Source organism: Bradyrhizobium tropiciagri (assembly GCF_001189845.1).
GTDB classification, from domain to species: Bacteria; Pseudomonadota; Alphaproteobacteria; order Rhizobiales; family Xanthobacteraceae; genus Bradyrhizobium; species Bradyrhizobium tropiciagri.
Genome location: NZ_LFLZ01000010.1, coordinates 1 through 57,671, shown reverse-complemented (window position 1 = coordinate 57,671; position 57,671 = coordinate 1). Strand labels below are relative to the sequence as shown.

Annotated in this window: 51 protein-coding genes and 2 pseudogenes (1 of these 53 running past the window's edge); 16 read left to right on the top strand and 37 right to left on the bottom strand. The window is 58.5% G+C overall.

The window, feature by feature from the left end; genetic code table 11:
* On the top strand, positions 1-148 hold the end of the coding sequence (locus tag AKN84_RS10835; protein WP_050420698.1) for a hypothetical protein. Its footprint begins 572 nt before the window's first position; 148 of the gene's 720 nt are visible here — the last part of the coding sequence; the start codon falls outside the window, past its left edge; it ends in the stop codon at positions 146-148.
* Between the two features lie 223 nt (positions 149-371).
* Here AKN84_RS10835 and AKN84_RS10830 read toward each other — a convergent pair whose 3' ends face one another.
* From AKN84_RS10830 to AKN84_RS10820, 3 genes are all read right to left on the bottom strand, one after another.
* Entirely contained in the window at positions 372-2,192 is a 1,821-nt protein-coding gene (locus AKN84_RS10830; RefSeq protein WP_050420697.1) for an NEL-type E3 ubiquitin ligase domain-containing protein, read from the bottom strand.
* A 784-nt stretch (positions 2,193-2,976) separates the two neighbouring features.
* Positions 2,977-3,222 carry a hypothetical protein gene (locus AKN84_RS10825; protein ID WP_244485016.1) on the bottom strand — a complete coding sequence of 82 codons (246 nt, stop codon included), beginning with the start codon at positions 3,220-3,222 and terminating at the stop codon, positions 2,977-2,979.
* 186 nt (positions 3,223-3,408) lie between these two features.
* Entirely contained in the window at positions 3,409-5,004 is a 1,596-nt protein-coding gene (locus AKN84_RS10820) for a hypothetical protein (protein ID WP_050420696.1), read from the bottom strand.
* Between the two features lie 3,141 nt (positions 5,005-8,145).
* Here AKN84_RS10820 and AKN84_RS10810 point away from each other — a divergent pair.
* The 5 genes from AKN84_RS10810 (at position 8,146) to AKN84_RS50645 (ending at position 12,081) form a co-directional block, all read left to right on the top strand.
* Positions 8,146-9,216: a cytochrome-c peroxidase gene (locus AKN84_RS10810; RefSeq protein ID WP_128970656.1), complete on the top strand. Its 1,071-nt coding sequence runs from the start codon at positions 8,146-8,148 to the stop codon at positions 9,214-9,216.
* Between the two features lie 452 nt (positions 9,217-9,668).
* Entirely contained in the window at positions 9,669-10,190 is a 522-nt protein-coding gene (locus AKN84_RS48870; RefSeq protein WP_244485015.1) for a hypothetical protein, read from the top strand.
* A 25-nt stretch (positions 10,191-10,215) separates the two neighbouring features.
* Positions 10,216-11,382, top strand: coding sequence for a molybdenum ABC transporter ATP-binding protein (gene modC, locus AKN84_RS10800; RefSeq protein WP_128970655.1), 1,167 nt, complete (start codon positions 10,216-10,218; stop codon positions 11,380-11,382).
* The gene (locus AKN84_RS47255) at positions 11,366-11,512 is read left to right on the top strand and encodes a hypothetical protein (protein WP_157863274.1); all 147 of its coding nucleotides are present in this window, start codon (positions 11,366-11,368) and stop codon (positions 11,510-11,512) included. The genes modC and AKN84_RS47255 overlap by 17 nt, the downstream gene beginning before the upstream one ends.
* Positions 11,509-12,081, top strand: a complete 573-nt coding sequence (locus AKN84_RS50645) for a DUF2478 domain-containing protein (protein ID WP_128970654.1) — start codon at positions 11,509-11,511, stop codon at positions 12,079-12,081. Before AKN84_RS47255 ends, AKN84_RS50645 begins: the two co-directional genes overlap by 4 nt.
* Before the next feature lie 94 nt (positions 12,082-12,175).
* Here the strand turns inward: AKN84_RS50645 and AKN84_RS10795 are convergent, their stop codons facing one another.
* Positions 12,176-14,845 carry a Ulp1 family isopeptidase gene (locus tag AKN84_RS10795; protein WP_050420693.1) on the bottom strand — a complete coding sequence of 890 codons (2,670 nt, stop codon included), beginning with the start codon at positions 14,843-14,845 and terminating at the stop codon, positions 12,176-12,178.
* A 1,190-nt stretch (positions 14,846-16,035) separates the two neighbouring features.
* Here AKN84_RS10795 and AKN84_RS10785 point away from each other — a divergent pair.
* Positions 16,036-16,590: a peroxiredoxin gene (locus AKN84_RS10785; protein WP_050420691.1), complete on the top strand. Its 555-nt coding sequence runs from the start codon at positions 16,036-16,038 to the stop codon at positions 16,588-16,590.
* 6 nt (positions 16,591-16,596) lie between these two features.
* A complete protein-coding gene (ahpD, locus tag AKN84_RS10780; protein ID WP_050420690.1) occupies positions 16,597-17,145 on the top strand; it encodes an alkylhydroperoxidase, AhpD family in 549 nt (182 codons plus the stop codon).
* Positions 17,146-17,327: 182 nt separating this feature from the next.
* Here ahpD and AKN84_RS10775 read toward each other — a convergent pair whose 3' ends face one another.
* The 8 genes and pseudogenes from AKN84_RS10775 to nifH form a co-directional block, all read right to left on the bottom strand.
* The gene (locus tag AKN84_RS10775) at positions 17,328-17,624 is read right to left on the bottom strand and encodes a ferredoxin family protein (protein WP_050420801.1); all 297 of its coding nucleotides are present in this window, start codon (positions 17,622-17,624) and stop codon (positions 17,328-17,330) included.
* 39 nt (positions 17,625-17,663) lie between these two features.
* On the bottom strand, positions 17,664-18,971 hold the full coding sequence (locus AKN84_RS10770; protein WP_050420800.1) for an FAD-dependent oxidoreductase: 1,308 nt from the start codon (positions 18,969-18,971) through the stop codon (positions 17,664-17,666).
* An 11-nt stretch (positions 18,972-18,982) separates the two neighbouring features.
* Complete coding sequence (locus AKN84_RS10765) at positions 18,983-20,092, bottom strand: electron transfer flavoprotein subunit alpha/FixB family protein (RefSeq protein ID WP_050420689.1); 1,110 nt, start codon at positions 20,090-20,092, stop codon at positions 18,983-18,985.
* A gap of 529 nt (positions 20,093-20,621) precedes the next feature.
* A complete protein-coding gene (locus AKN84_RS49930; protein ID WP_283805501.1) occupies positions 20,622-20,753 on the bottom strand; it encodes a hypothetical protein in 132 nt (43 codons plus the stop codon).
* Positions 20,754-21,046: 293 nt separating this feature from the next.
* Positions 21,047-21,388 (bottom strand): nitrogenase stabilizing/protective protein NifW, encoded by a 342-nt coding sequence (gene nifW / locus AKN84_RS10760; protein ID WP_050420688.1) that lies wholly within the window; start codon positions 21,386-21,388, stop codon positions 21,047-21,049.
* 484 nt (positions 21,389-21,872) lie between these two features.
* Positions 21,873-23,104, bottom strand: a pseudogene (gene nifV, locus AKN84_RS10755) (homocitrate synthase).
* Between the two features lie 320 nt (positions 23,105-23,424).
* Positions 23,425-24,135 carry a nitrogen fixation protein NifQ gene (locus AKN84_RS10750; protein ID WP_128970653.1) on the bottom strand — a complete coding sequence of 237 codons (711 nt, stop codon included), beginning with the start codon at positions 24,133-24,135 and terminating at the stop codon, positions 23,425-23,427.
* A gap of 148 nt (positions 24,136-24,283) precedes the next feature.
* Positions 24,284-25,168, bottom strand: a complete 885-nt coding sequence (nifH, locus tag AKN84_RS10745) for a nitrogenase iron protein (protein WP_050403050.1) — start codon at positions 25,166-25,168, stop codon at positions 24,284-24,286.
* A gap of 561 nt (positions 25,169-25,729) precedes the next feature.
* Between nifH and AKN84_RS10740 the strand changes: the two genes are divergently transcribed.
* Together AKN84_RS10740 and AKN84_RS10735 are read left to right on the top strand one after the other, a co-directional pair.
* Positions 25,730-26,143: an ArsC/Spx/MgsR family protein gene (locus AKN84_RS10740; RefSeq protein ID WP_050420687.1), complete on the top strand. Its 414-nt coding sequence runs from the start codon at positions 25,730-25,732 to the stop codon at positions 26,141-26,143.
* 462 nt (positions 26,144-26,605) lie between these two features.
* Entirely contained in the window at positions 26,606-27,337 is a 732-nt protein-coding gene (locus AKN84_RS10735) for an OmpW/AlkL family protein (protein ID WP_050420798.1), read from the top strand.
* Between the two features lie 564 nt (positions 27,338-27,901).
* On the opposite strand, the gene AKN84_RS10730 is transcribed toward AKN84_RS10735, so the two are convergent.
* The 14 genes from AKN84_RS10730 to AKN84_RS10665 form a co-directional block, all read right to left on the bottom strand.
* Positions 27,902-28,249 carry a (2Fe-2S) ferredoxin domain-containing protein gene (locus tag AKN84_RS10730; RefSeq protein WP_050420686.1) on the bottom strand — a complete coding sequence of 116 codons (348 nt, stop codon included), beginning with the start codon at positions 28,247-28,249 and terminating at the stop codon, positions 27,902-27,904.
* A 1,201-nt stretch (positions 28,250-29,450) separates the two neighbouring features.
* Positions 29,451-29,924, bottom strand: a complete 474-nt coding sequence (locus tag AKN84_RS10725) for a Rieske (2Fe-2S) protein (RefSeq protein WP_244485014.1) — start codon at positions 29,922-29,924, stop codon at positions 29,451-29,453.
* 560 nt (positions 29,925-30,484) lie between these two features.
* Complete coding sequence (locus AKN84_RS10715) at positions 30,485-31,639, bottom strand: DegT/DnrJ/EryC1/StrS family aminotransferase (RefSeq protein WP_050420796.1); 1,155 nt, start codon at positions 31,637-31,639, stop codon at positions 30,485-30,487.
* 44 nt (positions 31,640-31,683) lie between these two features.
* On the bottom strand, positions 31,684-31,953 hold the full coding sequence (locus AKN84_RS10710; protein WP_050420684.1) for a DUF6129 family protein: 270 nt from the start codon (positions 31,951-31,953) through the stop codon (positions 31,684-31,686).
* A 34-nt stretch (positions 31,954-31,987) separates the two neighbouring features.
* The gene (locus AKN84_RS10705) at positions 31,988-32,347 is read right to left on the bottom strand and encodes a DUF3024 domain-containing protein (protein ID WP_050420683.1); all 360 of its coding nucleotides are present in this window, start codon (positions 32,345-32,347) and stop codon (positions 31,988-31,990) included.
* A 15-nt stretch (positions 32,348-32,362) separates the two neighbouring features.
* Positions 32,363-32,602, bottom strand: coding sequence for a nitrogen fixation protein NifZ (locus AKN84_RS10700; protein ID WP_050420682.1), 240 nt, complete (start codon positions 32,600-32,602; stop codon positions 32,363-32,365).
* The gene (locus tag AKN84_RS10695) at positions 32,599-32,919 is read right to left on the bottom strand and encodes a nitrogen fixation protein NifZ (protein ID WP_050420795.1); all 321 of its coding nucleotides are present in this window, start codon (positions 32,917-32,919) and stop codon (positions 32,599-32,601) included. Before AKN84_RS10695 ends, AKN84_RS10700 begins: the two co-directional genes overlap by 4 nt.
* A 1,347-nt stretch (positions 32,920-34,266) precedes the next feature.
* Positions 34,267-34,491, bottom strand: a complete 225-nt coding sequence (locus AKN84_RS44925; RefSeq protein ID WP_128970651.1) for a 4Fe-4S binding protein — start codon at positions 34,489-34,491, stop codon at positions 34,267-34,269.
* A gap of 9 nt (positions 34,492-34,500) precedes the next feature.
* Positions 34,501-36,060: a nitrogenase cofactor biosynthesis protein NifB gene (nifB, locus tag AKN84_RS10685; RefSeq protein WP_050420680.1), complete on the bottom strand. Its 1,560-nt coding sequence runs from the start codon at positions 36,058-36,060 to the stop codon at positions 34,501-34,503.
* 341 nt (positions 36,061-36,401) lie between these two features.
* On the bottom strand, positions 36,402-37,265 hold the full coding sequence (locus tag AKN84_RS10680; protein ID WP_050420679.1) for an SIR2 family NAD-dependent protein deacylase: 864 nt from the start codon (positions 37,263-37,265) through the stop codon (positions 36,402-36,404).
* The gene (nifT, locus tag AKN84_RS10675; RefSeq protein WP_050420678.1) at positions 37,262-37,486 is read right to left on the bottom strand and encodes a putative nitrogen fixation protein NifT; all 225 of its coding nucleotides are present in this window, start codon (positions 37,484-37,486) and stop codon (positions 37,262-37,264) included. Before nifT ends, AKN84_RS10680 begins: the two co-directional genes overlap by 4 nt.
* Complete coding sequence (gene nifS, locus AKN84_RS10670) at positions 37,483-38,733, bottom strand: cysteine desulfurase NifS (protein WP_050420677.1); 1,251 nt, start codon at positions 38,731-38,733, stop codon at positions 37,483-37,485. The genes nifT and nifS overlap by 4 nt, the downstream gene beginning before the upstream one ends.
* Positions 38,685-38,966 (bottom strand): hypothetical protein, encoded by a 282-nt coding sequence (locus AKN84_RS44920; RefSeq protein ID WP_128970649.1) that lies wholly within the window; start codon positions 38,964-38,966, stop codon positions 38,685-38,687. The genes nifS and AKN84_RS44920 overlap by 49 nt, the downstream gene beginning before the upstream one ends.
* A gap of 20 nt (positions 38,967-38,986) precedes the next feature.
* Positions 38,987-39,307, bottom strand: coding sequence for a HesB/IscA family protein (locus AKN84_RS10665; RefSeq protein ID WP_050420676.1), 321 nt, complete (start codon positions 39,305-39,307; stop codon positions 38,987-38,989).
* A gap of 278 nt (positions 39,308-39,585) precedes the next feature.
* Between AKN84_RS10665 and AKN84_RS10660 the strand changes: the two genes are divergently transcribed.
* Positions 39,586-40,176, top strand: a complete 591-nt coding sequence (locus AKN84_RS10660) for a hypothetical protein (RefSeq protein WP_050420675.1) — start codon at positions 39,586-39,588, stop codon at positions 40,174-40,176.
* A gap of 9 nt (positions 40,177-40,185) precedes the next feature.
* Here the strand turns inward: AKN84_RS10660 and AKN84_RS10655 are convergent, their stop codons facing one another.
* The 11 genes from AKN84_RS10655 to AKN84_RS10605 all read right to left on the bottom strand — a co-directional run bounded on the left by AKN84_RS10655 (position 40,186) and on the right by AKN84_RS10605 (position 51,518).
* On the bottom strand, positions 40,186-40,581 hold the full coding sequence (locus AKN84_RS10655; RefSeq protein ID WP_050420674.1) for a Rieske (2Fe-2S) protein: 396 nt from the start codon (positions 40,579-40,581) through the stop codon (positions 40,186-40,188).
* 718 nt (positions 40,582-41,299) lie between these two features.
* Positions 41,300-42,157, bottom strand: a complete 858-nt coding sequence (locus AKN84_RS10650; protein WP_244485013.1) for a host specificity protein — start codon at positions 42,155-42,157, stop codon at positions 41,300-41,302.
* 426 nt (positions 42,158-42,583) lie between these two features.
* Positions 42,584-42,883, bottom strand: coding sequence for a ferredoxin III, nif-specific (gene fdxB, locus AKN84_RS10645; protein ID WP_050420673.1), 300 nt, complete (start codon positions 42,881-42,883; stop codon positions 42,584-42,586).
* A gap of 3 nt (positions 42,884-42,886) precedes the next feature.
* Entirely contained in the window at positions 42,887-43,096 is a 210-nt protein-coding gene (locus AKN84_RS10640) for a CCE_0567 family metalloprotein (RefSeq protein WP_050420672.1), read from the bottom strand.
* Positions 43,097-43,104: 8 nt separating this feature from the next.
* On the bottom strand, positions 43,105-43,569 hold the full coding sequence (locus AKN84_RS10635; RefSeq protein ID WP_050420671.1) for a NifX-associated nitrogen fixation protein: 465 nt from the start codon (positions 43,567-43,569) through the stop codon (positions 43,105-43,107).
* 6 nt (positions 43,570-43,575) lie between these two features.
* Positions 43,576-43,971, bottom strand: coding sequence for a nitrogen fixation protein NifX (nifX, locus tag AKN84_RS10630; protein WP_050420670.1), 396 nt, complete (start codon positions 43,969-43,971; stop codon positions 43,576-43,578).
* Complete coding sequence (nifN, locus tag AKN84_RS10625) at positions 43,968-45,374, bottom strand: nitrogenase iron-molybdenum cofactor biosynthesis protein NifN (protein ID WP_050420669.1); 1,407 nt, start codon at positions 45,372-45,374, stop codon at positions 43,968-43,970. Before nifN ends, nifX begins: the two co-directional genes overlap by 4 nt.
* A 9-nt stretch (positions 45,375-45,383) precedes the next feature.
* On the bottom strand, positions 45,384-47,030 hold the full coding sequence (gene nifE, locus AKN84_RS10620; protein ID WP_050420668.1) for a nitrogenase iron-molybdenum cofactor biosynthesis protein NifE: 1,647 nt from the start codon (positions 47,028-47,030) through the stop codon (positions 45,384-45,386).
* A 91-nt stretch (positions 47,031-47,121) separates the two neighbouring features.
* Positions 47,122-48,678, bottom strand: coding sequence for a nitrogenase molybdenum-iron protein subunit beta (gene nifK / locus AKN84_RS10615; protein ID WP_050420667.1), 1,557 nt, complete (start codon positions 48,676-48,678; stop codon positions 47,122-47,124).
* Positions 48,679-48,743: 65 nt separating this feature from the next.
* Positions 48,744-50,246: a nitrogenase molybdenum-iron protein alpha chain gene (gene nifD, locus AKN84_RS10610; RefSeq protein ID WP_050420666.1), complete on the bottom strand. Its 1,503-nt coding sequence runs from the start codon at positions 50,244-50,246 to the stop codon at positions 48,744-48,746.
* A 390-nt stretch (positions 50,247-50,636) separates the two neighbouring features.
* Entirely contained in the window at positions 50,637-51,518 is an 882-nt protein-coding gene (locus AKN84_RS10605; RefSeq protein WP_050420793.1) for a LysR substrate-binding domain-containing protein, read from the bottom strand.
* A gap of 139 nt (positions 51,519-51,657) precedes the next feature.
* On the opposite strand from AKN84_RS10605, the gene AKN84_RS10600 reads away from it, so the two are divergent.
* The 5 genes and pseudogenes from AKN84_RS10600 to AKN84_RS10575 all read left to right on the top strand — a co-directional run bounded on the left by AKN84_RS10600 (position 51,658) and on the right by AKN84_RS10575 (position 57,357).
* Positions 51,658-52,407 carry an SDR family NAD(P)-dependent oxidoreductase gene (locus AKN84_RS10600; protein WP_050420665.1) on the top strand — a complete coding sequence of 250 codons (750 nt, stop codon included), beginning with the start codon at positions 51,658-51,660 and terminating at the stop codon, positions 52,405-52,407.
* Between the two features lie 20 nt (positions 52,408-52,427).
* Positions 52,428-53,272 (top strand): annotated as a pseudogene (locus tag AKN84_RS44915) (transketolase).
* Entirely contained in the window at positions 53,269-54,279 is a 1,011-nt protein-coding gene (locus AKN84_RS10585) for a transketolase family protein (protein ID WP_050420662.1), read from the top strand. The pseudogene AKN84_RS44915 and the gene AKN84_RS10585 overlap by 4 nt, the downstream one beginning before the upstream one ends.
* A 165-nt stretch (positions 54,280-54,444) precedes the next feature.
* A complete protein-coding gene (locus tag AKN84_RS10580; RefSeq protein ID WP_050420792.1) occupies positions 54,445-55,470 on the top strand; it encodes a TRAP transporter substrate-binding protein in 1,026 nt (341 codons plus the stop codon).
* A 3-nt stretch (positions 55,471-55,473) separates the two neighbouring features.
* Entirely contained in the window at positions 55,474-57,357 is a 1,884-nt protein-coding gene (locus AKN84_RS10575) for a TRAP transporter large permease (RefSeq protein ID WP_050420661.1), read from the top strand.
* Positions 57,358-57,671: the final 314 nt, after the last annotated feature.

Genomic DNA, 57,671 nt, shown 5'->3' with positions numbered 1-57,671 from the left:
CGAAAAGGACTGGTCCACCGAGCTGCATCAGTGGATACGACGGAACTACACAATGTTCCGCGATCTAGAATCGAGTTTGATGCTGCGAAGATCCTATCGATCGCGGGGGACGAACATCGAGAGCCTGCGTTGCACAAAGGCAACTTGAGGCTGAGACTACTCGCCATCCATTCGTTAAGCTTATGAGCAGTCGTTTGACCGGCCGCCAATGGCTTTGGCCATAATGAAATGCACTGTGCGAATCCCCGCCTGGATTGGGTGCAATCAAGCGTACTTTTTGTTGAGCTCACCCGCACCCAATCGCGCGACCGGCAACTGCCCTCTTGGGCTTTGCGGGCGACGAGACGCATCGATGATGCCAGCGGAGGAGCTCATAGCTCGAAGCCGAGCTCCCCGAGCACCCGGTCCATGACCGCGCCTTTGATCTCGCGGGCGATCTCGTTGCGTATCTGGGCGCCGAGCACCCGCTCGGCATCGGCGTCGCCTGTCAACCCATCCTCCGCCAGCCGCCGATCCAAGCGGGCTTGAAACGGCTCGCCCATCGCATCGACGAGCCGTTCCTGCATCTCAGCATAGTCTTCGGGCGCGATGCGTCTTAGCACACTTTCCCATGGCTGCCATCGGGTCGCCAGGAACTGCGCAAATTCGGTCGCTTCCTGGTTCCGCACTGCCGTCTCGGCCCTGGCGACATCGTCCCCGGTAACGTGAGAGACGCTCATGAAGCGCATATCGGGAGCGATGTGCCGCAGCTCCAGCGCATCACGCAGTTGGGTTTGGTAGGCAAGGTAGACCTCGATCTCATCGACGTCCGTGTCCGGATCGGTTCGACGAAGCGAGTTGACGGTCTCGCGCGCGATTCGGTCCAGGGCCTCCAAGCGAAACATGACGCGGCCGTGCTGGAGCAGTTCGCCAAGGCGTCCGTCATAGGCGCCGTCCTCGACATCCGCGTTCACGCGTGCGCTCTGCATGCCGTTCCAGGACAAAGTGATGCGATCTTCGCAGCTCGCGCTCGCTCCGGAGGCTAGTTCGAAATACTGCTCGCGTAAATTCGGCCTGATGACTGCCTGCCGCAGATCTTCGACGACCGCGTGCCGGAACGCGTCGTTACCATAGTTCACGGTGCCGCGGAGCCTATCGAGAAAGCGTGCATAATCTAAGGCACCCGGCTCTTCGGCGAAGGCCTGCCAAGCGGTTATTGCTGCGGGCTCGCCCTCGAGCCAGTGCGCGACAACCTCCTGCAGCGACCGCGGCTCAACTTGCACCGCGCCTGCGGTGTTCGAGAAGAAAACCTGCGGGCCAGCATAGTCTCCGGCATGCATGGCAGTCGCCAGGCCGGCCTGCACCGCGTCGGACAGAGGATTGTTCTCCAGGTCAACACTCGCGTCGCGGCTTAGCTGTGTCAGCATAGTCTCGGGCACGCTGGTTAGCTGGTTGTTGCTGGCGCCAAGCCATAGCAGCTCGGCCGGAAACGTCTCGGGCAGACTGGTTAGCCGATTATGGCTGGCACTAAGCCATTCAAGCCCGGCCGGAAGAGGCTCGGGCAGATCGGTCAGTTGGTTATAGTCGACATTCAGGTGCTCGAGCCCGGCTGGAAGCTCGGGCAGACGAGTCAGCTGATTACCCGAGACATCCAACTCCTGAAGCGTCGCTGGAAGGCGATCGGGGAGACTGGATAACTGATTGTTGTCGACATTCAGGCGCCGCAATCCAGGCGGCAGCTCTGCGGGCAGGCTGGACAGCCCGTTGCTAATGGCATAGAGCCGTCGCAGACTGGGCGGAAGCTCGGGCAGGCCGGTCAGCCGATTATTGTTCGCGTAGAGCCGCTGCAGACTGGCCGGAAGAGTTTCGGGAAGGCTGCTCAGTTGATTGTCGTCGACATTCAGGCGGCGCAAGCCGGCCGGGATCGGGGCCGCCAAGTTGGTCAGTGACAGGGACGACAGATCTATTGGTTCATTGAGATCGCCCGTGTCCCTCCAGGCCCTTATTCGACTTTCCACCAGCTGCCGATCCTCATGCTGCCCCTGCCAGTCTTCGGCAGACCAATCCGTCAAGACCTGATCCGGCAAGTCGGCAGACGCCTGCGCTTCCGTCGAGGCTTCGTCCCATTGCGATGAGGCCGGTGACCCTGGTTCAGAGCTTTCCCAATCGGAAGCTTCGGAAGAAGTCCCAGTGCCAAGCTGTTCTGCATTCACAGATGTCGTCTCTTCGGTAGCTAAAGGAAGCGAATGCACCGGGGCGGCGTATCATGAAGCTGGTAGAGCCCCGCTATGGGTGCGTTTCATCGGCTGACGAGAGCACATCACGAAGCGGTCGCCACGCAGGGCTTGGTGCGATTACTCTGCGCCCGATGGCGACCGAGGACCAATCTCAAAGGCCCTCGCTCGCGGATCGGGTTGATACTGGAATTCATCTCCCCTTTCCTGCCACGCCTGAGCACATCGAGCCGGCCTTGCCAGCAATTCGGGACATTCAGCCTACGAGATATAGCTGTCGGCAAGCTGACAGCCTCGAAGCGATGATCAATGCGTCGCCCAACATTCCTTCGATGTCTCTCGACGCTTAGGCGCAGCGCTCCGCAGAAAGTCCGACGGGAACGAAACAGTTTCCTGCTCGGTAAATTTGGTGTCCGAGCGGCGGCACGCCGGCAGCGTGATGCTGACAGGACGGCGACGTTGCCGCTCCTGTGCGGTCGAGGTCGGCTACCCCTTCCTGGGAGACGTTGTGTTGATCGACGAGCCGAACGCTAGTAGATTTTTGCGCGTAACGCGCTCGCTCCTCACCGAGGGCCAAGGCGCGTACCCAATCAGCAAAGCCGACCTGAATGATTAGCCTTCAGCTACTAACGACCGCGGACATGATCCTCAAGCTCGACTGGCGCTTTCGCGGCTTGCGGCAAGCAAGCGGCTCTCGCGGATCCCTCCCGAATCGAACAGACACTGCACATCGCTGTCGGCATCGAATTTCCTTACGTTGCGCTCAGTGTAGCCAACCCTCACCGCGACCAACGAACTCAAGCACCGACTGCGCTTGGTTGATCTCGCGCGACACGCGCTTCAATATCCGTATTGCGACCTCTTCCGTCGCGATCAACCCCGCTCTTTCGCAGGCCAGCCCGAAATGATACATCACCTGTTCGTCGGATGGCGCGATACGATTCTGAAACAAGCTGATCGTCAATGATGAGAGCATATGCTCGACGACGTCATTTTCAGCCTGACTCACGAATCTACGTCCTTCTGATTAGTCGCTCAATTCTGTACAATATGGGCATCGCCGATAGAGCTATGACACCTCTCATTGTTCCGGGTTGTCGTGTCATGACATCGCCCCATGAGTATCGAACATTGCTAGCTGGCGCTTTCTTGCTTCGATCGCCTCATCTGCTAACGTCGCTTCTCCTCTCAGGGCCTACGCAGTCTCAGACGCGAGTTGCAGCGGCCTGATGATCTCAGTCACCCTCCCTTGCCCGGCGGCGTGTTGCGGCCACCTGCTAAAGCCACTCAGCAAACTCTCCGCTTCCAGCTTGGTAAAATTAAAGAGCCTGATACCGCGCCCAAGGACCTCATTGACGATCGTGATCGTGGCCTGGCGGGCGGCACTTTCTTGTGGCAATTTGTTGAAGCCGATCAGCAGGCCCCTGAGATCCTGGGTAGTGAAATCCGAGAGCCCCGTCCTCCGATCCGCGCGGCGAAGGACCTCGCCTGCGAGCACGACGGTCGCTTGACCGCACGGCAGTTCGTCCGGCCAGTTACTGAAGCCGCTGACTAGGTTCGCAAGTCCCTGCTGTGAGAACTCGCAGAGCTGAGCGGCGCGGCGCAGGACCTCGCGAGCGAGTGCGACCGCGGCTCGGCGAGACGCGGCCTCTTCGGGCCACTTACTAAAACCGTTCACCAGGCTTGACAGCCCCTGCTGAGTCAGATCGGGGAGCTGGGCAGCACGGCAAAATACTTCACCGGCGATCGCGACCGCAGCCTTACGACAAGTCGCATCTTCAGGCCATTTGCAGAACCCGTTCACCAGGTTCGCCAATCCTTGCTGGGTATAATCCGGAAGCTGGACGGCACGGCGCAGGAGCTCACTTGCGATCGCAAATGTTGCCTGACGAGATGCATTCTCCTCTGGCCATTTGCTGAAGCCATTCACCAAATTCGCCAGATCCTGCTCGCTAAACTCGTGGAACCGCGTCGCACGTCCCAGCACTTCGGTTGCAACCGCGACGATGACTTGACCACAGGGCAACTCCTCAGGCCACTTGCTAAAACCGTTTACAAGGATGGCCAACCCCTGCTGAGCGAAATCGGCGACCCGGCGGGGGCGCCGCAAGATTTCCAGTGCAAGCGTGGCCGCGGCTTGGCGCGAGGCCGCCTCTTCTGGCCATTTGCTAAATCCGTTTACCAGGCTCACCAACCCTTGCTGTCTAAATTCAGAGAGCTGATGGTGGCTGCCCGCTCGGCGAATGACCTCGCCCGCGATTGCAACCGCGGCCTGTCGAAAGTCACTCCCGTCCGGCCACTTGCTGAAGCCGTTTATCAGCCCTGCCAGGCTGAGATTGTTCAATTCTTGAAGCGATCTGCTTTCCTCGCGACAAAATTTGGCTATTCGGACCGCCCCTTGGCGACATTCCGCTCTCCTGGCGTGCCTGCCGAATGATGCCGCAAATATGGAAAGCGCCCTGATACCGATCTTCTTCATCAGAGCATGGTCCAGCTGCGACACGCGAGAAGCTATTCTCTCGCAAGTATCCCGACCCGCCTGACCTCCAGCCCTTCGGCTCACCGCATTGCATGTCGTCGCATAGCCCCACGATTTCTCTGCACGGATGCTTTCCTCGAAACTCGGTAGAAATCTGGATTGAAACTCAACGGCTGCTTGTTGCAGAAACACCGGCAGGTCCGCCTTGCACAGTTGCTTGTCGCGCCTGACGACTGCAGTCGAGAATTCAACAATGCCGACAGCGCGATCGATTTCACTTAACGCCGTCGTGAGACTAGTTTGAACGGACATAAGACCTTCCGAGCTTTCATCGAAGCACCCTGCGGCTATATGCAAGCAGTCATCGCCTCTGGCTGGATATTAATCGTCCACGCTCTTTGCAGCATCTGCCTGCGAGCGCCGGGCTGTTCACTCTGCGCACTTGCCCTGCGCGACTAAAAACGTGATTGCAGTTGTGGCCAACCACATTTTGCTGCCCGTTTCATTTCATCGTTCCAGCCATATGGCGACACCATTTGCCAGCCCTTGACAACGGCTGGCCCAGCGTTCCCGTGGCGACGGTGCAACTGCCCTTCCTGGCCATCGCCTGAACAAGATTGGCAATCAGCAAGCCATTCCCCCTCATCTCGATTTGCCAATGAGCCGTCGACGCGCGCCCCATCCTGAGCTTTGTCTTGATGCATCGGCAAGTCTACAACCTGTCGCAGCGTGAGATTCAAGCTGTAAATCGACCTCCTGAGGCGCAGGCGGATTGTATAAGGCGGATATCGATTGCAACGATTTCCGGTGGAGTGGTTATTCAGTTCGACACCGCGTCCAGCTACATTTGCCGTCGATAGCTGAGATTCCACCCTTGGCTCATGCGCTTTGTTTGATCGGTTCGCGAGCGCCGTCGGTCGCGCTCAGGCCCGCCCCACCCTTCCCCATAGGGAGAACATCTCCGCCATGCCATTTCCCATGCTGTGGATGAGGGCCCTCAGGTCGCGCCCAGCCTGGACAATCAACAAAGCCACCGGACGCTTGTAGGTTTTGGTGCCATAAAGACCTTCGCGACATGCGCCATGCTTTACCAGCTCATGCTAAAGCCACCTAATGCCGGACGTGACTTAGCATCTCACCATCCTTGGTATCTGATACGCACAAATAAATTGTAGAGCGCAGGAATTGTGCAAGATACGCCATCACGGCGCAGTGAAAACCCGTGGAACTGCCACGATTTTTCGTCAGACGCGGGCCGCAAGGTGATATCGATTAACAGGAGCCTTGTACCAATCGAACTGCTCGCCACATCTGCGCAGAAACGGGTGGGAAGTCGCAAGTCCTCAGACGGAATTATTCGACATGAATGCGGCGGCACCGGTACTCATGACGATCCGCGTGCGTAATGCTCCGAATGGCAAAGTGAACTACATCTGCAATGACTTCGATCGACGATAGATTAAGTGAGATCAGGTGGCTGCGGAACGAGATCTGGCGCTGCCGTCGGTTACTTAAAACGGGCCTATCTGGCGCAGAGCGCAAGGGCATTGAGAAGCACCTGCTCGAACAGCTGTCTGCCTTTGAGCGGCTCTTGTCGACGACGTTTCCTTTGGCCTTGAACCCTAAAGTGAATTCGACCAAGAGCACCACGCCCCAGCCAAGCGGCTCCTCTGAAGCGCCCATCGAAAACGCCGCAATGGCATCAAGCAGTTCCTTCTCGAATTCGATTGGGAGCTAACCTCAGCAGTTTCTCGGCTCGATTTGCACTCTCCAGCCCAACCTAATCCAAAGGCGACAATATCTGGAAGGGCGCGATCGAATGTGCCCAACGCGAGCATTCCGGCGATCTTTTGCCAAGCATAGTCGATCTAGTCACCTGCTGGAAATGCTAGGCTGCCGACAACAACGCCATATTAATGGACAACACGGATTCCTGAACGATGTGCGGCCTAACGACTTCCGACGTTGAACCGGATTCGTTCGTCGGACCATTTCCAGCCAGACGACGGTAACTTCGCGGTTGCCTTGTCCGACGAACGGACTGCAGCGCCGGCAACCGCCATAGTAGCACATCGAACCTCAGAGCGCACCATGACCTCGTAACACGCGTGGTGGCCCAGTCGATCGCCGAACGAGGTCAATCGAAGTTCAGTGCCGCGGTTGGATGAGCTCCGACTCGGTAGCGTGACGTTCCAGCGCGATAGACTTTCGAACAGCAAGCTAGTCAACGTCCGGCGCCAATCAGCCTGGAACACGGCACCGTGCGTCAACCTCTGTAACCTCTGCTCGGACGGCTCACTCTCGATGAAGGACGATCGGAACCCTATTGAGGCGTCGTTTCGGTCCGCCGCTTCTGTCCGCCGCAGTTGGCATCGCGCGGCGACATTCGACGCCCAAGCTTTTGAAATTGTCCCTAAGACAAAACATGGCTGCGTCTACATCCCTCCGTCCTGTGAAGCGCTCACAGAAGCGCATTACGTCTGGTCTGCACGACGTGAGGACCTCTTCGGCCCGCCGATCTCGCGCGCAAGCGTATCCTGTGCACCACATGGCTGCGATCGCGATCGCAGCAAGGATAGTTGCGCGGCGGTGCGCATTGTAAGTCCACCCCATTCGTCGCTCTTGATTCACCAAACCCTTAGCTCGCCAGATAGCGCTCGTCTTAAGCCGCATATCCTTCACTATTGTTATTTTCCCAACGAGCATCATCTGTTTACCAGGAACCAGGCGGCAGCTCGGCAGCAGCCGTCGTGGCGCCGCCGCAATCATTACGGTCTCCCGAATCATCGTCTCACTACGCGCAACACGTTCACTGCGAAGACCGAGAGGTCGGTTGCGCTTTGCAGCGCGCGCAATGCGCTCCAGCCTTTGTGACATTCGCGAAGCTAGTTCCCAATGTGGCGTCCCCTGGTGCGAGAGTTCTACTTCGCAATGCCTACAACCTGACGCCACGATCGATTCAAGCATTTTGAGCGTCCAGCGAGCATAAATACGCCCTGAGACAGGCATATCCGCATTGTGGACGAACTCCCGCCAGCTGCACGCTTCACCGGTTCAGTGTACGATACGTCACCGGTGTTGGTCGATGATCGCTCGGCTTGGTGTTGAGATTGAAGGCGCAAAGGACACCCGCTGGGACGATCGGCGAGAAGTTGTCGCCGAGTCGGCTGGCTTGTTCGTCGTCCGAGCCAATGATCTTACCGTGGATTCCGCAGGCTTAGATTGCTTGCTGCTATTCCAGGTTTGCAACTGCTCGCCCCCAGCTCAGCGGCTTCGACCTTGAGCCCCGTTGGCACGGCAGTTGCTACTCGGCGCGTGAGCTGGGCGCAGCCTAGCCGCAACGCTGAAGATATCATTCGTCGTTGATTGCTGCGAGTCGTTCTTCGGACGGACTGACTCGCGCGCACCGCTCTATGTTCGCGATTGCATAATCTACGACGAACGAGGCTTAATATGAGGAAACCAGCGGCAGACGGGCTTTACATCGTTGGCAAGCTATTTGTCGTGGCTATTGCCATTCTGGTTTCGTCAGCGGCAGGTGCCAATGATGATCTAATGAGCGCCGCCAGGCGACTATTCAAGCCGATCCCCTCAATGGTTCCAGCGGTGAAGGACAACCCGATCACTCACGAAAAGGTCATCCTTGGCAAATCCTTGTTCTTCGATCCGAGGCTTTCGGCGAGCGAGGTCATTAGCTGCAACACGTGTCATAACGTTGGGATGGGCGGGGTAGATGCCGGTCCGACTTCGATCGGTCATCGCTGGCAACAGGGTACACGTCGCGCGCCAACCGTCTTCAACGCGGTCTTCAACGTGGCACAGTTCTGGGACGGGCGCGCGGCAGACCTCAAGGCGCAGGCCGCGGGACCTATCCAGGCCGGAGTCGAAATGAATGCGACGCCCGATCGCGTGCTCAGCACGTTGAACTCAATGACGGAATATGTCGTTATGTTCAGTAAGGCGTTCCCCAACGATGCGGCGCCCGTTACCTTTGCAAATTTTGCCAAGGCCATCGAGGCTTTCGAGGCGACCTTGATCACACCCGCCGCCCCCTTCGATCAGTACCTTGAGGGCGATGGATATGCTCTCAGTGACCACCAAAAAGCCGGGCTAAAGCTATTCATCGAAAAGGGATGCTCCTCTTGCCACAACGGAATTAATGTCGGTGGACAGGATTACTTCCCGTTCGGCGTGATTGAAAGGCCCGCCGCAAACTTGCTTCCGAGAGACGATAGGGGACGCTTTGCCGTCACTAAGAATCTTAGCGATGAGTATGTTTTCCGCTCCGCGCCATTGCGTAACGTCGCATTGCGGTCTCCATACTTCCATTCCGGTCAGGTCTGGAGCCTCAAACAAGCGGTTGGCGTGATGAGTGAGGTTCAACTCGGTATAAAACTGAGTGACAAAGAAACTGACGAAATTGTCGCCTTTCTAAACTCGCTTACCGGGCAGTTTCCGAAGATCGACTATCCGATACTGCCCACACGCACCAACGTCACCCCAAGGCCCTCTTTAGACAAATAGGCCGTCACGATCGCGACACTCCGTGTGATTAGCGAGAACGCAGGAGCTCGAGCACGAAAGCTTCTAGACAGCCAAGTCAAGCCCCCCCAGGTTGCGAATGAGCCGACCTTCTCCTCCGGGGGATCAGGTCTGACAAACTGGATCATATCGCTTTATGCGTTATTAGCGAGTTTGACGGTCGCCTGTTCGCCAACGCACCATCTCCAAAGCGCAAGTGACGATGGTACCCCGCCCAGCTTCCATCTCATCGCCCTGCATGTGCGGTTGATGACGCGAGCGTCCAAAACCCTACCATAAGGTACGACCATCTTTGACGTCGGGCGGAGACCGACGCGAAGCCCCTTTTGTCACGCCAGCAGCGCACCATATTCCCAGCAACGGCACGCGGATTGCTGGGCAAGGATTAACGTGCTGGCGCGAAGAAGGCGGCCGCAGCGGACGCGGAGTCAAAGATGAGGCTTATCCGGTTGATCTTGATCGATCTGACGTTGATGCTGCTTGCACCCGGGAGCGCAGAAGCCACGATTTGGGACGCCGGCGTAGCCTTCACATCTGCTACCAAAACTATGGCGTCATGGGAGGGGATTTCGGCCGCAGAGCCAATCTTGAGCTCTGGCGCGAGCCGACAGCCTTCCCGTCAAACATCACAAGCGGCGCCAATTCAGCTTGCAACGAACACCCTCGGCCACCCGGCGGCTGAGCATTCCACGATGCTGGAATTGGGCTCTCCCTGCGTGATCGGCAAGCGCGCAGGGCAGCGTCCGATTGCCTCGATCATCGACGGCTCGGAGATACTCAACAAGCCGCTTATCGTGACACCATCGATCTGTAATGCCGCAGCCACGCGTTATGGCCCCCTTGGGGAGGAGACACCGCGCTGGAACGCAACAGACTGGACTCTCGGAGGCATGGTGATCGCGGCGATTCTGCTCGTGATCTTTTTAGAAAGATGCATAACAGGCGCGGGCACGTGAGAGAAGCAAAACCTGGCTTTATCGAATTCGCCTTCAACGGCTCTATCGCAAACATCCCGTTAGTGCCCAATTTAGCGTACCCGCGAAAGGCGTCACGGCAATTTTCGGCCCGCCTGGCTGCGGCAAGACCGCGGTCGCACGCTGCATCGCCGGCGTGCAGCGTCTGCCGGGTGGATTTTGCGCAATCGATGGTGAGATTTGGCAAGATCAAACGACCTTTCGGCCGCCTCATCTGCGTCCGGTCGCTTATGTATTCCAGCGCCCAATTCTTTTTTCTCATTTGTCCGTCAAGCGCACCCTTCTGTTCAACGCGTCGAAATCGAAACCGACACTGATTGATTTTGATGGCGTGGTCGAATTGCTCGAACTAACCCCGCTGCTCGAGCGTTCGCCATCACATCTTTCTGACGCCGAGCGACAGCGTCTCGCCCTGGGCAGCGCGCTGCTAGCACAACCTCGGCTACTTTTGCTTGACGACCCGCTCATTTTGCTCGACCGCTCCGCTAAATGCGAGATCTTGTCGTATCTCGAGCGCATGCGGGAAGAGCTCCCATTACCCATGATCTATGTCAGCCATGACATGGCTGACATCGAGCGCTTTGCCGATCATCTCGTCATGATGAAAGATGGCGTTGTGACTGCGGCCGGGCCACTCAATGTCGTTCAGATCGCCCCGGCTCTTGCCGCGCGCGGCGATGCGGCAGTCTGCCTTGATACCGTGGTCGGCGGCTATGACGGGCGCTATGGGTTGATTATCCTCCGCCTCAAAGGTGCGCGCCTGTTGATCCCTGGAGCGCCGCTCAGGCCGGGCGCACAGCTGCGGCTGCGCGTCGCAGCCGGCGATGTCAGCATCGCGTGCGAGCCGCCGCGCGCCAGCTCTATCCTCAATGTCTTTCCGGCACGCATCAAAGCCTCTCTGCCGTTCGACGATGCTGAGGTCACCTTGGTCCTGGCTCTCGAAACTGGCCGTTCCGGCGTACCGCTTCTGGCCCGCATCCCGCGTCGCTCCTTTGATGCGCTACGGATCAGCAATGGCATTGACGTATTCGCCGAGGTCGCGCGCGTCGTGCCGGTCGCAGTCCCCGAGCGGTTGCTCGTAGGGCCTTCCACATCAGCAGGAGGTATTCGACGGATAAGTGCCGATACGAGAAACGAGCAGCAATCGCAGTACGACGATGAGCGACAATCTTGATGAGATAGATCGGAAGCATATTGCGGCCGTCTTCGACCGGCCAGACGATGTAGATGTGCTACAGGGCGATTTAGCCCAGGATCTCGCCCGACAAGCCGTACGCGTCGGCGGCATCATCCGCGACACTTGACGGGCGCACACGGTACCCGGCCTGGTCACAGGGGACATTACGTCAGGGCAAGAAATCTCGATTTCCGAGCAAGTCGGCCGCGCAGCTTTGTCTATAAGCTCGACACAAATGAAGTTGCGAAGACCGCAGCTATCGCTTTCCGGGCGCTTCGCGACCTGGTTGACCTCCTCGAGATGAGCACATTTTGCCGGCAGCAAGCAAGGGGCGGCCGCCCACGCGCCGAATTCGTCGACCCAGTCGCTCGTGACGTAGCACTTCTGACAGCCGTTCTAGTTAGATGTCTTGCCTCTTGGCGAACTCTCCCCGGTGATATTGGCACGTTGCTATTTTGCGATCACCAAATCGTTCAGCGATGGTGGCGCGATATCTCCACGCGCCTAGCGCGCAGCTGGGCTTTCATTCCCAGCTGCGACTATTTAGGCACTCTGTTACTGGAGCGCTTGATGACGACTGTACGACCGCCGGATACGTCGGCTCCGAAATCGCCAAGTCGGGCTCCTTCGCCGTCTCTGAAAAACAGCCCTAGCTCCAGGCTCCGCTCCTCGTTACGAGATACCATGATGCTTTGATGCTTTGATGCTTTGCGAAGGCTCCGATTGTGGACGTTCAACCGGCGAGAAGTCGCAGTTCAACCAACTTGGCGCTACTCAGTCGCGGCCGATATCAGCCCCTCAGCCGGTTTTGCAGTGCCTGCCGATCAATGACGAGATTGGTGAGACTGAGGTCTGACTGCCGTCTTGCCGCGAGCCGCCTGACCAGCGCCCGCGTACCGTCGACCACAAAGACACCGCAGTCATAGCCGTTCCTCTGCTGGCGTATGGAGGCACCTTGCAGATCTGCTCCCACCCGCGCTGCGAGCATTGCTGCAGGTCTGTCATTGTATCCCTGAGCTGAGTCGTAGTGGTAGGCAACCGGCCCGTCGCGATCGCGGCGGTCCACCAGCAGCAACGACCAATGGGAGCCGCGGCGATCGAGGTCCGTGGCGCTGGCATCATTGACCGGCAAGAACAGGAAGTCGGCTGTATCGTTGCCATTCCGATCGTCGACAATGCGATGGAATGCGGTTAGCGCGTCGGCATCGGTCCCCTGGCCCACCCGAAAGGCCATGAGAGGATCGACGAACCGAGTCCTGACGGCGAGGTTTGGATTGCTCTCCCACAACTCCTGCGCCAGGAGTTCGTAGTCCCGCTGGATATGCTCGTCGCCCAGCCATTCCCTGGCTCCGAGAACCCGTCCGCTGCGGTCGCCGGCAGAGGCACTCGCAGCCGAAGCGCCGGCCTTAGGAGCCGAGGACGGGCCAGGATGATGGATCAGCTGAGCGTCGCGGCGTCCTCGCGGACCCAACGTGATGGAGTAGGTCTCCCCATTGATGGAGACCGGCTGGGGAGCCATTCGCGAACTCGGCAACAGCATTCTATTGTCCAGTACGTCGAGCAGGAAATCCGGCACCGGCTGGGAGCCATGCTGCCAATCCTCGCCGACGAGATATCCGATGTCCTCGAGCTCTTGAGGCATACCCGATGGCCCGATGAAGAACGGAGGTCTCTGCACCGACCCTGACTGGGCATCGTCACGCATGTCCTGCGGTGTGGACGGCAGGTCAACCAAAGAACCGAGACCCCGATAGATGTCTGAGGACCGAGCTGGCTCGCCCATCGGCGTTGGAAAGTCGAAATAGGACGGCAGTTGCGGGGACCAAGTCGAGCTCGACCCGGCTGGTCCCTGCCAACCGGGCACCCCAAAGGAGCCCTGAGGCGTCGGCCACTCGAAGTCGGACGGCGGCGTCGGCAAATCTCGTATCCAGGTCGAGGTGGAGGTTGAGTCCGAGCCTGCTCTTTGCTGAGGAAAGGATACACCCAGCGCTCTGTTTGCCTCGACGACTTGCACATACTGCCTGAGCTTCTTGAGCGTCACGCCAGATTTCCCGTTGGCTTCGGCGTAAGCCCGGTAGTCTGCATCCAGCGAGCGTTGCTGCTCATTATTGCCGTTGATTCGGCTCGCGATGCTCGCCTTGCCCTCTGTGCGGAGCCAATCACTGAACTTGCGCTGCGCCGAAGCAGTACTTTGAATGGTTTTTCTCCTATTCTGGGAACTCGGGTCGAGCTTGCTCAGCTCTTCGTTAGCAAGGCCCGCGATGAGACTGGCGTCGTCGTCGTAAGGACGAAATCCTTGTTGGGGCTCGAGACCTAGGTATTCTCTAAAGAGATCGAGTGGGGCTGTCCGCTTTGTGGCTTTACTGAATGCCGAATAATCTGCGTTCAATGACGATTTCTGCGCAGCATTGCCGTCGATTCGGTCCATGATGCTCGGCCTACCCTCCCTCTGAAGCCAATCACTAAAGGAGCGTAGCCGGGAAACCATCGTTGAAACGGCGGCTTTCTCTTTCTTGGTCGCGTCAGATCCAAGCTTGGACAGAGCGTCGGTCAAAAAGTCATCGATGGTGGAGATGTCCTCCGGATGAGCCGACAATGTTTCGCGTCCCATCAACCGAGCCCCGGCACCGACAGCTTGGAGCCCGTCAGCCCCGATCCTGCGCAGATGAGATAGTGCCGCGCTGAGGCGGTCACGATCATCACCGCCAGCTTCGACGTACTCGTCGATGTCGTCGGCGAGCGACCTTGGCTCATTGAACGCCCGAAGAGCCAATGGCCCCTTATTCTGCGCTCGGAGCCAACGAGCAAACGTGTTGAGCGCCTGCACATTGGACTTGATCGTAGCAGCCGGGACCTTTCCAGTCCCGCGGCCTCTGGTACCATCGGGAGTAATTCTGTAGTCTTTGACGTTTTCCGCGAACTGGTGGATCATCCGCTCGTCCTGGGGATGCATCGGTTGCTCTCGTGTATTCACAAAGGCCGGGGCCGGAATGGGATTTCCAGCCTGCAAATTCCGGAGTGTTTCCAATGCTCCACCCACATAGTTCCTGCTGTTGGCGCTGGCCACCTTCATAAATTCATCTTTATAGGCAGCTAGTCGATCAGCGTTGCCAAGCAGGTCCTTTAGCGTGATGCCTTTGGGTCGAAGGAACTCGCTGAACATTCGAAGAGCCGTCACGTAGTTCTCGATGGTCTTGGTCTTACGGTTCGCGCTACCCAATGCCGTCTTGAACTCTTCAATCAGCTCCAGGTCCGCTTCGGACGGGCGACTGCGCTTTGCAAAGTCGATGCGAAGCTCCGAGTAGAGTTCATCAGACGGTGGGCCGCCGGCCTCCTTCTCACGACGGCTTGCTCCAAAGAATTTGGTGAAGCCTGATTTGACCTTAGAAAACACTCCACGGGACTTTTTATCGTTCCTCCGAGCCGTCGATTGCGCTTCCGAGGGCGCTGCGTAGCGCATGCTGCTAAATGGCCTGTCCCGCAAGTCAGACCGGTAATCGTTTGCAGCCGAACTAAGATGAGCGTGCGGAGCATCGAGCTGTAACGCGTGCTGCTGAACGAACTGTCTTGCAGGCTGGACCTTGGGGGCATCCGCATCGAACCACCAATGTCCGCGCGCTGCAGATTTCCATGCGAGCGTGCGGCCGGAGCGTCGGGCGAACCAGCCTCAGGCGAACTCTCCTCAGGGGAACGGAGTTGCAGCCCCCCCAACTGCTGCTCGAAGCCAGCTCGATCCGAAGGACCGACCTCTGCCTCTTGTTGCGCGCGCTGCAGCTCCTGCTGCTCAGCGTACCAGCGCATCCAATAGTTCGGATCGTTATAGATCGGTTCCACACCATTCTCCTTTGATGAGATGACTCTTCACAGACGCACCAGCTCGCGCTTCGGTGCAACCCATCACAGAGCCTCCGGCCAAAGAAAGCCGGATGCCAAGATCGTCAAATTCAACAAAAGCGACTGTCATCGCGCCCCGCTCCGAGCGCGCATTACGCAAATCTGCCCAGCCCTGGCTGCTGCAGAGGGCGTTCCGGCCCCCAGGGCAACAGGTGATTGCTGGCTACCCCTCAAAACAATTCAAGAGAAACGACGGCTGGATAACTGCCATTCGAAAAGCAGCGCCGTTCGGCCATCCTCCCGGCCAAGGTCGCATGCGGCACCTCGGGACGGAAACTGGGCCACCCGATTGCCGCTGGACCTCCGGTATCTGCCATTTGTACTGCAGATTCTGCTTCGTCTCGACTGTTTATGTCCTCATATCAGCTACAGCCGACCGGGCCATGCCTGCACACCAACATGCTCCAGCGCACCACCAAAGAACCTGACATATCGAAGCCTCTCCTCGCAGTCATGACGCCTCAGAACGATAGGCCGCATGTGCGTTGACACTTTACAACCTGACGCTACGTTGATTTCAAGCCTTCATTGCCACCGCAACGAGCCTGGTTAGGTTTCATTCCTGTTCAGATGCGGCAAACCCTCGCAGGTTGGTGATCAACGTGCCGTTTCGAGCGGCCTTAATGCGCGAGGCGAACCCTGCAGCCAAGCCGCTGCGCGGCACAACCAGGACAATCGGCTCTTGAGAACTGATGGCATGTCGTTTGCTTCACCAGCGTGGCCACCATGTCCGTAAAACAAACGTGTGAGGACCGCATGCTTGGAATTGGAAGTCAATTGCCGCCGTTCGAGATCACAGGCGTGAAGCCTGGCTTTCACGCGCACGAAGAAGATGGGCAGAGTGCATTCGAGACATTGACCGAAGCTAGCTTTCCAGAAAAATGGAAGATCATCTTCTTCTATCCCAAGGACTTTACCTTCGTCTGTCCGACCGAAATCGCCGAGTTTGCCAGGCTTTCCAAGGAATTCGTTGACCGCGATGCAGTGATACTGGGCGGCTCGACTGACAACGAGTTCTGCAAGCTTGCGTGGCGACGCTCACATGTCGACTTGCAAAATCTGCCAATCTGGCAGTTTGCCGACACGAAGGGGGCCTTGGTCGATGGCCTTGGTGTGCGTTCCCCCGAAGGGGTCGCGTATCGCTACACCTATATTGTTGACCCCGCCAATACGATCCAGCACGTCTACGCGACCAATCTCAACGTCGGACGCAGCCCCAAGGACACACTGCGCGTGCTGGACGCTCTCCAAACCGACGAGCTCTGTCCCTGCAATCGCGAAATCGGCGGCGAAGTCCTGAAGGTCGCTTGAGGCAGCATGTCGTCGATTGAACAGTTGAACGAAAAGATCCCCGATTTCGCCAAGGACGTCAGGCTCAATCTGACTTCCATGATGGCCGATGAGACACTCTCGCCGCAGCGGCAATACGGGCTTCTGCTGGCGAGCGCAATTGCCACCCGCAATGCAGACGTAATTGCCGCAATGGAATCCGCCGCGGTCGCCGTCATGACGCCCGTGGCGATCGCCGCAGCGAAATCCGCCGCCGCTGTGATGGCGATGAACAATGTCTACTACCGCTTCGTTCACCTCGCCTCCAATCCGGAATACAAGACAATGCCGCCACGGCTGCGCATGAACGTGATTGGCAGTCCGGGTGTTGACAAGTCTGATTTCGAGCTATGGTCACTTGCTGTCTCCGCCATAAACGGATGCGGTGCTTGTATCGATGCCCACGAGAAGACACTGAGAGCTGCGGGCGTCAGCTCCGAGGTGATCCTCACTGCCGTGCGCTCTGCTGCTATCGTCCAGTCAGTGGCGATCGCTATCGAAGCCGTTCGGCCGAGCCCATCCGAGGCAACGGGCTGATTCCTCCTCTGCCATCCGATCGACAGGGTGTGGCGCCGTTCCGTATCGCCACACCTGTTACCTTGATACGTGTCTAGCTCAAATTGCTCGCACCGTGCCAGAGGCGGAACGCGCGAATATGTTAATGTTCCGACGCTTAGGGGCGGATCGTACCACGGCTTCGTTCCATCCTCACCTTACCCTCAGCCAAACTTGAACAGCACCCCATATCCGCCGCGCGGGTAACTCCACTGGATATCGCCGGTGGGCTCGGCGATCACCCGGCAGGTGCCGCACTCGATGCAGCCGTCGACGGTTACCTCAACCCGCCCCTCATCGCTCAGCTCGTAGCATCGAGCGGGGCACGCCTTCAAAAGCGCAACTAGCTCCGACGATGGGGTCGTGTGCGCGCGAACCTTGACGTGAGGACGACCAACGTCGACCAGGTAGCGGTTATAATACAGCTTGTCTTCCACGCGCACCGAGGGTTCGGCATCCATGCTTTGTCCTTCCATACTTGGCACTCGCACTTTTAATGGTTAGCGCCAGGCTCGCGCAAAACGACATGCATCGCCGAACAGACCGGTCCATGAGCGCGCCTTGACAAACGATCTCAAGGTCGCCTTCTCCTTCTCAATCTTCGGCGTACCATCGACCCGCACGAAGTTTTGCATCGCCTTAGAGATGAGCTGCGGATAGGTGAGGAAGAAGTTTCGAGAGTGAGTATGCATCAGGGGCGGCAAATCCTTGTACTTCTTGAGGTCCTTGATGACGAAGGACTCATCCAACATCTTCTTGTAGAGCGACAGATTTGTGGCTGTCATCGGCTCGCCGCGCGATTTCACCAGGCCGATCGCTTCGGCCGCTATGCGACCTGAGGTCATCGCGAGATTGGACCCCTCGCGATGAACGGCATTGTTGAGTTGCGCCGCATCGCCAACGACCACCCAGCCCTCCCCGTAGAGCTGCGGGATCGATTTGTAGCCTCCTTCAGGGATGAGATGCGCCGAATATTCCTTGACTTCGGAACCTGCTAGCAGAGGCAACACAGAGGGATGCCTTTTGAATTGATCGAGCAAGCCGTAGGGCGTCTGGCCGGTGCGCTGGAAATCGGCGACGAGACAACCGATGCCCAGCGAAATACACTCTTTGTTGGCATAGATGAAACCCATTCCGGTCATACCGCGAGAAATGGTGCCCGCCGCCTCGATCACGACGCCTTCTTCGCCTTTAAGATTGAAGCGCGCTTCGATGGTCTCGCGAGGCAAGAAGTGCATTTCCTTGACGGCGAGCGCAACGTTACCGGGTGTCGGCCGCGCGCGCAGGCCCGCGCGCGTCCCAAGCAGACCATTGACCCCTTCAGCGAGCACGACGACATCGGCATGTATTTCGCCGTCGCGGCGATCTGTACGAACGCCGACAATCCTTTCACGCTCGTCCCGTACGAGCTCCGTCACGGTCGTCTCGCAGAGCACGGTCGCGCCGGCTTCGCGCACCTTTGACGAGAACCATTTGTCAAACTGCGCGCGTATGATCGTGTAACGGTTCGGCCGCTCCTCGTTGAAGTCGTCCGAGCGGTAATGCATCCCGACATGCGAGCGGTCGTCCATCATCCAGAACCGTTGTTCAACCAGATGACGTTCGAGCGGCGCCTCTTCGCGGAACTCGGGAATTAGCTTTTCCATCATGTCCGCGTAGAGGATTGCGCCCTGCACATTTTTCGATCCAGGATATTCGCCGCGCTCGAGCTGCAGCACCTTCATGCCTTGCCTGGCCATGGACAGCGCCGCCGCGTTACCAGCCATACCGGCTCCTACCACGATGGCATCGAACCTCTCTTCAATCATCATCATCTCCTCTAGACCGCGATCCGGGCGCGCGAATTCGGCAAGAGCCGAGCGCGAAATGCCGCCGTCAGCGCCGGCAGCAATTGCATGGCATCACTGACGATCGCAACATGGGCGAAGTCGAAGATCGGAGCACGTTTGTCAGTATTGATGGCGACGATCAGATCCGCCCCCTCGACACCCACCCGGTGCTGGATCGCGCCGGAAATGCCGGCCGCAATATAGAGCTTTGGCCGGATCGTCTTGCCGGTCTGACCGATCTGCCGATCAGACGTAACCCACCCCTTCTGCACCAGAGGACGCGAGCAGCCATATTCAGCGCCAAGAAGAGTTGCGAGCTCGCGCACCAGCCGGAAGTTCTCAGGCGATCCCAGTCCCAAGCCACCCGCAACCACGACGTCGGCATAGGCCAGATTTGATGTCTCGGAATCACGATCTGGGAGGAACGACAGAACTTTCGTGACAATATCGTCTTCGACAAGGCCGAGCGGATGGACGATGATACGGGCAGCATCACGTTCGACGCGCTCAGGCATCGGCATGACCCGCGGGCGCACTGTTGCCATCTGCGGACGATAATTCAAGGTATAGATCGTGCAGAGTAACGAGCCGCCAAAGGTCGGACGCGTCGCCGCAAGAGAACCATCGGCGTCGACATCGAGCGCGGTGCAGTCGGCAGTGAGTCCCGTTGACAAAGTCGTCGCCACGGAACCCGCGAGATCGCGCCCCAGCGTGGTCGCGCCCAACAGCAGGATCTCGGGCTTGTAGGTATTGACGAGTTCGGTGAGCGCCTTGGTATAGGATTCATTACGGTAATCCGCCAAAACGTTGTCGCTCACGAGATAGGTCAGATCGGCCCCATAGCAAAAGGATTCAAGTGCGGCGTTACGGGTGGACTGCCCCTCCGGGCCGACAACGACCGCGGCGAGATTCACCTTCAGCTTGTCGGCAAGCCTGCGCCCCGCTCCCATGAGCTCCCAGGAAACCGGATGCACCTGGCCGCGCTCCAGCTCGACGAAAACCCAGACATGCTTGTAGGCCTTAAAGTGCTCCGGCAGTTCCTTCTTGGCTGCTGCCCGGCCGGCCGCCGCAGGCACAGCCGTTTTGGTGACATTGCTCATGCTTTAAAGTCCCCTCATGAATACGTGCGCCCGCGCCACAGGTTTGTATCTAGATTCAGTTGATTGAGGATCAGTTCTGATCAGCAAGTGGCCGGCTGCTCGGCTGCCCGGCCCGCTTAGTGCAAACCGACCAGGCAGTAAAACTCGTCATCGACGTAGACGCCCCGGGCGGGCCAGAGCCAGAGATGTCCTCGACGGTAGTGCCTCGCGCGCTCGGTTCGACAAGCGCCACGGTGCCGGCGACGCCGCTACGGCATCTGTGCCCGGAAGAGTTGTTGCGTCCGCCTGCTCTGCAGTATCGACGCCTTGCTTTCGGCCCAGCGCTCTGCACCGGGTGCGCCCACCAAAGCGATTGAAGCTGCGCACCAGTCATGCACTGCGTGATCAGCCTCCAGCCCCGGCACCTTGCCGCCTCCGCCGGACGCATGTTGCTATCCGCGTTGCGACGAATGCCACTTTGCGCGCATCCGCGGACCTCGGCGCTGACGACTATGTACATGCCCTCTCCAGATGTTGCGCAACGGACGACTTAGCCACTGACCACCATCTCACGGTCGGTGTCGGCTTCGTTCGCATCAAAGGCCATATCGAACGGACCGGGCGCGAGCGTGAGCCGCGAGATCATGCCGTATGGTTCGGTAGGCGGTAGAAGCAGCGTCATAGGTGTTCCTTTTTCATCTCGGACGACCGCCATCTGTCAGCATCGATGACGGGATAGGCACGACAACAGCAAGTGTCGTACCACTTGCAAGAACCATCGAAAGTCAGGCGGAAGCAATGATTTGACAGAAACTTAAATGCTCGCTCAGGGCATTGGACACGATCAGTCCGGACATGGGTCGGGAATGCGACAGCGTCGCTCGGGTCATGGCTGGCGAGAGATGATCTGGATGAAGGAGCTTTCAGACCGCACGGCAATCGTTAGAGAACACCTCATTACGGCGGAGCGCGAAGTCACTTCAGCTCGCTCAACGGAACAAAAGCTGTCGGTTTGCTTGGGCCTGCAACCGCATCCTTCAAAACCTTGAATACTCGCTGATCAATCGGCGGCGATGCCACGAAATCAGCATAAGCCTGCTCCAGCATCGCTTTGCACCGAGCTCTGATTTCCGGCTCTGTGGCGCCAGAAAATTGCTCTTTGGCGAAATATTGTCCCATGCGCTTTAGGATGTGAAGGCGCGCGACATTTACAATCTTCGGATCATAATCGACGCCAAGCAGCGAAAAGAACTCCTCTGCCGACGAGGCGTTGCTAAGCCGGTCCAGGATAGGGGCTGCCGGGGATGAGTTGATCATCGAAAGGTCTCCTTTGGATCAGCTCTCGGACGCCAAATAAGATACTCTTAGCGCCTGATGATATTGCCGCGGTTCTACCTCGCACAGCGGTTGCGCATCGCCAACGCCCGCCCCTGGAACGCCGATGCGCTCAACTTCGCTCTCCAGATCTGCAGGTTCGGCGGGCGCTGACGTCAGCCCGGATGAGGAAGGGGCATGAACGGCCAAACCGCAATCGGTGCTGATGCTCGTCCGACCGGTGGTCGGGCGGGACGGCAGCCTCAAGAGAAGACGTCGCTTGGCAGTCCGCGGACCGCTCGCTGCCGGATTGCAGATCACAGCATGTATGCTGGAATGGTCCGCAATAACTGGAGCGGAGATTTGCGGCGGCGAACTGGCCTGAGGAAGAGGGGCATTTTCGCGCCGGTCAGTGGCATCGGATAGCCTCCTTGCGACACACTTGGTCTCTCGAATAGTCGGCGCAAACGTCGCTAAGCACGGCTCTTCACCCGCTTTGGGTGGCTGGGCATCCGCACACGTCGCGCCAGATCGCCGCCACCGTTTTGCGCTCGACTGGCAGCTTGTGCTCGATCGCATGCTTGCGAACTTGCGACAGGATCTGTCTGGCTTGATCGGCGCTGGCGGCCAGCTTGAGTTCATCGAGCAACGCCGTAATCGCCGCAAGTCCGGAATGCTTGCCGATCACAAAGCGGTTGCGGCGGCCAAGCAAAGCCGGATCAAGCGACTGATAGGTGCGCTGATCCTTCAAAAGGCCATCGACATGAATGCCGGATTCGTGCGTAAATACGTACTCTCCAACGATGGCCTTATTCAGAGGAATGGCACGCGCGGCCGCCGCAGCCACCAGTGCGGCGACGTTCTCGAGCTCCGGAAGTATGATGCCGGTCTCGCGCCCGTAGAGCTGCTTGAGTGCGACCGCGACTTCCTCGAGCGGCGCATTTCCGGCCCGCTCGCCTAACCCGATGACGGTCACCGAAGCGTGGCTAGCGCCAGCTTTGATGGCTGAGAGTGTATTGGCGGTTGCGAGTCCGAGATCGTCGTGGCCGTGAAATTCGAGTTCCAAATCGGTGGTCACACGCAGTTTCCTGACCAGCGCGTAGGTTGCGTCGGGATCGAGCACACTGAGCGTATCTGCAACACGAAAACGACACGCGCCCGCGGCTTTTGCGACTGCAATCAACCGGATCAGAAACTCGACGTTGGCGCGCGAAGCTCCTCGCCACCAACAGAAACTTGAAGCCCCTTCTCACGAGCATAGCCGACCAATTGCCTCACCTGTTCCAGTGCCAGGCTGCGATGACCACCGAGCTTGGCTGCGATCTGCACATCGGAAGTCGGGGTCGACATGTTGATCATGGACACCCGGGCTTCAATCGCCGCATCGACGTCCGCTTTCCTCATCCGGCACCAGCCTATCGTCGTCAGCGGAAGATCTGCTTCGACAATGGCGCGGATTGCTGTGATTTCCTCATTGCCCATCGCGGGCGTTCCCGCCTCGATCTCCGTGACCCCGGCCCGCGCAAGCGCCCGCGCGATCGCCAGCTTTTCCTTCGTGGTGAACGCAACACCGGGCGCCTGCTCCCCGTCCCTTAGCGTCGTATCGTTAAGCACGGTCGGCTTCGCGCGTTCTTGATCGAACCATGAGGGTTCTTCGCTAGAGGCGATCACGCAGGCTGGCTCCTTATCTTTGACCACATCCTCTTGTGCAACCCGCATGCCACTGCGCTATCCCTGCAAACGGATTGAAAATCTACGCTTCCTTCCTTAACCTCCTCCCGCCAATGGATTGCCGCAAACGCGACTGGCTCATGAAACGGGCGCTTTTGCCATTCCCAAGTCGAGTTCGAAAGCCAAGGCGATTGCAGCGCGCCGCGAGGTTGGCGATTGATCCCGGAGCAATTCAGGCCGGCATGTCTTGGATCCATGGTCACTTGCTCGCATTAAAGCGGCATTTATCCGCACGATGACATGCCGCGGGGATCGCCAGATCCTGGAAGCGTTGTCGCGCTGCAACGCACGAGAACATTTGTGGCAAGTCAGATGGGCCAATCAGCGGTGACCTGCTGGCGAGCCGCCTCCAGCAACTGGTCGCGCCGGCGCTCGGCCATCCGGCTCTCACCGCTTTCTTCGCCGAAACAAAGGTTGAAGTCGTTACATTGCGTGCACACTGGTGTTGTGCACATCGCGAGGCCTTCATCCTCGCAAAGCATGCGATAGAAGAAACGCTTCCAACGCATATTGTTGACATTGCGCGCGGCGAGCGGCGCGTAGTGACGGCTGAGCAGCCGAGAGAGCTCGCCACGATTGCGCAATCCGAGATCTTCCCATAGATGGTCTGGTTCGATGGCTCGTCGGGCGATCATGGCAGCCAGCCAGCGGCCGAGATCTCCTTCCGTCGAGCGGTGCTTCAGGAGAAGATCGCGCACCATTGCGATTTCGTCGTTCTCGTTGCATTTGTACCTCAGGAGCTCATCGGGAAGTTCGACCTCGAGTGAGGGAAAGTACTGCGCGAGCAAAGCCGCGAGTTCATCGCCCGATAGGCCAGTCTTCTCCGGAAGAGCGCCACCATCCATCGTGGCAGCCGCCAGAATAGATGCCAAAGCGTGGCGGTCGAAATGACTGTCACTGGCAATGTCGGCATCCGCAGGAGGTACGCCGGTGAGGAGGCGGTAGGCTACAATTCCGTTGGAACTGCTCGCATCAGGCTCGCAAGCAGCCATAAACGGAAGGACGTGCACTTCGGACATGATTTTGTGGGTCTCTATAGCGGCCAGGTTTGCCTCGCCGCGTCCTGGTCCCGGCCGGGAGCGCTGATCAGAATACCGGCCTCCCCGGATGGGGGGTGAGGAGGCCGGCATCCGTCGCGCGCCTTCACAAGGCCGCGACTCACGACCTTTACGAGGCCGCGAGTTCGGCGGCAGTTTTGCCGATGATGGATTCGTCGACCGGCTTCATAATGCCATGCTCCATCAGCATGTCCTCGAGCTCGTCCATGGAGATCGGTGTCGGAATGATACCCTTGCCGCCATTGTTGTGAACCTTGGTAGCGAGATTGCGATAGTGATCGGCCTGCTTCGAATCCGGCGCATACTCGAGCACCGTCATGCGGCGGAGTTCGGCATGCTGCACCACGTTGTCGCGCGGCACGAAGTAGATCAGCTGAGTGCCTAGCTTCTTGGCCAGCGCCTCCGCCAGTTCCAACTCCTTGTCCGTCTGTCGTTCATTGCAGACCAGGCCGCCCAGCCGCACACCGCCCGAGTTGGCGTATTTCAGGATACCCTTCGAAATGTTGTTGGCGGCATACATGGCCATCATTTCACCGGACATCACGATGTAGATCTCCTGCGCCTTGTTTTCACGGATTGGCATCGCAAAGCCTCCGCAAACGACGTCGCCGAGCACGTCATAGGATACGTAATCAATGTTCTCATAGGCGCCGTTCTCCTCGAGGAAGTTGATCGAAGTGATGACGCCACGACCGGCGCAGCCGACGCCCGGCTCAGGACCACCGGACTCCACGCAACGGATGTCCTTGTAGCCGACCTTCATCACGTCCTCGAGTTCAAGATCCTCCACGCTGCCGGCGCTCGCCGCCAAGCTCAGAATCGTGTCCTGCGCCTTGGCGTGCAAGATCAAGCGCGTCGAGTCCGCTTTAGGATCGCACCCGACAATCAGGATTTTCTGACCCATCTCGGCCAGCGCCGCCAACGTGTTCTGGGAAGTCGTCGACTTGCCGATGCCACCTTTTCCGTAGAACGCGATTTGCCTTAGTGAAGACATGTTGCTCTCCATCAACCGATTTGCCAAAAGTTGCGCGCTTCTGACGCGCGAGCTTGTTTCTCTCTCTCAGAAACGGGGCACACGGGTTCAAGGGAAGGAGCACATCGCTCGTCTTACGCGTCGGCGTGCACTCAGCCCTCACTCAGTGTTGCTGCCCGATATTAGCAACCGCCGTGCCAACGCTCGTAAGCGCTGCCCAAGTCTTTGATTACATTTAAAAAGCCACCTGCCCGCGAGTGCGCCTGGCTGTTTTGGAACCTATCTGTCAGCGCGGCTGTCAGAAAACGAACAAGAGCGGCAACCGCTGACGCGAAGCCCATTTGCATCGGTTGTCCCATATCTTCAGCCACGGAATGGGACTTGCTACTCCTCTCGTGAACCGGCTCTCTGGGACTTGAGCGGTGCGACAATGTCGGTTGCGATCCAGACTGACGGGACAGCGGATGCCAGCGGCGCTTAGCCAACTGACATTGAAGATAATCGGCAAGACCATCGAATGGGCGTCGAACGCAGCAGCGACATGGCCAGTGTTCAGCTCAGCGCCACCAACATAGGTATGACATGGCGACAATCACTTTTTATCAAAAGCCCGGCTGCGCAACCAATGCGCGTCAGATTCAAGCGTTCAACGCTGCCGGTCACGACATCATAGCCAAGGATATTTTGATGGAGCCGTGGTCTTCAGAAGAACTGCGCCGCTTCTTCGGCAATACCCCGGTTGCCTCCTGGTTCAACCAAGCGGCCCCCCGTATCAAATCAGGCGAAGTCAATCCCGCCATGATTGACGCCCAGCGCGCACTGGCGTTGATGTTAGACGATCCGCTCCTGATACGCAGACCTTTGATCGACGTCGATGGATCACGATGCGCCGGATTCGATCATGAGCTCGTGCTGTCGCTGCTTGGCCGCAAGACCCCAGATGATCTCGAGGGATGTGTGCATGACGCAAACGAGACGCGCTGTCCGCAAACGTGAGGCTAGGACAGACGGCTTTGATGCGAAGAACCATATTTTTCTGCTTCCGGCTTGGTTCGTGACCGCCAACTCGGACCCTCGCTGAGAAGGCCAACCTGGCTGTTCCGTAACACGGATCTGCCGATATTGCGCCTCGGGTGAATGCTGCCTCTACCGGCCCTGCAATGTGCGGGGTTGCTGCATTGCCACTTTGATTTTGCATGGCCCAACGGGCATCGATTGGATCGGGGCATCAAGCCAACAAACAATCTCCTGAAGAGATTGGACTCAGCACGGACTATGAATCGAACAGCTATCAAGCAAAGACAACGACGCTTCGATAGCCGTGCTTCTTATGCAACTCAGCCGCATAATTCCGGTGAGCCCGCCACTATTTTGATCCGCATCAAATCCTCCGCCGCTCGTCATGTGTGACAGAGATCTCGCGCGCCTTATCGCGCGACTTTTGGAATGGAGAATTCGATGAGAACAACAACAATTCTGACGACGACGTCGCTCCTCACGCTCGCGATCTCGCTGGCCAGCATCTCGGCACAGGCTGCAGATCTCGGTCCGGCGCCGGTTTATTACAAAGCACCCCCGATCGAACCGTTCAATCCATGGATGATCCGCCTGCGAGTGCTCGGCGTTTTGCCGGATACCGCAGGCAGTTCAGTCCACGTCTCCGGGGTACCCTCGCTGTCTTCTCCCAACTCCGGTCTGTTGATCAGCGATCAAGCCATACCGGAGCTCGACATCACCTATTTCTTTACAAAGAACATCGCGGCCGAACTCATTCTCGGCGTGACCCGCCATCACATCAGCGGCAATGGCACGCTTAATGGACTCGATATCGGCAAAGCCTGGCTATTGCCGCCGACGCTGACCCTGCAATATCACTTCAACGATTTCGGCCCACTGAAGCCTTATATCGGCGCAGGCATCAACTACACCACATTCTTCAATCAGTCGGCGGCCAATACGTCGCTCGCCGGCCTTACCGTGACGGATCTGCACATCAGCAACCAGTTCGGCGCAGCAGTCCAATTTGGCTTCGATTACATGCTTGACCGTCATTGGGGCCTCAACTTCGACGTGAAGAAGCTGTGGCTGCGGCCCAACTATTCTGCGACCGTAAACAATGCGATTCCCGTCTCCGGGCGCGCCAATATCGACCCATGGCTCATCAGCGGCGGCATCGCTTACAAGTTCTGACGTCAGAACAGGATCCAGAGAAGAAGACAAGGTTGATCAATCCGGACGCGGCGAGCCATCGAGCGCGTCCTTCAACCGCACCGCAGTTCATCCGCGAGCGAGATGGCGTGTCAAAGACGCGTCGTCTCGCGAAGAAAGTGAGCGCCATCCGCACCTTGCGCTTGCGACGTGCTGCGTAGGGACAGTATTAAGTGACGCGAACAGATTGATCGAACAGCCATCGAAACACGTTCTTGCTTTGTCAGGCGTTGCGACCGTGCAAGTTGCCGATCGGGGCTGAAAATTCAAGGCTCCGCGCTGCGCCGTGACAATGATAGTCTGACAAGGGAGTTGACGCTCAAGGTTCAGGGCACGGGCACGAGCAGCGCTCTAATCTGGGCCCGTCTCACCGAACATCTCAAAGAGCGCCATAACGACAAGCTCCATGACGCGCTGTTCGCACGTCCTGACGCCTGAGGGCCACCCGGTCATCCTGAGCCGACCGACGTACCGAGGGACAGCTCATCGACGGAGAAGCCGTCCATGCTTGATTGCCCGGCCAAGCGGCGCGAAGCAAGGCGTTTTTTAGCTGCGCTTTAGCACCATCACGAGGCGGTCGACACGTTTACCCTGCTTGAGATGGGATTCCAGGATTTCGTCGACGTCTTCCGGCGTAGTCGCGCGGTACCAGATTCCGTCAGGATAGACGACCATCAAGGGACCGGAGTTACAATAGCCGAGGCAGCCAGCCATCGTGAAACCGATATCGTTAAGGCCTTGCGCTTCGATCGCCTTGCCCATTCGATCCCACAATGCTTGCGCGCCAGAGGCGCCGCAACTGCCGTGGGGATGAGTGGGCGGACGCTGCGTGTTGCAGGCAAAGACATGATGCCGATAAATTTGGGGGAGCTCGAATTCGGTTTCTGAGTCCATGCGCTTATCCTGTGATCAATGCGAGCGATTCCGAAAGAGACATGGCCCGGGCCCGCATCGCCCTCACAGGGTCTCTTGCTGTCGAACGCCGCATCGATAGATTGATGCTACTGATTTCGATGCGCGCCTGCGAACGCAGGCGAAATGAGCGAACGCAACACTAATTGTAAACGCTGAAGATTACCCACAGATCACTCACGTCTGGCACAACCTTCCTGATTCGTTTCAACGTCTTCTCCTACCATCGCAATCTCTTCGCTCCTACATTGCTCAACCATCCGATTGCTGCAAAGCAAGTTCCACACCAAATGCAGAATCCTCGCATTTTTACGACATCTCTTGTTCTGCCGAGGCGCTCCTCATCGTTGATGCTGGAGTTCCGACAATGTCGTTTCTCTTCTGTTTTGGACAGGACAATCGTCGCCTTCGCGTTTGACGCCCCCCATTCTGCTTCAGCCGTTCGCACGCATGATGTGCGCTCCGCTGTTTCCGATCTATTGTTTACCTCAACAGGATAGCGCCTGGCGCAAACGCCCCGACAGTCAGAGTGAACGCAGACCCGCGTTCAAGGCTATAGGTTAAGCTGCCTGGACTTGCTCGGCCGTCACGAAACCGGCAACACAGCGATCCTGGATCGCGCCCACAGCCCTCCACGATACCGTCAAGGCGCACTTGCCGCCTCAATGCCGAACAGCGAATGCGTGTTCATTCATGCATGCGTCCGTAAACCGGCGGCCCCCGGAGATCGCGGCGCTACTCGCTGAGAGGTCGCATTGAGGCGTTTGGCATCGCAATTGCAGCCCAGAAAATAAGCCAGCCGTCGCTGACGGCCAAAAGCTTCTGACACAGGATCGTCATTGTTCCTCCCAAACGATCCTGTCAGTCTGGGTCTCCCCATTCTCGCAGCCCAGACGGTGTCCTCGGCGGACTTCCAGCCGCCGAGGACATTTCTTGAACATGTTCTATCGGCCGGCAGCAAGAAGCAGGTCCCGCCTGCGAGATCCATTTGGCGAGTTGACGTAAGAGCACCTTTTGTTGGTACGGCAGAGCTCGCTGGCGCCCGGCAGCAAGGCGTTGGACTGCCGTTTGCTCTGATAAGCTAAGAGAGCAAATACCCATCTGCACCAACGCTTAGGAGCGACGATTTCGTCCTCCGATAAAATCCCTCAGCCAACTTGAACAGCAGCCAAATGATACGCCGTCAATCCGGATGGATCGTGATATCCATTGTTTCTTCGCTGTCCTCGAAGCGCTCGGAAGCCCGATCTTCCTCCAGCAGCTCGACGCCGCATAGGCAAACGTCACCTTCGATCACAGCGAGCGCTACCGGCTCAAGCGCTTGTCCATTGCAGGGACCCTCGATGCACACTCCGGTCTCGATCTCGAACCTTGCACCATGCCGGCCGCATCTGAGAAAGGAGTGGTCTGCCGAGAAAAACTCGCCGGAGCCAATGTTCAGCCAGACGCCGTCATGCGGACAACGGTTCACATAGCCAAAATAGTCGTCGCCTAAGGTGCGCACCACAATAATGGAAAACAACCGGCTTTCGCCGCTATCATCGATACGCGACAGGCTAAAGCCCCTGGCGCCACTCCGCTCGATGGCATCGGCCGGACAGACGGTAAAAACCTCGATCTGATCGCCCATTGGGTTCCCGATCATCGCTTGGCTCATCCCGGCCTCGCAGTTTCCTGCTTGAAGGCTTCGACCGTAGTACGGCTCAATCGGAAGATGCCACGGCCACGAGCGAGCGGTCGATATGCCGAGCTAGCGCGGGCGTTGAGAACTTCGAACCATTGGTTCGGCGTGAGCTTTGCCGGGCGCTCGCTGATCTGGACCACCCTTCCATTCGGAGCGAAGCGGACGTGAATGATGACTTCTTGTATGTTCATAGTAATCTCTGTTTGACTAACTCGAGACACCCCAGCCGAAACCGAGAATGGCGTGCTCGGATTCGAGCATCTTGGCGCGTAGGCCTTAAACCACGGCGTGGGCACGACACTTTGCGACGATCGAGCAGGCTTTCTGCGAGCGCGAGGCTGGAGCATTTCTCCCGCAGCTTCCCGAACAGTACATGATGCAGCGGCATGCGACGTGTTCCGCATTTATGCGGATATCTATCCGCCCGCGGGGCATCGCATGACATGCGATCAATTGATTTCTCATCTCGCGCACGCCCAGAGCTACGATTGTGCTCAATCAATCCTCCTTTCATGTGGTGCACAAAGATCATCTCAGTAGATCGCCGCACCTGCGCCCACGTTGATCGAGGCATCTTTCATGGTCTCCACGATAAACGCGATCTGCTTGTTCGTGAGATGGGTGTGAAACGGCAGCGCTAGAGCGCGATCGGCGACCTTTTCGGTAACCAGGAAATCGCCACGGCGATAGCCGAGGTCAAAATAGTGGCGTTGCAAATGCAACGGCTGGCTGTAGGCAGCGGACTGAATCTGGGCGGCGCGCAGATCATCGATGATGGCGTCCCGACCGGATCGCGTGAAGCGTGTCCCCAATTGAACGAGATAGAGCATCCAGTTCACATCCGTCACATCGGGACCGACATAAGGCGGCTTGATGCCTTCAAATGACTGGATATGCGCGTTATAGAGCTGCTCGATGAGCCGACGCCGCTCCAGGATTTCATTGAGACGCTTCAGCTGCGCCAGCCCCAAGGCAGCCGTGAGATCGCTGATGCCAGCCTGGTAAGGTGCTGTGCTCGCGACGACGACTGAGAATCGCTCGTCCAGGCGGTGGGCGCGATGGCGGCGCAACCCAAGCGCAATATCGATGTCATCCGTCACCACCATTGCGCCTTCACCGCAGCTTAGGGCTACCGGCTGGGCAAAGTCGAACACGGCCAGGTCGCCAAATCGGCCGACGAGCTCCCCCTTGTAGCTCGACCCGATCGCCTCGGTAGAATCCTCCAACAGCAGCAGCCGGTGGCGCTGTGCGACCGTCCGCAGTTCTGCCCATGGCGCAGGATGACCGTTGGGATTGCCGGCGACAATCGCCCGCGTGCAGGCCGTAATGCTCTCTTCGACCTTCGCTGGAACCAATGTTCCCGACCAATACTCGACGTCGGCAAATACCACCCGTGCGCCTGCGAGACTGATGGCATGCGCTGTTTCGCGAAAAGCGTAGGGCGAGGCGATGACCTCATGTCCCGCTCCGATCCCGAGCGCCTTGAGTGCAAGCAGGAGCCCAATCGTACCTCTCGAAACCGCAACGGCATGTTTGCGGCCCAGATAGACCGCGAAAGCCTGCTCGAACGCCTCAGTGATCCGCCCGCTGGAGATCTGCGACGAACACAGCAGGGTTTCAACTGCAGAGAGCTCAGCGACGGTAATATCCGGGTCCGACAGTGGGATAAAGGATGCGTTATTCTCCACATTGTGCGCGCCATCGCACGGATGCTCTGCGAGCTCAGTGCCGCTCACTGCGCAGCGCTCCTTTTGGCCAATATGATACCGGTCGCCCGTGCCGGATCGGCCGTAATCTGCACGCAGTGATCCGATCCATCGATCAGATGGAGATCGAAACGCACAAACTGCCGGAATGGCTGATCCGGCATATCCGACGCGTCACAGCGCACACAAGCAAGCTGCGGAAAGCGGCGCCGCACCTCGACAAACGGCCCCTCCTCGGCCCTGTCGGCCGCAAGCAGCTGCTCGATTTCAATCAATTCCTGCGCAGTGAGCGTCATCGTGGCTCCTCTGTGACCCCTCAAAAGCCGCCCCTCATTGCCAGAACAGACGCTCCGGATCCGCGTTCACTTCGTCGATCGCTGAAGTCAGGCGGTGATACAGGCTGTAAAATTCCCAGATTCCTTGGGCGTGGTTCTTGCAAAACACCTTCCAAATTCCGCTCACGCGATCAAAAAGAATCAGCGCGACGTCGATTAGCGCGCCGTCCTTGTCAATATTGCGCGAGCAACAGGGGCTCTCGACGAGGTAGCCGCCTTTCACCGGTGTCACCTTCGGCGAGACGTAGAGATAGCGCGTACGGGAGCTCAAGCTGCGCTCGATCCGCTTGCGATCAAGCTCGTTGGGGTGCGCCACCAGCCCGGTCTTGACCTTCCTCATCAGCCCGGCATTCATCGCGAAAGCCTCCCTTCAAAGACCTGTGATTTCTTCTTCAAGACAGCCGATGAGCAACCGTTCTCCAAAATCGACAGTATAGATCGGAACGTTCGCATCGGTATGGATGGCAACCCTGATGATCTCTCCGGCCACTCCGGCGCCGAGCAAGACGCCGTCAGGCTCCGCATTGGGAAAAGAGCCGTCGTTGATGATATCGACTGTGGTTTTAACCCGCTGGCCCCGCCGATATTTCAGAAAGCCGAGTTCACTCACGACACGGCCTCCTCCGGTAATGGCAGATCATCGATCTCCTCGCAGGCATCCACCGGCACGAGTTCCTTGCGCTTCATGCCAACGCGGTAGCCGCTTTCCAGAAACTCGACACCGTATATGTAGAACTGCTGCAGGAATGTCCCGATCGAGATGACGTAACCGACCTCTCCCTTCTTGACCAAGATGTCGCCAATCTCCTTGCCACGAAAGGTGCCATCATTCCGGATGGTGCGATTGGCTCGCACCTTTTGGCTAAAACTGAAGACAGGCGGCTCGTCGAGCTCGACGACGTCGCTGTCGCGAACAATACCGCTCATGTAGCGCTCCTCATGCATCGTTGGCTGGTAGACATCAGGGGTGCTGCCGGTCCGACCAGGAGACATCCTCCACAATTGTGCTCATCCCTCGCCGCACTCAGCCGATTCGCTCACCGCAATGCGGTTCGCCAGTTCGTGTCGACGTGCTGACCAGGATGTCGCTGTAGGGCAGTTCGCGCTCCGAGTGACAGCCGTTCTGCGGTATCTAGCCGCGCTCTAGCGTATCGGCCCGTAGCTACACCAAGTAGCCCCGCAACGGCAGCGCGACGCGGTACGATGTGGCGGAACTGGACGCCCTCAGCGCAGATCGATTGATTGCGGAGCTGCGGGGTGAAGTGGCGCACGAGGACGTCGCCAGTTCCTTGTCGGTCAGCATCGGCATCATTTCCCCGTACGAAACGATGTTGCGGCTGGGGCGACGAGGCTTCTATGGCCATCAAGCATCGACGATAAGACGACGGCATTAGCCTGCGTGGACACGATCGCTCAGACCTCGACGTCTGCGCGCCAAGTGCCGCCATTGCTGAGCGCGGGATTCCGCCGGGAGACGTGCTGGAGACGTAGCCGGCACAATCATTTGCGCAAATAGCCGAACACCCGCAGTCGCAGCCCCTCTTGCGCGATGGACGAGCGCAGGCTCTGTAATTGGAGTGATGCCCCAGGGCGGCGTTGCCAATGTGGTCGATCTTCGGATTGGCTCCTCCGCTCCAGGACGTCCGCGAACGATTCGGTACCGATCGTGTCATCCGGTTCGAGTTCGAGCAGCTTGGTCGCGGCCTCGTCCCTTCTTCCCGATTGCGTGCCCATAGCGGCAGGCCGGCGAGGTCCTTCAACACGGCGGGATGCAACCGCGGCATGATGATATCGGCGTGATCAAGTGCAGCATCAGTCGCGTTAACCATCCGCCAGACTTGGCCCGGGACTTCGCCGAACAAAGTGCGCGCGATCAGCGCTCCCTGACCGGCAAATGGCGACCTGGCTGCTGCCTCGAAGGTCATCGGCAGCTTCGTTCGCCCGGCGCATTCCGCGATGTTGCGGCTCGGTAAGGCTGATCCCGCCGGGCATGCGCCGATCAGCGTGACCTCGTCAGTCACATCAACGATAATGGCGCGGCCCAGAAGCCTACGCTCGGAGCTGAGAGGCGTTTTTGGCCTGCCGCGCCAAATGAAATGCCTGCCAACGCTCCGCTGCCGGCGAGCAGCAGCACGATCGCAGGGACATCCGGAGCAGCCGCCTTCGCGAGGGGAGACGCGAAGGTCGAGACCTGCGGTGTTGACAACGCGCCGCACGAAGTTTGCAAATTTTTCAGCCCCAGCTCTTGGCATGCCGTTCATGGAAGCTCGCATCCTAAGCTGGCGCCTGATAGCGGGGTAAGGACGTGTCAATTACGCAGGTATTGTCGACCGGACAGGCCGCGGCGCATTGCGGCTCGTCGAAATGGCCAACACATTCGGTGCATTTCGTCGCTTCGATGACAAAGCTTCCTCCCTTTTCCGAGATGGCAACGTTCGGGCATAAGGGTTCGCAAGCTGAGCAGCTGGTACACTGAGAGGCGATGATCTTGAATGGCATATACCCCCCTTACGCCGCGGAGATCAGAGCTCCCTGGCGGATCGCGGCGTCGCCGCGCTCCTCGTGCTGAACATCGCCGCTCTTCACCTTGTCGAGATAGGACCTGAACCAGGCGATCGTCGACTTCTCGATGAACTCATGCGCGTATTGATCAACCGGCTCAATCCCGGCCTTGATCAGGTTGCTTTTTGGGCAGCCACCGATCTTGGCCACGAACACCGCATGGCAGTCATGGATGCCACGAATGATGGTCGAAAGCCTGTCCTCCTCGCCATAACCGTCCTGGCAGTAGACGTCGACGCGACGGTGACCGATGAATTTGGCGCCGGATGTAGAAAGTTCGTATACTTGGAATTCCTTTGCATGCCCAAAGTGCTCGTTGATGAGTCCAGAGCCCTTGGTTGCGACCGCCACCAGAACCGTGATCGCGCTCGTCTCGGCGGCGAACTGTGTAAGCTCTTGTTGGTGGGCCACGACGCTGGCGGCCCGCTCGTCCTCTACCCTGTCTTGATAAGCCTTGCGCGTAGCAACGTCATATTTGACGTCCATTTTCATGATCTGATCGGCACTGAACTCTGCGCTCCGATCCTCTCCGATCAGTCCGACAGCATCAGCACGGCACTGGCGACAATGCCGCATCATGTTCATCTTCCCTTCACAAGCATCCTGCAGCGTCTTCAATTCCTGCGCCGTCGGCCCCCGCTGACCGTTTAGGCCAAACACCGTGCCGTACTCAGGCGCGGAGATCAGCGGCATGATATTGTGAAGGAAGGCACCGCGCGCCTTCACCGCCTTGTTGACCTCAACCAGGTGCTGATCGTTGATGTGGGGGATCATCACCGAGTTAACCTTGCACAGGATCCCCCGTTCGCTAAGCATCTCCAGTCCTTGCAGCTGACGGTCGGTGAGTATCCTCGCCGCATCGATGCCGGTGTAGCGTTTATGGTTGAAGAAGATCCAGGGATAGATCTTGGCGCCGATTTCGGGATCGATCGTGTTGATAGTGATGGTGACGTGGTCGATTCTGGACCTGACGATCGTGTCAATATGGTCCGGCAGAGCCAGTCCGTTGGTCGACAGACACAGCTTGATGTCGGGCGCCGCCTTGGCGACCAGTTCGAATGTCTTGAACGTCTTTTCTGGATTGGCGAGAGCATCGCCGGGACCAGCGATTCCGAGCACGGTCATCTGCGGAATGGTGGTCGCGACCACGAGCACTTTTCTCACCGCCTGCTCGGGGGTGAGCTTCTCGCTCACCACGCCCGGGCGAGATTCATTGGCGCAGTCGTATTTGCGGTTGCAGTAATTGCACTGAATGTTACAGGCCGGCGCGACCGCCACATGCATTCGGGCGTAATGATGATGCGCCTCTTCGCTGTAGCAGGGATGGTTCTTCACCTTTTCCCAGATTTCGCTCGGCAGATCGCCTTGGCTTGTCCGTGACCCGCAGCCTGCCTGGGCGGTCTTGGCTGCGGTGCGATAACCCTTTTGCTCAGCGGCAGACTGCATCATCGTGTCGTTATCCAGCGCAGCTTTGGCGTAACCTCCGCCCCCCACGACCGCATTCATTCTCTTTTTCCCCGCAGGCACATTGGCTTCCCAGGACCATCCGTGAGCGAGCCTCTAGACGAGGCGTAGCAACTCACATGCCACGGCGCAGAAGACGAACTTTCGTCGGTTTGTCATAGCGTTAGCGGACCCGGCCGACGTTGAGACATGTAAGAGCGGCAATGATACGCTTGTTAAGAATGCGACAGATGCGTCTCCATCCTCACTCAGAGCTTCGCGGGCTGGCGCGTCAAGGATGGCGCCAGAGCGCGCGCAACACCCGGCTCCATCTGAGCGGGCCTTTCGTGCGCCGCCCCCACTCACAACTGGCGATACCAGTTGGGCTATCCAGCCTCCCACATCTAACGGGTGAGCAGTATCTCAACCGCGCAAGGGAGCCGAATCGCAAGCGGCGCCAGACCTTGTTCGAGTAGAAAACGGAACTCGTTGCGCGACAGCGTGTCCGGATCGACGATCGCATAGTGGGGGCCACCCGAGCGCTTGATAATCTGCCGCGCATAGCCACGCAACAGCTGGTCGTTAAAGCGACAACCGATGAAGAGAAAGGCCCGTCCGCTCCGCCTTTCCTTGATGATGTCCGGAATTGGCGTCTGAATGTCGATCTCGGTCAAGGCCTCGACATAGTCAGCATCGGAGATCAGGAAGTTGTTGGCTGGATGCACGCTGCCATGCGGCTTATAGAGCACTGTCGCCCAGCTACCAGCCACGGCACTGTCGACCTCTTGGCCAGAGAAATCATAGAAGCGGTACCAACGATTCTCGCCAATGCCGGCACGGGTAATGCCCTGAACTTCACCCCAGCCCTCGCGCTTGCGCAGCGCGGCGCGCATTGCGCCGTCGTACCATGCATCGACGATGACGGGAAGCGACAGGGACGCGAAATGATGATGTAACGGCGTCGGCTCCGCTGATCGAGCGAAGGCCTGCACCATCAATGTCGTCAGCGTAGAGCGATGTTTGCTGACCTCGATATGCTGCGCCGACGCCCACGCATTGCCTTTGGTCCGCCGAGGCAGCGCAATCTTGCTGGCGAAGAAGTCGGCCAGCGCCTCGGGCGTGGCCGGCACATCGGATCTGGACAGTCCGGTGAGGCCAGGACCGAGATAGGGCACCACGCGCGCAGCCCTTAACCCGGCAGCGATGTCCGCGAGAATGGTCTTGGCATCGGCTGCATCGACAAAGTCGATCCGCCGAGGCCCCTTCACGGATCCTCTCCGTCCGCGCTCCGCTTTTTAGCGTCGATTGTGATCGGTAATTTTGTATCGCTCGCCATCTTGGGCAAATCGAGTACCCAGCCATTGGCTATTTTGATCCACCCGCCCCAGAGGGTCTCATATTCGGACTCGACGATCGGCTCTTCGAGATCTTTCTTTGGTACGTAGATCGACAGGCCCGCGTCCGGAGACCGGCGGATCATGATTTTCACGTTGAACTCCTTGACTGTGAATCATGGCTGGCCAAGCGGGCCGACTCCCGCGAAGTGGCGCGCAGGCGAGCCACGATGTCAGACACGGCGCACACGACCTCGTCGACCTCCGCGAATGAGGTTTCTCGCGATAGCGAGAAGCGCACCGCACCGCGCATGCTCCACGCCGGCACCCGCATGGCCTGCAAGACATGCGATGGCTCCATTGAGCCCGCGTTGCAGGCTGATCCGAGCGACACAGCAATGCCGGCCCGATTGAGATGGTGGGCGATCGCTTCGCCTTCGAGATGGTCGAAGGCAATATTGGTCGTGTTCGCCAGCCGGTTGCTGATATCGCCGAGCGCAATGCACTGACCAATGTGCAGTATCCCCTGCTCCAGGCGGTCGCGCAACGCAGCAATGCGAACGCGCTCAGGTTCGAGCCGCTCCGCCGCAAGCTCTGCAGCCTTTCCAAGGCCGACGATTGCGGGAATATTCTCCGTTCCGCCGCGGCGCCGTCGTTCCTGTGATCCGCCCCAGATCAGCGGTCGGAAACTTGTCCCCTTGCGCAGATATAGCGCGCCGATGCCTTTGGGTCCATGCAGTTTGTGCGCGGATAGCGACAGCATGTCGATCGCACTGTCCTTAAGGTCTACGCGCATCTTGCCGACGACCTGGACCGCATCGGTGTGAAACAGCGCGCCCGCCTCATGGGTCAACCCTGCAAGGAACTCTACAGGAAATATCGTACCGGTCTCGTTGTTGGCCCACATAACGGAAGCAATCGCTGTCCGCGGCCCGAGCGCGCTGCGAAACGCCTCGATATCGAGCCGGCCGCGGGAATCTACCGGTACGACATGCGTCTTGACTCCGCGTGCCCCCAATTGCTCCGTTATGGCAAGAATGGCAGAATGCTCGACCGAGGTGGTGACGATCTCGTCGCGGCCCTCTTGGGTCGCAAGCGCAGAGAGAATCGCGGCGTTGTTGGCCTCGGTCCCTCCTGAGGTGAAAACGATCTCATGATCGTATGCGCAGCCTAGTAACCGCCGTAAGCTACCCCGGGCCTGCTTCAAGGCGACTGCGACCTCGCCGCCAAAGACATGCGTGGATGAAGCGTTGCCGAATTGCTCTGTGAAGAACGGCAACATGGCTTGCACGACGGATGGATCGGTCCGGGTCGTTGCATTATTGTCGAGGTAAATCGGCACTTGGGTCCCACTCAATCCAGGGCCTCGCCGACAGCCGCAATCGGGACGAGACGAACGCATTCGCCTATTTTGTCGATCAGCCCCGTCTGAATGCGGTCCAGCGTTAGTCTAGGAAGCTTACAGAACGCGGATGCGCCGTTCAGACTGGCGATGGTCCTGTGGCTATTGGTCCGGATGAGCCGACGATCGCCGCGATCGCCATGCAGATCCGCTCGCATCTGTTCGATTGCGTCGCGAATGCGAAGCGCTCTCGCAGCCGACGATTGCCATACTTCTTCCGGTTCGGCCAGCATGGTGCGATGTTTCCTCTTTATCAGCTGAACGATTTGCCGCAGGAGCAGCTCGCGGCGGCGTTCGGGTTTTGAAAGATGAATCCGGAACTATCCGGCGCCAGGACGAAATCAATGGTCGTGCCGATCAGATGCTCATGGCTCTTGCTGTCGACAAATACCTTCAGACCCCCGCATTCGATCACGGTGTCACCAAGCGTCGGCACCTCGGCCAAGCCCATCTTGTATTTGAACCCATTGCAGCCGCCTGCTTCGACCAAAATGCGCAGGCCGCCGGTCGGGTGCATTGATGATGCCATCGCGCCTTTGATGGCACTCACTGCGCTATCTGTCAGGTTGATCATGGCTTACCCTCTCATGAGCTTAGGTCTGCCCGACAATGGCAAGTCATGTGCCAGCGTGCACAGCCTGATCCCGCTTACGTTTTTTTGGTCGCATCTGTCGGCTTCATCAGCGCCGGTGTCGAGTTTGTGACAACGCTGCCTGGGACGATCGCCTCTCGCATAGGCGTTTTGTTTCACCGCACGGCTGGAGGTCGTTACAGAGGCGGCGGCAAGCAATTTGCATCGCACCTGGCATCGGTCAGCGCGCCGGTGAAAAGCTCAAATCGAGGACGAATTTAATGACTGCAATCGAGAACACCGCACTCGGTCGACTTGAGAAGGAGGGCCGCCTGCTCAATGCTGTACTCAAGGGCGGGACGACCAAGCCGGGCCGGTTTGGCTTTCGCGGCGACATAGCACTAAAATTTCAGACGCAAGTCGCGGACGAGAAGCGGCCGCCGGACTATTCGATCGAACAGGTTCTGACGATCGCGCAGGACGGAGAACGTACTATCCCGGTGCTGGCCGGCTACCTGCACTCCTTCGCCTATCTTGCTGACGTCGCGGCCGTGCTTGACGGTGCGTTAAGCCAAAAGGGCAGTTATTTCTTATTCTGTAACAACGTCGATTTGCTGGCGAAGTACCACATCAAGCTCGGTGGCATTACCTTCCACGTCCTGCCGTGCGATGAATCCACTGTTTGGAAGGAGATGATGGACCTGGTCGGGCTCAACAAGGACGACCTCAAGAAGCTGGATGCGGGCGGCAAGCTTGATTACCTCCTCGATGCGGCGAAGGCTCTCGATCTACCCTACGACGAGATCTCCTATGAAGACGGGCTGGAGAGGATGGAGCCGGTAAAAAACCGCAACGAGAACCGGCCGGTCTGAGCGCGGACGTCATTCGTTCCGGGACGCATCGTCTTCGACAAGACGCACGCCGACGACACAGATATCGCCATCCAGCACTGTCAAGGCGATTGGCGTGAGCGTTCTGCCCTTACACGGACCATCGACGCACAGCCCGGTTCCGAGCTCGAAGGTGGATCCGTGTTTGCCGCACATCAGCCGGACGCCGTCTGGATCGAGGAACTCGTTTCGTTCCCAGTCCAAAGCAACGCCGTTGTGCGGGCATCTATTGAGATAGCCAAGCACCTTCTTACCCCAGCGTACGACAACGATGGGCCACGGCCGGTGATTGCCGTCATGATCGAGGACCATAAGGTGGAATCCCATGGCCTTGCGGCTCGGAATGTCGTTAAAACCACAAATCGCGTAAATAGCATCTACTTGCATTCATTGCTCGCCTATCGCAAGGGCTCTGCAGTGTTGCTGTGCCTTGTGCTGCAAGAACCGTCGGAGTTCTGCTCGGCCTTCTCTTAGCCCAACGCGCAGCCTTAGCGGTGCCGCACGACTTGACCGGCTAGCAGAACCGCAAGCGCGTGCGCAGCTCGTTACTCCTGGCGTAGGGGATCCATTCCGTCTTCCCAGCGTACGCGCATTGGTACTCCCAGGGTCTCTATAAAACGGGGTCTCTATAAAACTGATGTTCTATTGTACTGATAATTTCGTCCATTTGCTGGACGAGCCCGACAAGACGCTCGATCGTATGCTGGAACGCTCGTTTGGTCGCACACCCGATGGGGCACCTCGCGCCAGCCGTCGCAGAACGATATTCACGATCGCCAACTTCGCGACCCGTTCAGTGATACCAGATTCAACGGAAGTACTGACATCGTGAGCACAATCGGTTCCCGCATTTGCCTCAGATTCCGCTCAAAAGCCGGATTAAAGCAGGTCCTCTCTCAAACCGCACACCACGGCCCTGCTGGCTCGGCGAAGCAGGCCCCCCGGCACGTATGACACAAGGCCGGCCCAACTCCACCAACCAACTCGCGAACCGGCATCTGGCAAGCATAAGGGAGCGCGACTATGACGCGCGCTCCCTTCAAGCTACGCCTTCTGCTCGTACGCGAGCCAGGGCGAAAAACCCATCAGTTCCGCCTCACTCCCATTATTCCGAATCGTCTTCAACAGCCATTCGTCGAAGTTCACGCTCCAAATAAAACGAAGGATCATCGTCAGATGAATCCGTCTCAACGCTCTCTCGACGACCGCTGCGGGCTTCTTCGACCTTGGAAAGATATTTTGTAGGCTTGCCTACTCGCTGCCACTCGTTGTTCTCGTTCTTCGTCCACACTTCGGGATTCTGGTGAGGGTCGAGCACCCAGTGATCGCGACCCACGTGAACAAAACCCATTTCAGCTAGACGGGGCTCCATCCCCGATCGGGCAGGACGCGACAATACCAATGGATGATCGCCGTCCAATCGCAGTTGATGCTCGAGCAGGATATCGCCTGCGTTTTCGACAAGCGGGTGAGTAACGCGTAGATCTACTACGGACGTGATATCGTTACGCCCGAACTGTTCTCGAAACCGGTCTCCCTTGATCCGGACCGGGCCACCCACTGCTAGCAGGCCGACACTTTCGTCACCCAGCTGATAGCTGAAGAACTTCGCGGGGTTATTCGGGTCGTGGTAAGTGTTGGCATAGGCTCCAGCAACAGTTGCAGCCCACTCAGCTTTCCTCGAAACAAACTCAGAGTACTCTTGTGGGTTGTCGGCGATGTCCCTGATATCGCGACGCAAGTATCTCTCCACGAGATCCGTGAAGTCTTCTTGTTCGTCGATTTTGATAATGGGTGGATCGGAACGCAGAGAGTATGGCGCCGCCGCCCCCGACGACGACCCACCTCGTTCCATGCGGCCAACTGTCTCCGCGAAACGGGGGCTATCTCCCGCCTCGCTCGAATCATCAGCCTGATAAGCGCTTGTGGACTGGCTGGATGAGCCAACGGTTCTGCCATACATCAGATCGCCCTCCTATCGGCGAATTGCACGCAATCGAGCTCGTGCCGCGCAAGCTCCGCCGATGAGAATACAGAATCTAGCTGACCACAACCTGACTGCAGCACCGGCCCACTGCGGGGCCGGCAAGCCGCTTCCCCGGAAGAAGGGCAGCGACTCGGCAACCGTAAGGCCCGCCCAATAGGCGAACCACGCGCCCGTTGTCGCGGACGAGCAATCAAGACGTGGCGCTCGACATTGCTGCGCTCGACCAGCACGAAAACAACCGATCAACTATTTTTTGGAATTGATCTTGGTCTCGGACATTCGAGCACGCCGCCTGATCGGCATGCGAGCTCACCTGATCACGTGCGCGTCACCTCCCCCCGGCCCACGTGGCGTATTGAGTGCATGTGTCCTCTCTCTGCTGCCAGACGAAGCGGCCTCCGCTCAGGCGACTTCAGCACCGGCTGAGGCGTGGATCTGGCAATTGGCCGGGCACACCCTGGCGCAGGCGCCGCAGCCGATGCAGGCGCCCTCATCGTTCAGAACCATGATCTTCTTTTCGATCTCATTGTCCGCGTCATCGTCTAGATCGACAAGCTCACCCTCTTCGCTGATTCCTTTCAAGGTCATGACATCTCGACCGCACACCTTGAAACAGCGTCCACAACCGATGCACTTCTTGTCATCGATCGATGTCAAGTATTTCGGTATCCACTCGCGGCCATCGCGCGCTGCAAATGACATAAGTCAGCCCCTCCGGTTATTTTCCAGCGCCTTCAAATCATGGCTCTTGCGCTCGAGTTCGGCATAGGCATCGTACGCCTTCTCCGCAACCGTCATGATCGAGCCCCAGTTGACAGGCAATTCCTCCGACAGGTCGTGCAAATCCATTTTGGCTTGCAGCGCCTTTCCTGACAGCTTCTTCAGTTCTGCTTTCAATGCTTCACGATCACTCATGAGCGCCCTCAATAGTTCGCCACGTCCGGAAATCTGCGAACCATGTCGATTCCGTCGTTGACATATTTGTCGCCTTCCTGTGCAAGCTTTACGAGATTAACGAAGCCAAAACGATGCACATCGCGTAGCTGCTTGTTCACGGCGATCAGGCGCCCTGCGATCAACACCACGCGGCCGAAGCCTTCATGATGCAGCTTCATAATGGGCTGGATCATCACGCCGGTGACCCTCTCGATCGAGAGTGCGACCGCGTCGAAGAACAGTTCAAGCCGCCACAGCGTGTCGGGATCGGGATCGCCGACAATCGGTAGGGCGCGCCGCTTCTCCTTATCCAAGATATAGGGTTCGAGCAGGTCGAGATCGCTCTTCTTCGTCCAGGCGCCGTTGGCATCCTGAGCGCGCCAAATCTTGATCAGCTCCATGAGGAACGGTGCGTCGATGCCGCTCCCCTGCCGCACTATTTCTTCGGTCATCTCACCTCATTCGTCGAACTCAAACGCGCGGCGCTGGTCCTTGGCAATGGCCTTGCGCAGCCAGGGAGGTGGCGTTCCCTTCAGTACGTCCTGAAGCTTTTCAAGCAGCTCCAAGATGCTTTCCGGCTTGCTCACCTTGATGGGATGGATCTTGTTGGCCACCACCCGCGCGGCACCAGCACCGCCGATGGCGGCGACGTAGAGAATTGCGCAATCCTTGATTGCCTCGATCTTCGGCGCCAACTTATCGTCATTGCCGTCTTCCTTGAGATCGCCCTCGAACTCAATTGCTTTAAGAAAGACGTGCCCGCCCGGCGTGACATCATAGATTGCGATGTTCTTTGCCCATCCAAAATGTGCATCGACCCGTCTGAGATCTTGCGTAGCGAAGGCGACCTTCATGCAATCGACCTCTCAGCTGTGCCAGGCGAGCTGTGGCCGGCTCGTCGTGGTAGTGCGGCCGGAACCCGCCAGCTATCCGGCGTAGGCTGGTGGTTCTCCTCTCGGTCAGCAATCACGAGATTGGCGATATCGAAGATCATATCGCGCGTACCACGATAGCCGACGGATAGCTGGTGTCCTGCACCAAGCCGATCGAACATCGGAAAACCCGCGCGATAGAACGGAATTTTCAGCCGAGCCGCCGCTTGCCTGCCATGCGAATGCGTGACCAGTAGGTCGCATTGCTTGGTTCCGGCGAGTTCTTCGAGGTCCTCGAGGTCGCCAATGAGGACCTCCTCGGCCTTGACTCGCTTAATAACGACAGACTGCGTCGTTGTCACTGCTGCGGTCACCTGCGCACCCATGTCATGCAGCATACTGGATAGGTCGAACAGGAGGTCTGGCTCGGCGGCGATCGCAACTCTGCGACCACCAATATGGAAGTGCGCGTCCAGCATTGCATCGGTGAGCTGGCCACGCTGACGTCGATATTTCACCGGTACGGGCCGGCCGCTGATCTCGCTCAAAAAGGTGATAAATTCGTCGTTGGGATCGAGACCGCAAAGCCGTTCGAACAGGCGAAATGGCACGCCGGCCTTGGCCTGCAGGACCTCCGCCGCGCGTCGCATCTGTGCGCCAATTGCGATCGTCCATTGAGCGCGTCCCATGCTCGCAATTTCGTCGATGCCGATGCCGCCTATGGTTGTCGGCGTAAACTCACCGGGGATATGCCCATCAAGCGAGCCTGCCAGATCCGGCAAAAAGGACGGCCGCAAGCCGAAATCCTCCAGGATGGCCCGGAGTTCGTCTAGATCACCGGGGGTGAGGTGGCATCCTGGAAGAACATTCACCTTGGACGGGTCGCGCAGTCCACTCACGCCCGGCCCCTCGACCAACGCCTCCACAATGCGCGCCACAGCCTTCTCCCAGCCGTCCTGGAACGCTCCCTTGAAATCTGGTGTCGAGACATAGACCAGCGGCAATTTTGCAAGTTGCGGATGCTTGTCCCGGATCAGCTTGAGGTAGGCATCGACATCGTCGCCATTGGTCTCTGTAACCCCGGTTGAGCAGATCCCCACGATCTTTGGCTTGGCTCGGCTGTGGATATTGAGTATCGCCTGCTCGAGATTCTCGTAGCCACCGAGCACGGTTGCGACCTCGCTCATAGCGGTGGTTTGCAGCGGTACCGCTTCCTTGAAATGGCGCACGAAGAGCGTGAGCCCGAAGGATGTACAGCCTTGCGAGCCGTGCAGAAGCGGCATAGCCCCACGCAACCCCATAAAGGCGAAGGCTCCACCGATCGGCTGGCTCATCTTCAGCGGATTGACCGCACAAGATTTAGTAGACGCTTTGACGAGGGCCATAACAGGTCCTTATTCTGCGGCCTGTGGTAGGGCAGATGGTGAGGCCGCCAAGATTCCCTCGATGCGTCTGTTGCAGCAGCCGCCGACCGCATTGGTGTGCTCTCTGACAGCTTCCACGCTGATCAAGCCATGCGCGGTGATCGCATCCTCGATCGTTCCGAGATCGACCTTGTTGCAGAAGCAGATCTCCTTGGCTCGGCGCGTCGTTTCGCCGAGCGCAGGATCGCAAGCGATCTCGGCCAGCGGTGATCGCATCTGCACCATCGCCTTCGCCAAGACCTGCCATGGCGCAGGTCGACGCAGCTGCTCCCACATCGGATTGGAGAGCGACTTGTCGATCTCCTCCACCAGTTTGACCATTCCAAGATAGCCCAGATAGGCATGGCACCGCTCTTGGTTGATATCGATCCAGGGCATCGCCGCCTTCAGTGCGACAAACTGCGATTTGCCGCCCGACAGCATGATGTCCGCTTCCGCTTCTTTCAACATTCTGTACATTTCGCGCGGCGTCATCTCCTCGATCATGTGGGCATCCTGCCCCATCAGCTCCTTGATGCGTTCCTTGTCCTCCTTGGTTGATTTCTTCACGCTGGTTCCGACCAATTCGAGACCGGCTTCCTGCAGTGCCGCCACGACCGACCATGACTTGACGCCGCCGGTAATCAACAAGACCTTTTTGCCTTTGAATCGTGGCTTGTACGGTTCGATGGCAGCCCAGGCGCGCGTTTCCTCGCGCGCGATCACCGCATCAGTACGCCCGAGCAACTCTTGGGGGGCGCCGCGCTCGACCAATAAGCGGGCGATCTGGCGAAGCGAATCACTCGAATCCTGGATACCGTAGAACGACCCCTCGAAGAACGGGATCCCGTAGCGTTCCTTCATTTTGCGTGCGACGTTGATCATAGATTTTGAGCAGACCAACATCGCCGCCCGCGCACGATGAGAAGAAGCGACCTCGCGATACTTTCCGTCGCCAGAGATGCAGGAGAGAATCCGGACTCCGAGCTCGTCCAGCAATGGCTTCACTTGCCAGAGCTCTCCTGAAAGGTTGTATTCTCCGATCAGGTTGATGTCGTACGGCGTTGTGTAGTCCGGCTCCTGCGTTCCGATGACATGTTCGAGCAGGGCCTCGCCGGCGAGCTTGTTACCCAGGTTTTTGGAGCCAACGAACCCTGGGGAATTGATCGGGATAACTGGTTTGCCGAACCTTTGAGACGCAGCCTTGCAAACCGCATCGATATCGTCGCCGATCATCGCCGGGATGCAAGTCTGATAGACGAAGATCGCGGCAGGGTCCCACTTATTGATGATTTCTGTGATTGCCTTGCACAGCCGCTGCTCGCCTCCGAATACGATATCGGTTTCGTTCAGGTCGGTTGTGAATGCGGTCCGCCACAGATTTGAGCCAGACGACGCCGAGCCGCGATTGTCCCAGGAGTTGCCTTCGCACGCAATCGGACCGTGCACCAAGTGAGCGACATCGGTAAACGGCTGCAGCGCGATCTTGGCACCGTCGAAGGCGCAGCCGCCGGCAGCACTGCCCGGCTGCAGTTGCCTGGTGCAGCCCTTCCTGCGATCAGCCTTCGACTTACTGCCATTCTTGGCGCAGCCCGGCTCGTCGAAGATATTCTGGACCGTGGCCGCTAGCGAACTCATCCGTTTTCCCCTCAGCAAACTAATTGAGAGATTAACCGCCGTGCATTTGTGCCACCGCCGGGTTTGGCGATGGCACGCGCACCGTTCGTCATCAGCGAATGATGTCGAAGCTGTAGTCGGTTTTGCCAAGAAGGTTGGTCTTCTTGTCGATTTCGTCGAAGATCTTGTCGAGGATCTTGACCAGCACATTCAGGCCACCCTGATAACCCCAAACGGGCGAGCGGTGATGGTGATGCCGATCAAAGACTGGAAAGCCAATTCGGATCAGTGGCGTTCCAGTGTCACGCTCGAGGTACTTGCCGTACGTGTTGCCAATCAGAAAATCGACCGGCTCGGTAAATAGGAGCGAGCGCAAGTGCCAGAGGTCCCGGCCAGGGTAGACTTGGCAGCTCTGCCCAAACGGCGAGCTTGCAAGCAGCGCCGCCATTTTTGTCTGCCATGCCTTGTTGCCGTTGGTGGAAAGCACATGGGTTGGCTCGGCGCCCAGTTCGAGCAGAAAGGCAGCTACCCCGTAGCAGAGATCCGGATCACCATAGATCGCGAACTTCTTGCCATGGATATGCGCACTGGAATCGGCGATGGCATCGACCAAGCGGCCACGCTCTCGTGCGAGTTGCTCCGGAATGTCCTTGCCGCCGATCCGCGATAACGCCACCAGCAAGTCATCCGTTGCGGATATGCCAATCGGGTAGTTGAAGGACAAGACATCCTGCCCATGCTCGGCCACGAATTGCAACGTTTTCTCCGTACACCACTCCTGCATGGAGATTGTCGCCTTGGCGTGAACGGCGTTGGCTGCGTCTTCCAGCGTGGTGCCACCGTCATACATCCGGAACTCGCCATCTGTCGGGGTGTCGAAGACTTCGGAGTTGTCGGCGAGTATGGTGTGCTGGATTCCCATCAGTTCCAGGATGCGCCTGATCTCGCGAAGGTTTCCGACGGTATAGCCATCGAAACCGCCGATGATGTTGATGGCCTGGTTCGGCCTGCGCTCCAGCTTCGGCACCGTTCCGGCCTTGCCGTCCCAAAAATGCTCCAAGATGCCCTTGAGCGCGTTGTCGTAGCCGGTGACGTGGCTGCCGACGAAGGCCGGCGTGTGGGCGAACGGCACGTCGAACTCCGCCGGAACCGAGCCCTTCTCTTTGGACGTCTTGATGAAGGCGTTCAGGTCATCGCCGATCACCTCAGCCATGCAGGTCGTGGAGACCGCAATCATCTTGGGTTTGTACATGTTGTAGCTGTTGGCGAGCCCGTCGATCATGTTGTTCAGGCCCCCGAATACAGCAGCGTCCTCCGTCATCGACGAAGAGACGCAGGAACACGGCTCCTTGAAGTGTCGCGACAGATGGCTGCGATAATAGGCCACGCAACCTTGCGAGCCGTGAACGAAAGGCAGCGTGCCTTCAAAGCCGACGGAGGCGAATACGGCGCCAAGCGGCTGGCAGGCCTTGGCCGGGTTTATCGTTAGCGCCTCCCGCGCAAAATTCTTCTCGCGGTACTCCGGCGTTTTCGTCCATTCCTTGATACGCTCGACTTCGGCGGGCTCGCGGGGATCCTCGAACATCTTCTTCTTGTCCAGCATCTGCTGGTATTCCGGACCGCGGAACAGTTCGAGATGATCGAGCACGTGCTCGGCACTTTGCGCCATTATTAAGATCCTTTTACTATCGAAATTGACCGGCCCGCTCTCCGCTGAGAGCGAGACTTGTTGCCCTATTCTGCAGCCAAGAGCTTGGCCCTCGGCGTTTCCTTCCAGGGCGCCTTCGTCTTTTTCCAGACAGGCGAGTTGACAGCCATGTCCATGTCGCGCGCAAAGATCGCAAAGCCGTCATAGCCGTGATATGGACCCGAATAGTCCCAGGAATGCATCTGCCTGAACGGCACACCCATCTTCTGGAACACGTATTTTTCCTTGATGCCCGAGCCGATGAGATCAGGCTGGAGCTTTTCGACGAAGCGCTCGAACTCGTAGCCATTGACGTCGTCATAGATCAGCGTGCTGTCCTTTACGTAGTTCTGAGCGGTGCGCTGATAATCGTCGTTGTGGCCAAACTCGTATCCGGTGCCCACGACTTCCATCCCGAGGTCTTCGTAGGCGCCAATCACATGACGCGGACGAAGCCCGCCGACATACAGCATGACCGTTCGGCCCTCCAGGCGCGGGCGATACTTCGCAACCACCGCGTTGACCAGCGGCTGGTACTTTTCAATCACCCGCTCGGCCCCTTCCTTGATCTTGTCGTCGAAATAGGCCGCAATCTTCCGCAGCGATTCTGTGATCTTTGAAGGTCCGAAGAAGTTGTATTCGCACCAGGGGATGCCGAATTTCTCTTCCATGTGGCGGGAGATGTAGTTCATTGAACGGTAGCAATGCAGAAGGTTGAGCTTGGCTTTCGGAGTTGCCTCGAGTTCAGCGAGTGAACCGTCCCCGGACCACTGCGCGATCACCCGCAGGCCCATTTCCTCCAGCAGAATTCGCGATGACCAGGCATCGCCGCCGATATTGTAGTCGCCGATGATTGCAACATCGTAAGGCGTCGGCTCGAACTTTGGTGCGCCGTCGGGCTCGAGCTTGTCGAAGATCCAGTCACGCACCGCGTCGTTGGCAATGTGGTGACCTAGTGACTGCGACACGCCACGAAAACCCTCGCAGCGGACCGGCACGATGGTCTTGCCTCCATACTCCTTGGATTTAGTTCTTGAGACAGCCTCGATATCGTCGCCGATCAGTCCGATCGGGCATTCCGATTGGATGGTGATGCCGTTGTTGAGCGGAAACAGCTCCTGGATTTCGTCAAGGACTTTGACCAGCTTCTTGTCACCACCGAATACGATATCCTTTTCCTGGAAGTCGGAGGTGAATTGCAGGGTCACGAAGCTATCGATCCCCGTCGTACCAACGTAATAGTTGCGGCGCGATCCCCACGAATACTGACCGCAGCCAACAGGACCATGGCTGATATGGACCATGTCCTTGATAGGTCCCCAAACCACGCCCTTGGATCCCGCATAGGCGCAGCCCCGGATCGTCATCACGCCGGGTATGGATTTGATGTTGGACTTCACCCCGCAGTCGGACTTGCCGGCCTGGTGAACGTTGAGGTGCTTGGCACGCCTTTTCGCGGTTTTCTCCGGATAGACCTTCAGCACCTCCTCGATCAGCTGTTTGTTGCGAGCCCTGATATCTGCGATACTCTGGGTCGTGGCGAGACTCATCTGATGTCCTCAAGGTTAGCTGTTGCAAGAGCGGCTTCTGACCAGAACTTTTGCAACCAGCATGCCAGCGCTTTGCGAACACAAAACCCATAACGATTAACGGCAGTTAGCGCGTCTCGCGCGGGGGCAACGCCGTTGTTGCGAACGCGACATCGCGCTTTGCTCGGAGGCTTCTTGGTTTGACCTGTTCGAAACGGAACAAGGGGGAGCTATGCGCGAAATGGCCCCGCTCAGCTATCAGCGTGTGTTTTCGTTCTAGACTTGAACCCATAAATCTGCCGGGCGGACGGCTTGCCAGAATCCGCTATGGCCCGATAGCGACCAAATTCCGCAGCGCGACGAAATAACGCGAAGGGTGAGGAGCGGACGTCAGCTCCAGTTCACGCTACTCTATAAACTTGGCGCAATCTCAGACCTGATCCATTCCACGAAGGTCTGCAAAGCGCGGCGCTGACGGCCAGCGCGCGGGAACACTAGATGATGACCAACGTAGCGGATGTCGGTGGAGCGGCCAGCCAGGGGCGCTATCAGGCGCCCCGATGCTATCTCACTTTCAGCCAACCGAGTTGATTCCAACGTCACGCCAACCCCGCCGCAAGCCATGGCTATTGCGAGGAAGCTGCGGTCGAATCGCATTCCATGGATCGCTGGAGGTTCGAGCCCGTTCGCGGCGAACCATTGATACCATTGAACCTGCTTCACGTCGGAGCGAATAAGAACTTGGCTCAACAAATCCTTTGGCTGGCGGATTCTCTTCGCGATCTGAGGAGCACACAGAGGGGTGACGGTTTCTTCACCAAGCGGGATCACTTCGAGCCCCTCACCGCGAGGTGAACCGTAGACGATGTCCAGATCGAAATCGTCGTTCGTGAAGCGGGCGTACTCCGTATTGGCGGCGAGCCGAACCTCCAGTTTGGGTTCGGCCGCGAGAAATTTGGTCAGGCGCGGGGCCAGCCATTGCGCTGCGAAACTTGGCGCACAATGCACCCTCAGGAGCTGCGGCCCGCGACCTGCGACTTCTTCGATCCCGCGCCGCAAATTGTCGAAGGCCGCACCGGCGTGGCGCATCAGGTTCTCGCCAGCGGGCGTTAGACGGACGGAACGAGCACTCCGCTCGAACAGAACGGTGCTCATGGTGCTTTCCAGCTTGCGGATCGCGTGGCTGACGGCGCTCGGCGTCAAATGCAACTCGTCGGCCGCGTCGCTGAAGGAGCCAGTGCGCGCAGCCGCTTCGAAGGCCCGGATAGCGGAGATCGGGATGCTCGACAGCAGCATGCCCACAAGTGAACCAGATTCACACATCCAAGACAACTGCGCGTTTGTCCCGGCCGGCCCCTCGGCTCTAGCAATGGGGCAAGAGGACCGGCTGCCCACCGCGGCGTCCAAAACGACAGGGACAGGGAGGATTCGAATGCTGCTTCGCGGCAAAACGGCGATCATCACAGGGGCGGCCTCGCCCCGCGGGATTGGCCTCGCAACTGCCAGACGATTTGCCGAAGAGGGCGCGCGGGTCGCCATCCTCGACATCGATGGGACCGCCGCACAAGCCGCCGCGCAAGGCCTCGGCGACGCTCATATCGGAATTGCTTGCAACGTCGCCGACCAGGCTTCGTGTCAGAAGGCAGTCGAAGCTGTCGTCCACGGTTTCGGCCAAATCGATATCCTGATCAACAATGCTGGCATCACACAGCCGGTCAAATTCCTCGACATCACGCCGGCCGACTGGGACCGTATCCAGGACGTCAACCTCAAGGGCATTCTGTTCCTGTCCCAGGCAGTGATCCCGCATATGCGGAAGCGCAAGTCGGGATCGATTGCATGCATGTCGTCGGTATCGGCCCAGCGCGGCGGCGGCATTTTCGGTGGTCCGCACTACTCGGCGGCGAAGGCGGGGGTCCTTGGGCTTGCCAAGGCGATGGCTCGGGAATTTGGCGCCGATGGTATCCGCGTCAACTGCGTCACGCCGGGATTGATAGGCACCGACATCACCTCCGGCAAGCTCAACGACGAGATGAAAGCGAAGATCCTGGAAGGCATTCCGCTCGGACGGCTCGGGGAGGCCAAGGACGTTGCCGGCATCTACACATTTCTCGCATCGGACCTCTCGGCATACGTCACCGGCGCCGTGATCGACGTCAACGGCGGGATGCTCATTCACTAAGAGCAGCGATGGAGAGACGGATGTCCACGAGTTCACTTGTCAACGCGCCTAGCCTTTCGCAGCGTGCGCGCAACATTCGCCGCAACGCCCTGCGCATGGGCGAAGTTCAAGGCCAGGGCTATATCGCGCAGGCGCTCGATATTTCCGACGTGTTGGCGGTCGCATATTTTCACGCGATGCGCTACCGGCCCGAGGAGCCCACCTGGGAAGATCGCGATCGTTTCCTCCTTTCCAACGGTCACTACGCGATCGCCCTTTATGCCGCACTGATCGAGGCCGGCATTATCCCCGAAGTCGAACTCGAGACGTATGGCTTCGACGAAAGCCGCCTGCCGATGTCAGGCATGGCGTCCTACACGCCCGGCATGGAAATGTCCGGCGGGTCCCTGGGGCTCGGACTGAGCATCGCGGTCGGCATGGGCCTCGGGTTGAAGCGCAAGGGCTCCAAGAGCCGCGTCTTCACGCTGTTCTCGGACGGAGAGCTGGACGAGGGTTCGAAGTGGGAAGCGATGATGTCCGCTGCACACCACAAGCTCGACAATTTGATCGCGATCATTGACGTCAACAACCAGCAGGCCGACGGCCCTTCGAAACAGATGATGGGGTTCGAGCCGTTGGTCGACAAGCTCGAGCCTTCGGCTGGTTCGTACGCCGAGTCGACGGCAATGACCTGGACGCCGTCGTGGCAGCATTCGACGCGACGATTTCGCACCCCGAGCCGCAACCGAGGATCATCATCGCCGACACTGTCATGGGCAAGGGAGTTCCGTTCCTCGAACAGCGAGAAAAGAACCACTTCATTCGGGTCGAAGCGCACGAATGGAATTTGGCGCTGGCAGAACTTGATGCGGGAGACAGGTCATGAAGTCGGCTACCTCAGCTACGCCCGGGAAACCGCGGCTCACCACCTCCGCGATGATCGCGTCGATCGCCGCCGAGGGACAAAAGACGAAACCGGCGCCGTTCGGTCACGCGCTTGTCGAATTGGCCCGGAGCCGCCCCGAGGTGGTGGGCCTCACCGCCGATCTGGGCAAGTACACGGACCTGCACATTTTCGCGAAGGAGTTTCCAGACCGCTACTATCAAATGGGTATGGCGGAGCAGCTCCTCTACGGTGCGGCTTCGGGCATGGCGGCTGAAGGATTCATGCCCTTCGCTACGACTTATGCGGTGTTCGCCTCGCGGCGCGCCTACGACTTCATCCACCAGACGATTGCAGAGGAAGACCGCAACGTGAAGATCGTCTGCGCCTTGCCAGGTCTCACCTCCGGCTACGGCCCAAGCCACCAGGCGGCAGAAGACCTCGCGCTGTTCCGCGCAATGCCGAACATGACCGTGATCGATCCCTGCGACGCTCATGAGATCGAGCAGATCGTTCCGGCCATCGCGGAGCATCACGGGCCCGTATATATGCGGCTCTTGCGTGGTCAGGTGCCCCTCGTCCTGGACGAGTACAACTATCAATTCAGGCTCGGCGAGGCATCCTTGATTCGGGACGGTCGGGACGTCCTGATCATCTCCTCTGGAATCATGACCATGCGGGCGCTGGAAGCCGCAAAGGAACTCGCCAGTGATAGCGTGGACGTGGCCGTGTTGCATGTCCCGACAATCAAGCCGCTCGACCACGGAGCGATACTGCGCGAAGCAGGGAAACCTGGCCGTCTCGTCGTGGTCGCCGAGAACCATACCATCATCGGCGGGCTCGGAGAGGCGATTGCAGCGTTGTTGATGCGCTCCGGCGTCCATCCAGCCTTCCGCCAGATCGCGTTGCCCGATGAGTTCCTTGCCGCTGGGGCGCTTCCCACGCTGCACGATCGTTACGGCATTTCGACTGCCGCAGTTGCAAGGCAGATCAAGGGGTGGCTGCGCTAGGCGCGCACCTCGATACGTCAAGTTCGACTGAGGGAAGAATCGCTTACGCGGCGTCGCCGCGGAGAACGATGGCCACTGCCTGACGGTCGGTGCCCGAGAACCGGCGGGAGCTGCAGAAGCGTGCTGCTGCCGATCAATATACCGATACTCAACAAGGAGGAAGCAATGACCAAACGCAAATCGACTGCCATCACCCGTCGCAAGTTGCTCCTGGCCGGCGCGGCGGTCCCCTTGTGCGCCATCCTCAGCCGCCCGGCCGCCGCCGCAGAGTTCACCTACAAGCTCGCGACCGGGCAGGACCCCGCGCATCCGGTGAATGCTCGGGCCAAGGAGGCCGCCGATCGCATCAAGGAAGCGACTAGCGGTCGCCTAGAAATCAATCTCTTTCCGGCCAACCAGCTTGGCTCGGATACGGATCTGCTGACGCAGGTTCGCAACGGTAGCGTCGAGCTTTTCAACCTCTCCTCTCTGATCCTCGCCACCCTTGTACCCGCCGCTGGCATCGTGAATCTCGGCTTCCTCTTCTCCAACTACGATGCCGTCTGGAAGGCCATGGACGGCGAACTCGGCGCCTACATCCGCGCGCAGATCGCCAAGACGCCCATCACGGCGGTGTCCAAACCTTGGGACAATGGCTTCCGCCACATCACGTCGTCGGGCCGTGAGATCAAGACACCGGACGACCTCAAGGGCCTTAAGCTCAGGGTACCTGCCGCACCCAATCTGACGTCGCTCTTTCTCGCGCTCGGGGCAGGACCAGCGCCGATCAACTTCAACGAGGTCTATTCCGCGCTCCAGACCAAGGTCGTGGACGGTCAGGAAAATCCCCTTCCGATCATAGCAACGGCGCGCCTGTATGAGGTGCAGAAGACCTGCAGCCTGACGGGTCACGTCTGGGACAATTACTGGATCCTCGGCAACAAGCGCGCGTTCCAGAAGCTTCCGCAGGACGTGCAAGAGATCGTGACGCGCGAATTCGATCGCTCGGCCAACGATGAACGAGCCGACATCGCAAAGCTCAGTGAGTCCCTCCGCACCGATTTGACAGCCAAGGGGATGCAATTCCTCGACGTCGACCGATCCGCCTTTCGGCAGGCGCTGGCAAAGACGAGCTTCTATGCCGACTGGAAATCCAAATTCGGCGAGGAGGCCTGGGTTCAACTTGAGAAAGCCGCGGGCAAGTTGAGGTGAGCCATGGAACATGCGCACATGGACGGGGCGACACTTGCTCTTCCTGAGCCTGCCTCCGGATGGCGCAAGGCTATTGTGAGCCTGAACAAGGCACTGAAGCCCGTCGTCGCCATTCCTGCCGCACTGCTGGTCATTGCGGAGGTGATCATCCTTTTCGTCGGCATCATCTCTCGCTACGTGCTCCACACCCCGATTGTTTGGTCGGATGAGCTCGCCGGCATCCTGTTTCTATGGCTAGCGATGCTGGGATCGGTCGTCGCCTTCCAGCGGGCCGAGCATATGCGGATGACGGCCATCATTGGCATGATCCGACCGGAAGCCAGGTTGTTCCTTGACGTCTTTGCGACGGCTGCCGCGTTCGCGTTCCTGCTTCTGGTAGTTCGCCCCGCCTACGAGTTTGCGGCCGACGAAGTCTTCGTCACAACTCCGGCTCTGGGAATAGTCAACACTTGGCGCGCGGCCGCCCTGCCGGTCGGCGTCGGCTTGATGCTGGTCGTAGCCACCCTGAGGCTGGCAGCCACAGCCAATGTGAAGCACCTTGCGGCTGCAATCGCTGCGGTAGGAACGCTGATTGGGGTTCTCGCGCTGCTCGCACCAATCCTTAAACTCCTCGGCAATCTGAACCTGCTGATCTTCTTCGTGTTTATCGTTGGCGCCATGGTTTTCGCAGCGGTGCCGATCGCCTTCGCGTTCGGCCTGGCGACCATCGGCTACATAACACTGACGACCAGCACACCCGACGTGGTCGTTATCGGTCGCATGGACGAAGGCATGAGCCATCTCATCCTGCTCGCGGTGCCGATGTTCGTGTTCCTCGGCTTGTTGATCGAAATGACCGGCATGGCCCGCGCTATGGTCGGTTTCCTCGCCAGCCTGCTCGGCCACGTTCGGGGCGGCCTCCAATATGTGCTGGTCGGTGCGATGTATCTGGTCTCGGGTATTTCGGGATCCAAGGCGGCCGATATGGCAGCAATAGCGCCTGTGCTCTTCCCCGAAATGACCAGACGCGGCGCGAAGCGTGGTGACCTCGTCGCGCTCCTGGCGGCGACCGGTGCTCAGACCGAGACGATCCCCCCATCATTGGTGTTGATCACGATCGGATCGGTGACGGGTGTGTCGATCGCGGCCCTGTTCACGGGCGGGTTATTGCCGGCGATCGTGCTCGCGGTCGGACTGTGCGCGGTGGTGTGGTGGCGGTACCGTCGAGAGGATTTGTCGCACGTTCAGCGGGCGACCAGCCGTGAAATCGGCCGTTCCTTTCTGATCGCGATTCCCGCCATTGCCCTTCCATTTGTGATCCGCGCCGCAGTGGTCGAGGGGGTAGCAACAGCCACCGAGGTCTCGACGATAGGCATCGTCTATTCCGTATTGGCCGGGCTTTTTATCTATCGCCGGTTCGACTGGCGTCGCCTCTATCCGATGTTGGTTGAGACCGCGGCTCTTTCCGGCGCGATCCTCTTCATCATCGGTGCGGCGACGGGGATGGCCTGGGCTTTGACTCAATCGGGCTTCTCGGCATCTCTTGCGAAGTTCATGACCTCCTTGCCGGGTGGTGCGCCGATATTTCTGATCGTCACCATCCTTGCGTTCGTCGTCCTGGGAAGCGTGCTCGAAGGCATCCCTGCCATCGTGCTCTTCGGTCCGCTGCTTTTCCCCATTGCCCGTCAGGTGGGGGTGCATGAGGTCCACTATGCCATGATCGTCGTTCTGGCGATGGGGATTGGACTTTTCGCGCCGCCATTCGGCGTCGGCTACTATGCGGCGTGCGCCATCAGCCGGATTCATCCCGACGAAGGCATGGGTCCGATCCTGGCGTACATGCTGGCCCTGCTCCTCGGCACGGTCATAGTGGCTGCAGTGCCGTGGATTTCCATAGGTTTCCTTTAAAATCCGCGAAACGTCTCAGCTGCGGAGATCGTCCGCAAGGTGAGCTTCTGGCGAGCTAGACAGGTTGTTCGCACAGTTCTTTGCCCCTCATGGAGGCAACGATCCGGGCGCGAAGCGACACACGGCGTTCAGGGGCATACCCGACTATGGATCGCGCATCGACCAGATCACCATGCGAGTTTTCGAAAAGGCCTGACGTGAATGCGGGTCGCCCTTCGCTCGAAGCTCCGATTACTTTCACGACGGCGCGACTAGCCTCTGGAAGGCCGATCCTACGTCATGTCCACTTCGATTATGGACGACCGGGTCGCACT

Bases quoted from the DNA above. Each gene is read 5' to 3' on its own strand.
- AKN84_RS10820 (WP_050420696.1), bottom strand. From the start codon at position 5,004: ATGTCCGTTCAAACTAGTCTCACGACGGCGTTAAGTGAAATCGATCGC.
- AKN84_RS10810 (WP_128970656.1), top strand. From the start codon at position 8,146: ATGAGGAAACCAGCGGCAGACGGGCTTTACATCGTTGGCAAGCTATTT.
- AKN84_RS48870 (WP_244485015.1), top strand. From the start codon at position 9,669: ATGAGGCTTATCCGGTTGATCTTGATCGATCTGACGTTGATGCTGCTT.
- AKN84_RS47255 (WP_157863274.1), top strand. From the start codon at position 11,366: ATGAGCGACAATCTTGATGAGATAGATCGGAAGCATATTGCGGCCGTC.
- AKN84_RS10795 (WP_050420693.1), bottom strand. From the start codon at position 14,845: ATGCGCTACGCAGCGCCCTCGGAAGCGCAATCGACGGCTCGGAGGAAC.
- AKN84_RS10785 (WP_050420691.1), top strand. From the start codon at position 16,036: ATGCTTGGAATTGGAAGTCAATTGCCGCCGTTCGAGATCACAGGCGTG.
- ahpD (WP_050420690.1), top strand. From the start codon at position 16,597: ATGTCGTCGATTGAACAGTTGAACGAAAAGATCCCCGATTTCGCCAAG.
- AKN84_RS10775 (WP_050420801.1), bottom strand. From the start codon at position 17,624: ATGGATGCCGAACCCTCGGTGCGCGTGGAAGACAAGCTGTATTATAAC.
- AKN84_RS10770 (WP_050420800.1), bottom strand. From the start codon at position 18,971: ATGATTGAAGAGAGGTTCGATGCCATCGTGGTAGGAGCCGGTATGGCT.
- AKN84_RS10765 (WP_050420689.1), bottom strand. From the start codon at position 20,092: ATGAGCAATGTCACCAAAACGGCTGTGCCTGCGGCGGCCGGCCGGGCA.
- AKN84_RS49930 (WP_283805501.1), bottom strand. From the start codon at position 20,753: ATGACGCTGCTTCTACCGCCTACCGAACCATACGGCATGATCTCGCGG.
- nifW (WP_050420688.1), bottom strand. From the start codon at position 21,388: ATGATCAACTCATCCCCGGCAGCCCCTATCCTGGACCGGCTTAGCAAC.
- AKN84_RS10750 (WP_128970653.1), bottom strand. From the start codon at position 24,135: ATGTCCGAAGTGCACGTCCTTCCGTTTATGGCTGCTTGCGAGCCTGAT.
- nifH (WP_050403050.1), bottom strand. From the start codon at position 25,168: ATGTCTTCACTAAGGCAAATCGCGTTCTACGGAAAAGGTGGCATCGGC.
- AKN84_RS10740 (WP_050420687.1), top strand. From the start codon at position 25,730: ATGGCGACAATCACTTTTTATCAAAAGCCCGGCTGCGCAACCAATGCG.
- AKN84_RS10735 (WP_050420798.1), top strand. From the start codon at position 26,606: ATGAGAACAACAACAATTCTGACGACGACGTCGCTCCTCACGCTCGCG.
- AKN84_RS10730 (WP_050420686.1), bottom strand. From the start codon at position 28,249: ATGGACTCAGAAACCGAATTCGAGCTCCCCCAAATTTATCGGCATCAT.
- AKN84_RS10725 (WP_244485014.1), bottom strand. From the start codon at position 29,924: ATGAGCCAAGCGATGATCGGGAACCCAATGGGCGATCAGATCGAGGTT.
- AKN84_RS10710 (WP_050420684.1), bottom strand. From the start codon at position 31,953: ATGACGCTCACTGCGCAGGAATTGATTGAAATCGAGCAGCTGCTTGCG.
- AKN84_RS10705 (WP_050420683.1), bottom strand. From the start codon at position 32,347: ATGAATGCCGGGCTGATGAGGAAGGTCAAGACCGGGCTGGTGGCGCAC.
- AKN84_RS10695 (WP_050420795.1), bottom strand. From the start codon at position 32,919: ATGAGCGGTATTGTTCGCGACAGCGACGTCGTCGAGCTCGACGAGCCG.
- AKN84_RS44925 (WP_128970651.1), bottom strand. From the start codon at position 34,491: ATGCCATTCAAGATCATCGCCTCTCAGTGTACCAGCTGCTCAGCTTGC.
- nifB (WP_050420680.1), bottom strand. From the start codon at position 36,060: ATGAATGCGGTCGTGGGGGGCGGAGGTTACGCCAAAGCTGCGCTGGAT.
- nifS (WP_050420677.1), bottom strand. From the start codon at position 38,733: ATGCGTTCGTCTCGTCCCGATTGCGGCTGTCGGCGAGGCCCTGGATTG.
- AKN84_RS44920 (WP_128970649.1), bottom strand. From the start codon at position 38,966: ATGCTGGCCGAACCGGAAGAAGTATGGCAATCGTCGGCTGCGAGAGCG.
- AKN84_RS10665 (WP_050420676.1), bottom strand. From the start codon at position 39,307: ATGATCAACCTGACAGATAGCGCAGTGAGTGCCATCAAAGGCGCGATG.
- AKN84_RS10660 (WP_050420675.1), top strand. From the start codon at position 39,586: ATGACTGCAATCGAGAACACCGCACTCGGTCGACTTGAGAAGGAGGGC.
- AKN84_RS10655 (WP_050420674.1), bottom strand. From the start codon at position 40,581: ATGCAAGTAGATGCTATTTACGCGATTTGTGGTTTTAACGACATTCCG.
- AKN84_RS10650 (WP_244485013.1), bottom strand. From the start codon at position 42,157: ATGTATGGCAGAACCGTTGGCTCATCCAGCCAGTCCACAAGCGCTTAT.
- fdxB (WP_050420673.1), bottom strand. From the start codon at position 42,883: ATGTCATTTGCAGCGCGCGATGGCCGCGAGTGGATACCGAAATACTTG.
- AKN84_RS10640 (WP_050420672.1), bottom strand. From the start codon at position 43,096: ATGAGTGATCGTGAAGCATTGAAAGCAGAACTGAAGAAGCTGTCAGGA.
- AKN84_RS10635 (WP_050420671.1), bottom strand. From the start codon at position 43,569: ATGACCGAAGAAATAGTGCGGCAGGGGAGCGGCATCGACGCACCGTTC.
- nifX (WP_050420670.1), bottom strand. From the start codon at position 43,971: ATGAAGGTCGCCTTCGCTACGCAAGATCTCAGACGGGTCGATGCACAT.
- nifN (WP_050420669.1), bottom strand. From the start codon at position 45,374: ATGGCCCTCGTCAAAGCGTCTACTAAATCTTGTGCGGTCAATCCGCTG.
- nifE (WP_050420668.1), bottom strand. From the start codon at position 47,030: ATGAGTTCGCTAGCGGCCACGGTCCAGAATATCTTCGACGAGCCGGGC.
- nifK (WP_050420667.1), bottom strand. From the start codon at position 48,678: ATGGCGCAAAGTGCCGAGCACGTGCTCGATCATCTCGAACTGTTCCGC.
- nifD (WP_050420666.1), bottom strand. From the start codon at position 50,246: ATGAGTCTCGCCACGACCCAGAGTATCGCAGATATCAGGGCTCGCAAC.
- AKN84_RS10600 (WP_050420665.1), top strand. From the start codon at position 51,658: ATGCTGCTTCGCGGCAAAACGGCGATCATCACAGGGGCGGCCTCGCCC.
- AKN84_RS10585 (WP_050420662.1), top strand. From the start codon at position 53,269: ATGAAGTCGGCTACCTCAGCTACGCCCGGGAAACCGCGGCTCACCACC.
- AKN84_RS10580 (WP_050420792.1), top strand. From the start codon at position 54,445: ATGACCAAACGCAAATCGACTGCCATCACCCGTCGCAAGTTGCTCCTG.
- AKN84_RS10575 (WP_050420661.1), top strand. From the start codon at position 55,474: ATGGAACATGCGCACATGGACGGGGCGACACTTGCTCTTCCTGAGCCT.